Consider the following 56,849-nt stretch of genomic DNA (forward strand, 5'->3'; position numbering starts at 1 on the left):
CTCAACCAAACTTGAGGTACCACGATCATCGACATGGACATCACGAACTCCACCTCGCCCGTCACCGCGCCCAACTCTTCCGCCTCGCCGGAGGGTTCCGCCGCCGCCCCGCTGGCCCTCGCCCTGATCGTTGCCAGTGACCGCGAAGGCCGCTTCGCCCCCGTCGTCGCCGACTGGTTCCGCTCCCGGCTCGCCGAGCGCGAGGACTTCGCCGTGACGGTCGTCGACCTCGCCGAGGTCGACCTCCCCACCGCCCTCTCCCACGACCCGTCCCCGGCCGTCCGCGCCGAACTCGCCAAGGTCTCCCCGGCGCTGGCCGCCGCCGACGCCTTCGTCGTCCTCACCCCCGAGTACAACCACTCCTTCCCCGCGTCCCTCAAGAACCTCATCGACCGGCACTACACCGAGTGGCAGGCCAAGCCCGTCGGCTTCGTCTCCTACGGCGGCATCTCCGGCGGCCTGCGGGCCGTCGAGCAACTCCGCCAGGTCTTCGCCGAGATGCACGCCGTCACCGTCCGCGACACCGTCTCCTTCCACTCCGCCTGGGGCCACTTCGACGAGGAGGGGCGGCACAAGGACCCGGCCGGCGCCGAGGGCGCGGCGAAGGTGCTCCTCGACCAGCTCGCCTGGTGGGCCCTCGCCCTCAAGGAAGCCAAGTACCTCCGCCCGTACGCCGCGTGAGGACCCGTCACCATGCTGCTGCGACTCCTGGCTCCCCGCCTCAGGCCCTACCGGGCCCTCCTCGCCCTCCTCGTCCTCCTCCAGCTCGTCCAGTCCCTCGCCTCGCTCGCCCTGCCCACCCTCAACGCCGGAGTCATCGACGAGGGCGTCCTCCGCGGGGACACCGACCGTGTCCTCGGCGGGGGTGCCGCGATGCTCGGCGTCACCCTCCTCCAGGCCGCGGCGGCCGCCGCCGCCACCTACACCGGCGCCAGGATCGCCATGGGCGTCGCCCGCGACCTGCGCTCCGAGGTCTTCCGCCGCGTCCAGGACTTCTCCGCCCGGGAGCGGGGCCGCTTCGGCACCGCCTCCCTCATCACCCGTACCACCAACGACGTCCAGCAGGTCCAGACGTTCACCGTCCTCGTCCTCACGATGCTGGTCGCCGCGCCCCTGCTCTGCGTCGGCGGACTCGCCATGGCCCTGCGCCAGGACGTGCCGCTCGCCCTCGTCCTGCTCCTCTTCGTGCCCGTCATGACCGGGGCCGTCGGCACCGTCGTCCTGCGGATGCGGCCCCTCTTCCGCGGCATGCAGGAACGCGTCGACCGGGTCAACCGCGTGCTGCGCGAGCAGATCACCGGCGTCCGCGTGGTCCGGGCCTTCGTCCGGGACACCCACGAGCGGGAACGGTTCGGCGCCGCCAACGACGAACTCCTCACCGTCGGCCTCCGGGCCGGCCGGCTCCAGGCCCTCATGTTCCCGACCGTGCTCATCGTCTGGCAGCTGACGACCGTCGCCCTCGTGTACGTCGGCGCCCACCGCATCGACAGCGGCGCCCTCCAGCCCGGCGGGCTCGTCGCCTTCCTCGGCTACCTGCTCCAGACCTCCATGTCCGTGATGATGGTCCTCTTCCTCCTGATGCACATGCCGCGCGCCGAGGTCGGCGCCGAGCGCATCCGCGAGGTCCTCGACACCCCGCTCTCCGTCACCCCGCCCGCCCACCCCGTCCGGGCCCTCAAGGGCCCCGGGCACCTCGACCTCACGGGCGTCGGATTCCGCTACCCCGGCGCCGAGGAGTCCGTCCTCAAGGACGTCGACCTCGTCGCCCGCCCCGGCCGGACCACCGCGATCATCGGCGCCACCGGCAGCGGCAAGTCGACGCTCCTCGGGCTCGTGCCCCGGCTCTTCGACGCCACCGGCGGCGAGGTCCTCGTCGACGGCGTCGACGTCCGCGAGCTCGACCCCGCCCTGATGGCGCGGACGGTGGGCCTGGTCTCCCAGAAGCCCTACCTCTTCTCCGGGACGGTGGCGACGAACCTGCGGTACGGGAAGCCCGACGCGACCGACGAGGAGCTCTGGCACGCCCTGGAGACCGCCCAGGCCGCCGACTTCGTCCGGGCCCTCGACGACGGCCTCGACGCCCCGGTCGCCCAGGGCGGCGGCAACCTCTCCGGCGGCCAGCGGCAGCGGCTCGCCATCGCCCGGGTCCTCGTCGCCCGCCCCCGCCTCTACCTCTTCGACGACTCCTTCTCCGCCCTCGACGCCCGCACCGACGCCCGGCTGCGCGAAGCGCTCCGGCGGGAGACGGCCGACGCCACCGTGGTGATCGTCGCCCAGCGGGTCTCCACCATCCGGCACGCCGACCGGATCGTCGTCCTCGACCGGGGCCGGACCGTCGGCACCGGCACCCACGAGTCCCTCATGCGGGACAGCGCCACCTACCGGGAGATCGTCCTCTCCCAGCTCACCGAGGAGGAAGCCGCATGAGTACGACCACGGCGACCCGCACCGCGACCGACGCCCGTACCGCCCCCGCCCGCAGCGGCCCCCCGCCCCAACAGCGCACCCCCGGCCCCGGCCTCCCCACCCCCGCCCTCGAACGCTCCCTGGCCTTCCGCGCCTCCGGCCTCCGCCTCCTGCGCACCCTCGCCCCCGACCGGGCCTTACTCCTCGCCGTCCTCGCCGTCGGCGCCACGGCCGTCGCCCTCGGCGTCCTCAGCCCCCTCCTCCTCGGCCGCGCCACCGACCTCGTCGTCACCGGCGCCACCGGCCCGGCCGGGGTCGACTTCGCCGCCGTCGGCCGGATCCTCGCCGTCTCCGTCGCGGTCGTCGCCGGCTCGTCCCTCTTCACCTGGTTCCAGCTGCGGATCGCCACCACCGTCGTCCAGCGGGCCGGCCGGCGGCTCCGCGAGCAGGCCCAGCACAAGCTGGCGCGGCTGCCCCTCACGTCCTTCGACCGGCAGCAGCGCGGCGAGGTCCTCTCCCGCACCACGAACGACATCGACAACATCACCCAGACCCTCCAGCAGGCCTTCAGCCAGATGGTCCGCGCCCTGCTCAGCCTCGTCGGCGTCCTCGCGATGATGTTCTGGATCTCCCCGGTCCTCGCCCTCGTCGCCCTCGCCACCGTGCCCGTCTCGGTCGTCGTCGCCGCGTTCGTCGGACGGCGCGCCCAGCCGCAGTTCGTCAAGCAGTGGGCGGTCACCGGCCGCCTCGGCAGCCACGTCGAGGAGATGATCACCGGCCACACCGAGGTCGTCGCCTTCGGCCGCCGCGCCGAGGCCGTGCACCGCTTCGACGAGCTCGGCGAGGAGCTGTACCGGGCGAGCTTCCGCGCCCAGTTCGTGTCCGGCTTCATCCAGCCCGCGCTGACCTTCGTCGGCAACCTCAACTACGTCGTCCTCGCCGTCGTCGGCGGCCTGCGGGTGGCGAGCGGCACCCTGACCGTCGGCGACGTCCAGGCCTTCATCCAGTACTCGTACGACTTCAACGGCCCGATCAACCAGGTCGCCGCCATGGCCAACCTCCTCCAGTCCGGAGTGGCCTCCGCCGAGCGGGTCTTCGACCTCCTCGACGCCGAGGAGGAGGCCGGGGACCCGGCGGAGCCGCAGCGTCCCGCGCAGGTCAGGGGCCGGGTCTCCTTCGAGAAGGTCGCCTTCCGCTACGAGCCCGACAAGCCGCTCGTCGAAGACCTGTCGCTCACCGTGGAGCCCGGCCGGACGGTCGCGATCGTCGGTCCGACGGGCGCCGGCAAGACGACCCTCGTGAACCTGCTCATGCGGTTCTACGAGGTGACGGACGGCCGGATCACGCTGGACGGGACGGACATCGCGACGATGTCCCGCGAGGACCTGCGCAAGGACATCGGCATGGTCCTCCAGGACACCTGGCTCTTCGGCGGCACCATCGCCGACAACATCGCCTACGGGCTGCCCGGCGAGGTCTCCCGCGAGCGGATCGTCGAGGCCGCGCGGGCCGCGCACGCCGACCGCTTCATCCGGACCCTCCCCGACGGGTACGACACCGTCCTCGACGAGGACGGGGGAGGCCTCAGCGCCGGCGAGAAGCAGCTCGTCACCCTCGCGAGGGCGTTCCTGTCCGACCCGGTGATCCTCGTCCTCGACGAGGCCACCAGCTCCGTGGACACCCGCACCGAACTCCTCGTCCAGCAGGCCATGTCGTCCCTCCGCGCGGGCCGCACCAGCTTCGTCGTCGCCCACCGGCTCTCCACGATCCGGGACGCCGACACGATCCTGGTGATGGAGAGCGGCTCGATCGCCGAGCAGGGCACCCACGAGGAGCTCCTCGCGGCGGGCGGCGCGTACGCCCGCCTGTACGAAGCCCAGTTCGCTGCGGCGTGAAGCGTCAGTACGGTGAGGGCGTGACCACTCTCGCCCTCACCGTCCTCACGACCACCGACAGCCACGACAAGGCCGAGACGCTCGCGCGCGGCGCCGTCGAGGCCCGGCTCGCCGCCTGCGCCCAGGTCTCCGGGCCCGTCACCTCCGTCTACCACTGGCAGCGGGCGATCGAGACCGCCGAGGAGTGGCAGGTCGCCTTCAAGACCACCGAGGCCCGCTACGAGGCCCTGGAGGCCCACCTCCTCGCCGCCCACGACTACGAGACCCCGGAGATCGTCGCCACCCCCATCGTCCGGGCCTCCTCCGCCTACCTGGCCTGGATCGGCAGGGAGGTGGCGCACCCGTGACCGGGCCGTCGGTCCTCCCCTTCTTCGTCTACGGGACGCTGCGCCCCGGCGCGTACAACCACGACCGGCTCCTCCTCGGCCGGACGACCGCGGAGGACGAGGCCCGGCTCCCGGGCGCCCTCCTCCACGACGGCCCCGGCTACCCGTACGCGGTGCCGGGCGACGGCACCGTCACCGGCACGCTCGTGACGGCGGCGCCCGACGCGTACGGCGAACTGCTCGGCGCGCTCGACCGGATGGAGCGCGACGCCGGGTACGAGCGGACCGCCGTCGAGACGGTCAGGCTCCGCGACGGGGAAACGCTCCGGGCCTGGACGTACGTCGCGGCCCCGGCCACGGAGCTCGGCCCGCTCATCCCCACCGGCGACTGGTTCAGGCGTCCCGTTCCAGACGGACCGCGCACACCTTGAACTCGGGCATCCGGGAGACCGGGTCGAGCGCCGGGTTCACCAGCGTGTTCGCCCGGCCCTCGCCCGCCCAGTGGAACGGCATGAAGACGGTGTCCGGCCGGATCGCCGTCGTGATCCGCGCCGGCGCGACGGCCCGGCCGCGCCGCGAGACCACCGCGAGCCGCTCGCCCTCGGCCACCCCGAGCCGCTCGGCGAGCCGCGGGTGGAGCTCCACGAACGGCCCGGGCGCCGCCGCGTTCAGCTCCGCCACCCGCCGGGTCTGCGCCCCCGACTGGTACTGGGACACGACCCGGCCCGTGGTGAGGACGACCGGGTACTCGGCGTCCGTCTCCTCCGCCGCCGGCCGGTGCACCACCGGCACGAACCGGGCCCGCCCGTCGGGCGTCGCGAACCGGTCAAGGAAGAGCCGGGGCGTCCCCGCGTGCCCGTCGTCGGGGCAGGGCCAGAAGACGCCCTGCTCGTCCTCGATGCGGCGGTAGCTGATGCCCGCGTAGTCGGCGGGGCCGCCCGCGGAGGCGCGCCGCAGCTCGTCGAAGACCTCCTCGGGGTCGGCGGAGAAACCCTTCTCCCAGCCGAGCAGCCCGGCGAGCCCGTGCAGCACCTCCAGGTCGCTGCGGACCCCGGCGGGCGGGGTGAGGGCGCGCCGCCGCAGCAGCACCCGCCCCTCCAGGTTCGTCATCGTCCCGGTCTCCTCGGCCCACTGCGTCACGGGCAGGACGACATCGGCGAGCGCGGCGGTCTCGGAGAGCACGACATCGGCGACGGCGAGGAAGTCGAGCGAGCGCAGCCGCCCCTCGACGTGCGCGGCGCGCGGCGCGGACACCACCGGGTTGGAGCCCATGAGGAGCAGGGCCTTCACGTCGCCGCCGAGCGCGTCGAGGAGCTCGTACGCGCTCCGCCCGGGCCCCGGCAGCGCGTCCGGGTCCACGCCCCACACCCCGGCGACGTGCGCGCGGGCCGCCGGGTCGTCGAGCTTGCGGTAGCCGGGCAGCTGGTCGGCCTTCTGGCCGTGCTCGCGGCCGCCCTGGCCGTTGCCCTGGCCGGTGAGGCAGCCGTAGCCGCTCAGCGGGCGCCCCGCCTTTCCGGTGGCGAGGCAGAGGTTGATCCAGGCGCCGACTGTGTCGGTCCCCTTGGACTGCTGCTCGGGGCCGCGCGCGGTCAGCACCATGCCGCTGCCGGCGTCGCAGAACAGCGCGACCGCCTCGCGGAGCTCCGGCACGGAGACCCCGGTGATCCGCTCGACCTGCTCGGGCCAGTGGGACATGGCCCCGGCGCGGGCCGCCGCCCAGCCGTCGGTGCGCGCGGCGACGAACTCCTCGTCCACCCGGCCCTCGGCCACCACGAGATGGAGCATGCCGAGGGCGAGCGCGAGATCGGTGCCGGGGCGCGGTGCGAGATGGAGGTCGGCCTGCTCGGCGGTGCGGGTGCGGCGGGGATCGACGACGATCAGCTTGCCGCCGTTCTCCTTCAGCTCGGTGAGGTAGCGCAGGGCGGGCGGCATGGTCTCGGCGAGGTTGGAGCCGACGAGGATCACGCAGCCCGTCTTCGGGATGTCCTCCAGGGGGAAGGGGAGTCCCCGGTCGAGGCCGAAGGCCCTGCCGTGCGCGGCGGCGGCGGACGACATGCAGAAGCGTCCGTTGTAGTCGATCTGCGAGGTGCCGAGCACGAGCCGGGCGAACTTCCCCAGCGTGTACGCCTTCTCGTTGGTGAGCCCGCCGCCGCCGAAGACCCCCACGGCATCGGCACCGTGGTCGACGCGGGTCCGGCGCAGTCCGTCGGCGACGGCGGCGAGCGCCTCCTCCCAGGTCGCGGGCGTCAGATCCCCCGTGTCAGGGCATCGGACCAGGGGCTCGGTGAGCCGGACCCGGGAGGAGAGCACGGAGGGGGCGGTGCGGCCCTTGCCGCACAGGGCGCCCCGGTTGACGGGGAAATCGGTCCGGTCGACCACCTCGGCGGGCAGCTCGGGGGTGCCGGTGGGGCGGAGCGACATGCCGCACTGCAGGGCGCAGTAGGGGCAGTGGGTCGGCACGGCGGTGGCGTCGGACATGCCGCCAGCGTGGGTCAGGCGTGTTACGCGGGGCGGCGCCGCGTATTACGGGCGGGGTGCCATGGCCTCAGTGCCGTGCCCTGCGGAAGGTGAGGCGGGCGCCTTCGTGGGGGCGGGTGCCTTCTCCGGGGCGGGTGCCTTCTCCGGGGCGAGGGCCTCCGCGGGGGAGGCGAGGGCCTCCGCGACACCCGGCTCCTTCGGCCCGAGGAAGTGCGGATCGGGGCGCAGGCCCGCGTCCAGGGCGGCCTTGGCGGCCGCGAACAGCTCGCGGGTGGTGCCGTAGTACCAGGTGCGGTCGCGGGGTTCGGCGACCCCGACCCCGTACGCGTCGACGCCCGCCGCCCCGCACAGCGCGACGGCCCGCTTGATGTGGAAGTCCTGGGTGACGAGGACGGCCCGGTCGACGCCGAAGACCTTCTTGGCCCGGACGCAGGAGTCCCAGGTGTCGAAGCCCGCGTAGTCGCTGACGATCCGGCCCTCGGGGACCCCGCGCTCGGTGAGGTAGGCGCGCATGGCGCTGGGCTCGTCGTACGCGGTCCTGCTGTTGTCGCCGGTGACGAGCAGGACCCGGACCTTGCCCGCGCGGTACAGCTCGGCGGCCGTGTCGAGCCGGTGCGCGAGGTACGGGGTGGGGCGCCCGTTCCACAGCCCGGCGCCGAAGACGACGGCGACGTCCCGGGCGGGCACGTCGGCGGTGGTACGGAGCCGGGGTTCGGCGACCGTGTGCATCCAGGTCGCCGGGGCGAGCGCGAGGACCGCGCCGAGCATGACGGCCTGGACGGTGCGGCGGCGGGCCCGCGGGGTGCGGGGCCACCGGATCGGCCGTGCCGGCATGCGGGTACCTCCGTGGATCGGGGTCGTGGTGATCGCTCTGTCACCCCGTCCGACGCGCATCGGGCGCCTTCGGTTCGCCCGCCCCTCGAACTGTTCCGTACAGCACACCCGCGAGCCCGAGACCGATGACCATGCCGAGGATCTGGGCGGCGGCGTAGGACGGCACGGAGCCGGGGGCGATCCCGGTGAAGGAGTCGGAGAAGGCGCGGCCGAGGGTGGCCGCCGGATTGGCGAAGGAGCCGGAGGAGGTGAACCAGATCGCCGCGCCGATGTACCCGGCGACCGCGACCGGGGCGAGGCCGGGGCGGCCGATGCGGCGGAGCCCCTGCACGACGAGGACGAGCCCGGCGGTGGCGACGGCCTCGCCGAGGAGGAGATGGAGCGCGGAGCGGGGCTCGGTGGCCCAGCTGCCGGGCGCCCGCCCGAACATGGCCTCGGCGAGCAGGGCGCCGGTGACCGCGCCCGCGATCTGGGCGGCGATGTAGGCGAGGACCTCCCGTCCGCCGTGCTCGGGGCGCCGGGACCACCACTCCGACAGGGTCACGACGGGGTTGAAGTGGGCGCCGGAGAGCGGACCGATGAGCGCGATGAGCAGGCCGAGTCCGACGGCGGAGGCGGCGGCGTTGGCGAGCAGCCGGACGCCGATGTCCTGACTGAGGGAGTCGGCGCGGATGCCGGAGCCGACGATGACGGCGACGAGGGCGGCGGTGCCGATGAACTCGGCGGCGGTGCGGCGGCGGAGAGAGGGCGGGGACATTCTCATGGCGGAAAAGATATTCCGTGATTCGGAATCAAAATAGAGGGGCGGGGTAGATGGTCGGGCCCGTACCATCCGGGCCGTGAAGATCGAAAACGTTGACATTCGCCGTGCGGCCGATTCCGATGCCGCCGCGGTGGCCGATGTGTGGCTCCGCTCCTACACGGCGGCGCTCCCGAGCGTGCGCCGCGCGCACACCGACGACGAGGTCCGGTACTGGCTCCGGGAGATCGTCGTACCGAACCAGGAGACCTGGGTGGCGACGGTCGACGGCTCGGTCGTCGCCATGATGGTGCTGGACGACGAGGAGCTGGATCAGCTGTACATCGATACGCCGTGGCGCGGCCAGGGCATCGGCGACCGACTCGTGGAGGTGGCCAAGCGGAGCCGCCCGACCGGGCTGGCGCTGTGGACGTTCCAGGTCAACGCCCCGGCGGGCCGCTTCTACGAGCGGCACGGCTTCGTCGAGGCCGAGCGCACCGACGGCGCCCGCAACGAAGAGCGCGAGCCGGACGTCCGGTACGTGTGGAGCCCGGACCCCGCGGTCCGCCCGTGATCATCGATGCCGTCCTCGGGGACGCCGTCCGCAACAACGCCGAGTGGTGCCAGGCCATGTGCCGCGCCCACGGACACCCCGGCACCTTCGGGACCCGCGCCTGGACGAACGACCGCCGCACCCCGCTCTACTACCCGGACGCGGTCACCCTGTCCGAGGACGCGACCGCCGAGGACGTCCTGGCCGGCATCGACCGGACCACCCCCGGCGCCTCCGTCAAGGACAGCTTCGCCCGGCTCGACCTGGCCGCCGAGGGCTTCCGGCTCCTCTTCGAGGCCGGCTGGATCCACCGTCCGGCAGGCCTTCCCGTGCAGCCCGTCACCGGGGACTGGCGCCCGGTCCGCACCCCGGAGGAGCTCGCCGCCTGGGCCCTCGCCTGGAGCGGCGACGACGCCGACGACGCGGCGCTCTTCCGCCCCGAACTCCTCGCCGACCCGGCGACGACGATCGTCGCGGGATACGCCGCCGACGGCCGGATCCTCGGCGGCGCGGTCCTCAGCGCGAGCCCCGGCGTCACCGGCGTCTCCAACCTCTTCGCCACGGGGGACACCGACCCGTCCCACACCTGGGCGGGCGCCCTCGCCTCCGCCCCGGACGACCGCCCCGTCGTCGGCTACGAGTCCGGCGACGACCTGCCCCCCGCCCTCGCGGCCGGCTTCGAGGAGATCGGCCCGCTGCGGGTCTGGCTGGGCGCCTGACACCGGCCGGGCCGCCCCCGTGAGGTCGCGGCAAACAGTCGTGACCCCCGCGCAACGGGCAGGCAACCTGGCGCCCTCAGGATCGGTGCATGACGGAGCCGGACAGCACGTTCGACAGCGCCGCCGAGCTGCTCGGGAGGATCACCGAGCAGCTCGGGACCCAGCTCGGCCGCGTGCATCCGTACGGCCGTCGGCCACGGAAGTACGACGAGGAGGCACGCACACCGATGAACGCACCCACCCCCGTCGCACCCACCCCCGCCCCGCAGGCGCCCGCCGCGCCCACCCTCGTCGCCGTCGGGCACGGCAGTCGCGACCCCCGCGCCCGGGCCGCCCTGAGCCGCCTCCTCGACCGGGTCCGCGAGCTGCGCCCCGGGCTCGACGTGCGCCTCGCCCACATCGAGCTGAACGCACCCCTCCTCGACGACACCCTCGCCGGACTCGCCGCCGAGGGCCGGGACGCCGTACTCGTACCCCTCCTCTTCGCCCCCGGCCACCACGTCACCCACGACCTCCCCGCCGCCCTCGCCGCCGCACCCGGCCTCCGGGCCCGGGTCGCCGAGCCGCTCGGCGCGCACCCCCTCCTCGTCGAGGCCCTCGCCGACCGGCTCGCCGAGGCCGGCTGGAGCCCCGGGGACGGCGCCTCCCGCGCCACCGGTGTCGTCCTCGCCTCCGCCGGCTCCCGCGACCCCCGGTCCGGCGCCGAGATCCGCCGGATCGCCGCCCTCCTCGGCGAGCGCCTCGGCGGCGTGCCCGTCCTCCCCGCGTACGCCTCCGCCGCCGCGCCCACCGTCCCCGAGGCCGTCCGCGCCCTCGCCTCCCGGGGCCGCCACCGGGTCGCCGTCGCCTCCTGCTTCACCGCCCCCGGCCTCTTCGCGACCCGCGCCGCCGCCCACGCCCCCTGGATCGCCGCCGCCCCGCTCGGTGCCCACCCGGCCCTCGCCCGCCTCGTCCTCCTGCGCTACGACCACGCCCGCGCCCGCGCGGGCGTCACCACCACCCGCGCGCGGGAACTCGCCGCCTTCTGAGCTCTTCTGTCGGTCCCTCCGGTTACCTTCGGGGCATGGACGGCATCGAAGGCATGGCAGGCAACGCAGGCATCGGCGACACCACCGGCATCACCGGCACCACCGACACGCCCGGCTACGACTCCGCCGCGACCGAGCGCTGGGCCGCCGAACCCGACAAGCGCCCCGGCCGCACCGCCTTCCAGCGCGACCGCGCCCGCGTACTGCACTCCGCCGCCCTGCGCAGGCTCGCCGGCAAGACCCAGGTCGTCACCCCCGGCACCCGCAGCCACGCCTGGGACGCCAGCCCCCGCACCCGGCTCACCCACTCCCTGGAGTGCGCCCAGGTCGGCCGCGAGCTCGGCGCCGCCCTCGGCTGCGACCCCGACCTCGTCGAGGCCGCCTGCCTCTCCCACGACATGGGCCACCCGCCCTTCGGGCACAACGGCGAGCAGGCGCTCAACGACGTCGCCAAGGACTGCGGCGGCTTCGAGGGCAACGCCCAGTCGCTCCGCCTCCTCACCCGCATCGAGCCCAAGCGCTTCGTGAAGGACGGGGACGGCGAGCTCGTCAGCGTCGGGCTCAACCTCACCCGGGCCGCCCTCGACGCCGCCACCAAGTACCCCTGGCCGCGCGGCGGCCACCCCGACGACCCGGGCTCGCCCAAGTTCGGCGTGTACGAGGACGACCTCCCCGTCTTCGCCTGGATCCGCGAGGGCGCCCCCGCCCACCGCAAGTGCTTCGAGGCCCAGGTCATGGACTGGTCCGACGACGTCGCCTACTCCGTCCACGACTTCGAGGACGGCCTGCACGCCGGCCACATCGACCCCAACATGCTCCTCGCCGAACCCGAGCGCGCCGACATCTGGACCGTCGCCATCGGCCGCTACGTCCCCGAGGACACCGACCCGCAGGAGCTCGCCGACGCCCTCGACCGGCTCGTCGACCAGGAGTGGTGGCCGCACGGCTACGACGGCTCGGCCGTCGCCCAGGCCCGCCTCAAGGACGCCACCAGCCAGCTCATCGGCCGCCTCTGCCTCGCCGCCGAAGGCGCCACCCGCCAGGCATGGGGGTCCGGCCGCCTCACCCGGTACGGCGCCGAGCTCGTCGTCCCCCGCGAGGCGCGCAACGAATGCGCCGTCCTCAAGGCCGTCGCCGACCGGTACGTGATGCAGCGCGCCGAACAGGAGGTGCTCCGCGCCGACCAGCGCGTCGTCGTCGCCGAACTCGCCGAGGCCCTCGTCGTCCGCGCCCCCGACGGCCTCGAACCCCAGTTCCGGGCCGCCTTCGACGCGGCGCGCGACGACCGGGCCCGCAAGCGCGTCATCGTCGACCAGATCGCCTCCCTCACCGACGCCTCCGCCCGCGCCCTCCACACCCGCCTCCGCCCCCACCACAGCTGAGACGAGCCGGGGTCGGCCCTCTTCCGTCACCCCGCCGGTTGCGGGACGCTCGCATGCACGCCCCGAGGCGGTACGGCCCGACGAACGCCCGGGGGCGTAGGTTGGAAGCGGTCGCAACGAGGAGGAATCGACGTGGTCGACGCAGATCAGACCTTTGTCATCGTCGGCGGAGGCCTGGCAGGGGCCAAAGCGGCGGAGACACTGCGCTCCGAGGGGTTCAACGGCCGGGTGATCCTCATCGGCGACGAACGCGACCACCCCTACGAGCGCCCACCCCTCTCCAAGGGCTACCTCACCGGCGCCAAGGAGCGCGACAGCGTCTTCGTCCACGAGGCCGCCTGGTACGCGGCGAACGACGTCGAGCTCCACCTCGGCCAGTCCGTCACCGCCGTCGACCGCGAGGCCCGCACGGTCCGCCTCGGCGACGGCACCGTCATCCGCTACGACAAACTGCTCCTCGCCACCGGCGCCGAGCCGCGCCGCCTCGACGTCCCCGGCACCGAGCTCGCCGGCGTCCACCACCTGCGCCGGCTCGCCCACGCCGACCGGCTCCGCCAGGTCCTCGCGGCCCTCGGCCGGGACAACGGCCACCTGGTGATCGCCGGCGCCGGCTGGATCGGCCTGGAGGTCGCCGCCGCGGCCCGCGGCTACGGCGCCGAGGTCACCGTCGTCGAGTACGAGCCCACCCCGCTCCACCGCGTCCTCGGCCCCGAGCTCGGCCAGCTCTTCGCCGACCTCCACAGCGACCACGGCGTCCGCTTCCACTTCGGCGTGAAGCTCACCGAGATCGTCGGCCAGGACGGCATGGTCCTCGCCGTCCGCACCGACGACGGCGAGGAACACCCCGCGCACGCCGTGCTCGCCGCGATCGGCGCCGCCCCCCGTACGGCCCTCGCCGAGAACTCCGGTCTCGCCCTCGTCGACCGGGCCGACGGCGGCGGCGTCGCCGTCGACGAGTCGCTGCGCACCTCCGACCCCGACATCTACGCCGCGGGCGACGTCGCCGCCGCCCACCACCCGCTGCTCCACACCCGGCTCCGCGTCGAGCACTGGGCCAACGCCCTCAACGGCGGCCCGGCCGCCGCCCGCGCCATGCTCGGGCAGCACGTCTCCTACGACCGGGTGCCCTACTTCTTCTCCGACCAGTACGACCTGGGCATGGAGTACTCCGGCTGGGCGCCCCCGGGCACGTACGACCAGGTCGTCGTCCGCGGCGACACCGGCAAGCGCGAGTTCATCGCCTTCTGGCTGAAGGAGGGCCGGGTCCTCGCGGGCATGAACGTGAATGTGTGGGACGTCACAGACCCCATCCAGCAGCTCATCCGTTCCCGTACGGCCGTGGACCCGGAGGCCCTCGCCGACCCCTCCGTGCCGCTGGAGAGCCTGGTCTCGTAACCCGTCCGTCCCCGGCCCCGACATTTCCCCGGGGGGCGACCCCCGGACCCCCGTACACTTCATGCGTGGCAGGCAGGATTAACGATGACGACGTGAAGGCGGTCCGGGACGCGGTCCCGATCGACTCCGTCGTGTCCGAGTACCTCCAGCTGCGCAACGCGGGCGGCGGCAACCTCAAGGGCCTCTGCCCCTTCCACGACGAGAAGTCGCCCTCCTTCCAGGTCAGCCCCAGCAAGGGTCTCTTCCACTGCTTCGGCTGCCAGGAAGGCGGCGACACCCTCGCCTTCGTGATGAAGATCGACCACCTCTCCTTCTCGGAGACGGTCGAGCGCCTCGCCGCGAAGGCGGGCATCACCCTGCGGTACGAGGAAGGCGGCTACAACCCCGGCCACCAGCGCGGGGAGCGCATCCGCCTCATCGAGGCCCACAAGGTCGCCACCCAGTTCTACATCGACCAACTCGACTCGCCCGAGGCCGAGATCGGCCGGAAGTTCCTCGCCGAGCGCGGCTTCGACCAGGCCGCCGCCGCCCACTTCGGCGTCGGCTACTCCCCGGCCGGCTGGGACCACCTCACCCGCTTCCTGCGCGGCAAGGGCTTCTCCGACAAGGAACTGATCGTCTCCGGCCTCTCCCAGGACGGCCGCCGCGGCCCCATCGACCGCTTCCGCGGCCGCCTCATGTGGCCGATCAGGGACGTCGGCGGCGAGGTCGTCGGCTTCGGCGCGCGCAAGCTCCGCGACGACGACAACGGCCCCAAGTACCTCAACACGCCCGAGACGCCGATCTACAAGAAGTCCCAGGTGCTCTACGGCGTCGACCTGGCCAAGAAGGACATCGCCAAGGCCAGCCGGGCCGTCGTCGTCGAGGGCTACACCGACGTCATGGCCTGCCACCTCGCCGGCGTCACCACCGCCATCGCCACCTGCGGCACCGCCTTCGGCGGCGACCACATCAAGATCCTCCGCCGCCTCCTCATGGACAACGGCTCGGCCCGCGTCATCTTCACCTTCGACGGCGACGCCGCCGGCCAGAAGGCCGCCCTGCGCGCCTTCGAGGACGACCAGAAGTTCGCCGCCGAGACGTACATCGCCATCGCCCCCGACGGCATGGACCCCTGCGAACTGCGGCTCGCGAAGGGCGACGCGGCCGTCGCCGAACTCGTCCAGCCCCGCACCCCGCTCTTCGAGTTCGCGCTCCGCCAGATCGTGAAGCGCTACGACCTGGAGACCCCGGCCGGCCGCGCCGCCGCCCTCGACGAGGCCGCCCCCGTCGTCGCCCGCATCAAGAACATCGGGGCCCAGCACGAGGTCGCCGTCCAGCTCGCCGGCATGCTCGGCATCCTCGACACCCAGTTCGTCGTCAAGCGGGTCGCCCAGCTCGCCCGCTGGGCCCGCGACCGCGGCGGCAAGGGCCCCGCGCAGCAGCAGGCCCCGCAGCGCGGCTACGACACCCCGGCCCCGGCCGCCGCCTCCGGCCCCGCGCTCAACCTGCGCAGCCCCGCCCACCGCACCGAGCGCGAGCTCCTCAAGCTCGCCCTCCAGCGCCCCGAACTGGTCTCCCCGGCCTTCGACGCGTACGGCATCGACGAGTTCACCGCCCCGCCCTACGCGGCCGTCCGCCAGTGCGTCCAGGACGCGGGCGGCGCCACCGGCGCCCCCTCCGACTACCTCGACACCGTCCGCGAGGCCGCCCCCAACGACGGCGTCCGCGCCCTCGTCACCGAGCTCGCCGTCGAGACGATCTTCGCCAAGAACGTCGACGAGGCCTACGCCGGCGACCAGCTCGTCACCGTCCGGCTGCGCGCCGTCGACCGCCGCATCCGCGACGTCCAGGGCACCCTGGCCCGGCTCGGCGCGAACGGCGACCCGGAACAGCTCTCGGCCGTGCAGAACGAGCTGTGGGTGCTCACCCAGTACGGGCAGTCCCTGCGGAACAACGGCGCCGGAGCCCTCTGACCGCCGGCGCTCGCCCGGCGGTCGGCGTCCCTCTGGCCGTGGGCACCCTCTGACCGTCGGTGACCCGGCGGATTCAAAAAGTCACCGCACGCCCCTCGTGGCGGCGATGTGTCGTACCCCACACTGGTTGACGGTGCCGTCCCGCTGCCGTATGGCCCCTCCGAACCGGCAGCGATCACCCGCCCTGGAGGTCGCCCCCCGTGCAGACCCAGACCGAGTCCGTGTCCGTGTCCGCGTCCCAGGAACAGCCACCGCACCCCGCGGAGCCAGAACCCGCACTCGACGAGGAACCCGAGGTCCCGGTCCAGCGGCGCCGCACCGACCTCGGTGGCAACGGGCCCTCCTCCGACCTCTTCCGCCAGTACCTCCGGGAGATCGGCCGCATCCCGCTCCTCACCGCCGAGGAGGAGGTCGACCTCGCCCGGCGCGTCGAGGCCGGACTCTTCGCCGAGGAGAAACTCGCCAACACCCCCGACCTGGAAACCCGGTTGGCGGCCGACCTGGACCGGCTCGTCGTCCTCGGCCGGATCGCCAAACGCAAGCTCATCGAGGCCAACCTCCGCCTCGTCGTCTCCGTCGCCAAACGGTACGTCGGCCGCGGCCTCACCATGCTCGACCTCGTCCAGGAGGGAAACCTCGGCCTCATCAGGGCCGTCGAGAAGTTCGACTACGCGCGCGGCTACAAGTTCTCCACGTACGCGACCTGGTGGATCCGCCAGGCGATGTCCCGGGCCCTCGCCGACCAGGCCCGGACCATCCGCGTCCCCGTGCACGTCGTCGAACTCATCAACCGGGTCATCCGCGTCCAGCGCCGCATGCTCCAGGAGCGGGGCTACGAACCCACCGCCGAGGAGGTCGCTGCCCAGCTCGACCTGGCCCCCGAGCGGGTCGGCGAGGTCCTCCGCCTCGCCCAGGAACCGGTCTCCCTGCACGCCCCCGTCGGCGAGGAGGATGACGTCGCCCTCGGCGACCTCATCGAGGACGGCGACGCCGCCTCACCCGTCGAGTCCGCCGCCTTCCTGCTGCTCCGCCGCCACCTGGAGGACGTGCTCTCCACCCTCGGCGAACGCGAACGGAAGGTCGTCCAGCTCCGCTACGGCCTCGACGACGGCCGACCCCGCACCCTGGAGGAGATAGGCCGCATCTTCGGCGTGACGCGCGAACGCATCCGCCAGATCGAGTCCAAGACCCTCAACAAACTCAGGGACCACGCCTACGCGGACCAACTGCGCGGCTATCTGGACTAGTCCAGCTCCTTGACCGTGAACGTCCACGCGCCCTCGGCGCGGAGACTCAGCAGCTGCGGTCCTCGCGGGACCGGGACGGTCTGCCGGAGCGACCCGACCTCGTTGAGGAGCAGGTCCATGTCGGGCAGGCGTCCGTCGGCGCGTCCCTCGACCCCGTAACCCTGGATGCCGACATAGCCGTTGCCGTCGTTCATCCTGCCCTCGAACTCCACCCGGAGGTCCGCCCCGTTGCCGAGGTAGAGCAGCGCCTCGGGGCCGTAGCCGCTCAGCGTTCCCTCCAGGCGGCGGGCGGCCGCGAGGGGCTTCACCCGCAGGATCCAGCGGTTCTCGGCGGAGAGCCGCATGCGCAGCGGCCGGCCCTTGGGGACCGTGGCGACCGCGCTGCCCCGGAAGCCGGGCAGGAGGTCGTTGAAGAGGTAGCCGTCGTCCTTGTTGCGCCGGTCGAGCGGGAAGAGGCCCACGTACCCGTAGTCCTCGTGCGCGAGCTCGACGAGGACGGGGCCGGTCCCGACCCGGTCGTCGAGGGCGATCACGTCGTTGCCGTACCCCTCGGCGACGAAGGGTTCGAAGAGGGGGCCGAACTTCCAGCCCTCGGCCAGTTCGTACGGCCGGTCGGCCGGAGGGAACGGCCCGGTGGGGGCCGGTGCGGGCGTCGGTGCCGGCCCGTCCAGGAGGCCGCCGTCGGCGGGCCGGGCCTGCCCCGGCCTCTTCGCCACGCCGGTCAGCGGGACCGGACCGGACGCGACCGGCTCCTCCTCCGCCACCTCGATCCCGTACTCCGTGACGAGGCCCGCGAGCCCGGAGGCGTACCCCGTCCCCAGCGGGCCGAACTTCCAGCCACCCGACTCCCGGAAGAACTCCGCGAAGGTGACGGCGGTGACGTCCGGCGTGCCCGGCACGGTGTACGCGGCGACGGCCGTCCCGTCCGGGGCGACCGCCGTCAGGGCGCCGCCGCCCGCCGGACCGCCGATCACGATCCGCTCGACGCCCGCCTCCACATCGCCCAACGCGAGGACCAGCGCCGCCGATTCGTGCCGGACCGACCCGGACGGATGGACCGGCTGCCCGTCGAAGACCATGTCCGCGTCCCCGCGGACCCGGCCGTCCGCGCCGAGCAGCAGCGCCGCCAACTCCACGCCCTCGACGCTCACTCGCAGCGGAACCGACGGCACCCAGGAACTCTTGGTGATGTGACCCATGCCGCACATCATGCGGCATGGGTCACATGCCGGGTCAGTCGACCTCGGCGACCGCCTGCGCGAACTGCGCGGCGTACAAGCGGGAGTAGGCCCCGCCGGACGCCAACAGCTCCTCGTGCGTGCCCTGTTCGACGATCGAGCCGCTCTCCATCACCAGGATCACGTCCGCGTCCCGGATCGTGGAGAGCCGGTGCGCGATGACGAACGACGTACGCCCGTGGGCCAGTCGGGCCATCGCCTTCTGGATCAGCACCTCGGTGCGGGTGTCGACCGAGCTGGTGGCCTCGTCGAGGACGAGGATCACCGGGTCGGACAGGAACGCCCGGGCGATGGTGATCAGCTGCTTCTCGCCCGCGCTCACCCCCGCGCCGTCGTCGTCGATGACCGTGTCGTACCCGTCGGGGAGGGTACGGACGAAACGGTCGGCGTGCGCCGCCCGCGCCGCCTCCTCGATCTCCGCCCGGGTCACCTCGCGCGTCGCGCCGTACGCGATGTTGTCGGCGATGGTGCCGCCGAAGAGCCAGGTGTCCTGGAGGACCATGCCGATGTCCTTGCGCAGGTCCTCGCGGGACATCGTCGCGATGTCCGTCCCGTCCAGCGTGATCCGGCCGTCCGTCACCTCGTAGAACCGCATGAGCAGGTTCACGAGAGTCGTCTTGCCGGCGCCCGTCGGACCGACGATCGCGACCGTCTGACCGGGCTCCACGGTGAGCGACAGGTCCTCGATGAGGGGCTTGTCCGCCTCGTAACGGAAGGACACCCCCTCCAGGGCGACCTTGCCCTTGAAGTCCGCCGGCGCCAGGTCGTTCGAGCGCTCGCTCGCCGGGGCGTCCGGCTCCTGCTCCTCGGCGTCGAGGAGCTCGAAGACCCGCTCCGCCGAGGCCACGCCCGACTGCACCAGGTTCGCCATCGACGCGACCTGCGTCAGCGGCATCGAGAACTGGCGCGAGTACTGGATGAAGGCCTGCACGTCACCGATGGAGAGCGTGCCGCTCGCCACCCGCAGACCGCCGACGACGGCCACCAGGACGTAGTTGATGTTCGAGACGAAGAACATCACCGGCTGCATCACACCGCTGTTGAACTGCGCCTTGAACCCGGCCTCGTACAGCGCCTCGTTCTGCTCGCGGAAGTCCCGCGCGGACTCCTCCTGCCGGCCGAAGACCTTCACCAGGTTGTGCCCGGTGTACATCTCCTCGACGTGCGCGTTGAGCGTGCCCGTGGACTTCCACTGCTGCACGAAGTGCGGCTGCGAGCGCTTGCCGATCTTCGCCGCGACGAAGACCGAGACCGGCACCGTCACGATGGCCACCAGGGCGAGCAGCGGCGAGATCCAGAACATCATCGCCAGCACGCCGACGATCGTGAGCAACGAGTTGATCAGCTGACCCATCGACTGCTGGAGCGTCTGCGAGATGTTGTCGATGTCGTTGGTCGCCCGGGACAGCACCTCGCCGCGCTTCGCCTTGTCGAAGTACGACAGCGGCAGCCGCGCCAGCTTCGTCTGGACGTCCTCGCGCATGCGGAAGACCGTCCGGTTGATCACCTTGATCGACAGGCGGGTGGAGACCAGCATGAGCAGGCCCGCCGCCACGTAGACCGCGAGGACCCAGAGCAGGACCTCGCCGACCGCGGTGAAGTCGATGCCCTGCCCGGGGGTGAAGTCGACCCCGGACAGCATGTCCGCCATGCCGGAGTCGCCCGAGGCGCGGAGCCCCGCGATCGCGTCCGCCTTCGAGGGGGCGTCGGCCGTCTGCCGCCCGACCACGCCCGCGAAGACGAGGTCGGTCGCCTTGCCGAGGATCTTCGGCCCGACCACGGAGGCCGCCACCGACAGCACACCCGCGAGCAGCATCACCCAGAGCGTGGCGCGCTCGGGCGCCAGCTGCTTGAGGAGGCGCTTGCTCGACCCCTTGAAATCCATCGACCGCTGGTCGGGGCCGCCACCGGCCATCATGCGTCCGCCAGGACCGGCCATCAGGCTGCCTCCGCCTCGGTCAGCTGGGAGAGCACGATCTCCCGGTACGTCTCGTTCTCCGACATCAGCTCCTGGTGCCGGCCGGTGCCGACGACCCGGCCCTCGTCGAGGACGACGATCCGGTCGGCGTCCCGGATGGTCGACACCCGCTGGGCGACGATCACCACCGTCGAGTCCGCCGTCTCCTGCCGGAGCGCCTCGCGCAGCAGGGCGTCGGTCTCGTAGTCCAGGGCGGAGAAGGAGTCGTCGAAGAGGTAGATCTCCGGCTTCTGCACCAGCGTCCGCGCGATCGCGAGCCGCTGCCGCTGACCGCCGGAGACGTTCGTGCCGCCCTGCGCGATCGGGGCGTTCAGCCCGTTCTCGAGCTTGCGGACGAAGTCGGCCGCCTGGGCGACCTCCAGGGCGTGCCAGAGCTCCTCGTCGGTCGCGTCGGGCTTCCCGTACCGCAGGTTCGTCGCCACCGTCCCGGAGAACAGGTACGGCTTCTGCGGCACCAGGCTCACGGTCCGCGCCATCAGCGCCGCGTCGAGCTTCCGCACGTCGACACCGTCGACGAGGACCTCGCCGCCGGTGGCGTCGAAGAGCCGCGGGACGAGCCCGAGGAGCGTCGACTTGCCGCTGCCCGTGGACCCGATGATCGCGGTCGTCTCGCCGGGCCGGGCGACGAGCCCGACGTCCTTGAGGACCGACTCCTCGGCGCCCGGATAGCGGAAGTCCGCGCTCCTGACCTCCAGATGCCCGCGCCGGTCGAGGGTCGTCACCGGCTCGGCCGGCGGCACGACGCTGGACTCGGTCGCGAGGACCTCCTCGATGCGCTCGGCGCACACCTCGGCACGCGGCACCATCATGAACATGAAGGTGGCCATCATCACGGACATCACGATCTGCATCAGATAGGCGAGGAAGGCGGTCAGCGCGCCGATCTCCATCCCGCCGCTGTCGATGCGGTGGGCGCCGAACCAGACGACGGCCACGCTGGAGACGTTCACGACGGTCATCACGACCGGGAACATCAGCGCCATCAGCCGGCCGGTCGCCATCGACACGTCGGTCAGATCGGCGTTGGCCCGGCGGAACCGCTCCTCCTCGTACCCGTCCTTCACGAAGGCCCGGATGACGCGGTTGCCGGTGATCTGCTCGCGCAGCACCCGGTTCACGGTGTCGAGGCGCTCCTGCATGGTCCGGAAGAGCGGCCGCATCCGCCGGACGATGAGGGTGACGGAGATGCCGAGGACCGGCACCACCGCGAGCAGCACGGCCGACAGCGGCACGTCCTGGCCGAGCGCCATCACGATGCCGCCGACGCACATGATCGGCGCGGAGACCATCAGGGTGAACGCCATCAGGACCAGCATCTGGACCTGCTGCACGTCATTGGTCGTACGGGTGATCAGCGAGGGCGCGCCGAAGTGCCCGAGCTCCCGGGCGGAGAAGGACTGCACCCGGTCGAAGATCGCACCGCGCACGTCCCGGCCGAGTGCGGAGGCCGTCCGGGCGCCGTAGTAGACCGCCCCGATGTTGCAGACGACCTGCACGACGGAGACGGCGACCATCAGCGCGCCGAAACGCAGGATGTAGCCGGTGTCCCCGTTGACGACACCGTTGTCGATGATGTCGGCGTTCAGGGTCGGCAGGTAGAGGCTCGCGCAGGTCTGCAGGAACTGCAGGAGGACGAGCAGCGCGATGGGTTTTCGATAGGGCTGGAGGTGGGTTCGGAGAAGTCTTATGAGCACGGGACCTACTATCGCCCGCGCTCCTGTGGGAGACGACTCGGTTTTCGGGGCGCGGGCGAGCCCTGGCAAAGACTTTACGAACCGGAGGTTTGGCCCCGGCTCTCCCGACCGTCTACTGACCGAACGCACCCGGGTGGATCTGCTCCCGGGTCGCCACGTACTGCTGCCGCACGGCCTGCCCGGCCGCCAGCTCCTCGCCGGGCTCCAGGATCTGGGCGGCGGCCCCCTGCCAGGCCGGGGGAGCGGAGGGCGACAGGGTGCCCCGCGCGACCCCGAGGGCCCAGGCGGCCTGCCGGGCCGCGCCGAGCGCCGCGTAATCGGCCGGCTGGGGGACGACGACCTGCGCGCCGAAGAGCGCCGGCGCCAGGGCCTGTACGGCCGGGAGGCCGGCCGCGGCGCCGAGCAGGAAGATCCGCCGCACCTCGACCCCGCGGCCGCGCAGCACGTCCATGGCGTCGGCGAGCGCGCAGAGCATGCCCTCGAACGCGGCCCGCGCCAGGTGCTCGGGCTTCATCGACTCGCGCCGCAGCCCGCTGAGCGTGCCCGCGGCGTGCGGCAGGTTCGGGGTGCGCTCGCCCTCCAGGTAGGGCAGCAGGACGAGCCCGGAGGACCCGGGCGTCGACTTCAGGGCGAGCGCGGAAAGCTCCTCGAGCGATTCCGCTCCCAGCATCTCGGCGGTGCCGCGCAGCGCCCGCACCGCGTTGGAGGTGGGGACGACGGGCAGGTGCATGCCGGTGGCGTCGGCGAAGGAGGTGATCATGCCGCCCGGGTCGGCGAGGGCCTCGTGGTGGACGGCCATCACGGAGCCGGAGGCGCCGAGCGAGACCACCGCGTCGCCGGGACCGAGCCCGAGCCCGAGGGCGGCGGCCATCGTCTCGCCGGTGCCGGCGGAGATGAGGAGCCCCTCGGGGGTGGTGCCGGCGGCCTCGGCCGGGCCGAGGACCTCGGGCAGCACGGCCTGGTGCCCGAGCGCCAGTTCCACGAGATCGGGGCGGTACGCGCCGGTGCGGGGCGACCAGTAGCCGGTGCCGGAGGCGGCGCCGCGGTCGGTGGTGCGCCGCGCGGGCCTGCCGAGGAGCTGCCAGACCAGCCAGTCGTGCGGCTGGAGGACCGCGGCGGTCCGCTGCGCGTTCTCGGGTTCCGTACGGGCCAGCCAGCGCAGCTTGGCGACCGGCTGCCCGGAGCCCGGCACGCAGCCGACGGCCTCGGCCCACGCCTGGCGCCCGCCCAGCGACTCGACGAGGTCGGCGGCGGCGACCTGCGCCCGCTTGTCGTTGCCGACGAGCGCGGGCCGCACGAGACCGCCCTGCGCGTCGAGCGGCACGAGCCCGTGCTGCTGGGCGGAGACGCCGATGGCCTGCACGCCCTCAAGGAGCCCGCCGGTGGCGGCCTCCCCGAGCGAGAGCAGCCAGGTCTGCGGATCGACCTCGGCCGCCTTCGGTTCGCCCTGGTGAGGGGCGTATCCCTGGCGCAGTACGGCACCCGTGTCCGCGTCACAGACGACGATGCGGGTGAATCCTGCAGAGCTGTCGAGTCCGGCGACTATCCCCATGACATGTGATTCTGCCGCACGCGGGGCCCGGACGGGGATCAGGTGTTGGTGGTGCCCCAGTCGTCGTCCTCGACACGCCCGTTCCCCCGGCTGCGCTCGCGCAGCGCGTGGACCCGGTCGGTCAGCGAGGAGGGCAGCTTGTCGCCCACCGTGTCGCTCACGGCGTGCATCGCCTTGCCCGCGACCTGGCGGCCGGTCTGGGCCGCCGACTCGGCGGCGTTGCGCACGGCCGGGTTCTGCGTGAAGTCCCTGGCGGACTTCTTCATCTGCTCGTAGCGCTCGCGTCCTGCCCGCGTGCCGACCACGTAACCGAGGGCGAGACCCACGACGAACGTCAGCTTGTACCGCACGGCTGCGATCCTTCCCTGGAGGCCCTGGGGATACCGATTGGCGGAGCACCCCCCTGCTTGCGCTAATGTATGTCTCGCAGCGAGCGAGCGCCCTCCCGGTACGGCCGGACTGGGTACGTTCGGTGCAACGCAGCAATCCCCTGTAGCTCAATTGGCAGAGCAGCCGACTGTTAATCGGCAGGTTACTGGTTCGAGTCCAGTCGGGGGAGCGCGATCCCCTGTAGCTCAATTGGCAGAGCATTCGGCTGTTAACCGGAGGGTTGCTGGTTCGAGTCCAGCCGGGGGAGCGGAACGAAAGAGGACCCTTCGGGGTCCTTTTTCGCGTCCCGGGGAACCATGCGCGGCGGCCCGCGGTCTTCATGGTCAGCAGAGCCTGATCTTCCGGAGCAGGAGATCGTATGAGCGGCTATGCTGCGGCAGACGGCGCGCACACATGTACGCGCCTCACCGTTCGGGGCGGTAGCTCAGCCGGTTAGAGCAGCGGACTCATAATCCGTCGGCCGTGGGTTCGAGTCCCACCCGCCCCACCGAAGAAAAACGTTCTGACCTGCGAGAACACCCCTGAAGGGGCGCTTTCGCGTGCGGCGAACGCCTCCCATCGGTGCGGCGAAACGCGCGCCCCTGGCCTGCCTCACCGGGCCCTGACCTTCTTGACCTGGGGTTCTGGGCGGAATGTGGGTGTGAGGTCATGACGATGATCCCACGGCGATCCCACGGCCCCTGCGTGTGACACGCCGCACACTCCCGAATCTTCTGCGCCTCTGCGATGGTCGGATTCGGGAAGAGCGGATGCCAAATCGCTGGTCTCCGGTTGCCGGCGACGATCTGAGGCCACAGGGGCAGCCGGGGACGTGCCCGGTGCGTCCGTTCCCGGCCGCCGATGACGTGGGAGACGCCGAGAGCGTCGGCCGGTCATCGGCACCGACCACGTTGTCGGCGTCGCCGGTCACACGGTCGCGGGCATCGTCTTCGTCGAGGTGAAGCTGTGCGCGAGGTGCGCGGTCGACGTGGCGACGTCGACCGTGTACGCGTCGAACCCGACCGTGGTCGCCGACACCTTCATGATCATGAAGCCGCGCTGGGAGAAGTTCTGCCACCGCGCCGGGTGACTGCCGTGCTGCTGCCCGTCGCCCGCCTTGCCCGCCGCGCCGCAGACGATCTGGCGCGTGCCCCGGCTGCGGGTGTTCGGCTCCAGGATCTGCTGCGTGTGGTCGTGCCCGGAGAGGATCAGGTCGGCGCGGCCGCAGACGACCTCCTCGTACAGCTCCTTGAGGTGGATTCCGCTGGTGTAGTCGCCGGTGGTGAAGCCGTCGAACGATCCCGCGCTGCCGTGGTGACCGTTGTTGATGTACGGATGGTGACCGAGGGCGATCTTCCACGTCGCGCGCGAGGTGGTCAGCCCTTTCTCCAGCCAGGCGCGCTGCTCCCGCATGTACTGGCCGTTCCACCAGTAGTACGGGGCGACCTGGGCCGTCATCGAGGCGACCGGGTTGGTGTCCATCGCGAAGAACTCCACCAGCGGCACGGTCGGGTCCGCCCCGGACGGCAACGTGGCACCGTAATAGCGCCAGGGCATGTACCAGCGGGGCGAGGTGGCGGCGTACGCGACCTCGAAGTCCCCGCGCTCCGGCATTCCGCCGGAGCCGAGGATCAGGCCCGAGCAGTCGTGGTTGCCCAGGACCATCAGCCAGGGCACGTCGATCCCGGCGTTCGGGGTCTCGAACTTGGTCGCGAACTCCGAATCGTCGCTGCTCTCGGGGCCGTTCTCGTAGAGGTTGTCGCCGAGGCCCACGGCCAGACCTACACCCTCCGCGGCGCAGATCTTGCGGGCCGCCGCGGCCACCGCGTACTGCTCCGCGGCGCCGGTGCCGGCGTCCCCGGTGATCAGTACGCGGTACTCGCTGGCGCTGTTCGGCCCGGAGGGGAAGGGGAACTTGGCGGCTCCGGCGGTCGTCGCCCGCTCGGCGGCCTGCGCGCGGCCCGCGGCGGGCGGAAGTACGGCGAGCGCCGCCCCGGCCGCCGCGACACCCAGTACGGCGCGTCGGCTGAATCCGGCGGTGGCTGCGGGGAGTTCGGTCGGCAGCGCGGCGGCACGCGTGACGGACGGATCCAGTTTCGTCCACTGGTCGTCGGTCAGGTCGGGGCGAGGGGGAATGAGGTCCTGATCGCACATGCCGTGATTTCTAAGGGAGTTGAGCCACATGGCGGTGACGGGGCGGTGAATCACGCATGCACATGACACGTGTAACCGATCGCTTCGGAATGAGGCTCGCAGGCGGCGGAGGCATACGAGGTCGTGGCCCCCTCGATGCGCAGCAGGTCGCAGTCCCCGATCGCCCGACGCGGCCGTGCCCGGTCCTGCCGCGCTGCGGATTTCGCGGCACCCGTTCGGCTCCGGGCGAGACCCCCGGCACTCCCGCCCGACCGGCAGGGGGCACGGCTGCGCGGGGCGGCGGCGCCACGTCGCCCGCGTGCGGAGCCGTGCCGTGCCGGGCGGAACCGGATATGCGGAATCTATTCTCCGCTTCTGTTAGCCTCAGATGCGGAACTTAATCTCCGCTTACGTTGCTTTCCGCTGGAGCCCGCACCCATGCCCCGAACAAGCCCCCGCCCCCACTACAACCGGACCTTCGCCGTGCTGCTGCTCGGCGTCGGCGCGTTCTCGCTGCTGCAATCGCTGGTGGTCCCGGTCCTGCCGACCCTCACGGAGCACCTGCACACCACCCAGGACACCGCGACCTGGCTGATGACCGGCTACCTGCTGTCCGCGTCCGTGGCCACCCCGATCCTGGGCCGGATCGGGGACAAGGCAGGCAAGAAGCGGATGCTGATCGTCACGCTCGTCGCCCTCGCCGCCGGATCCGCACTGGCCGGCTTCTCCGACTCCATCGGACCGATGATCGTCGCGCGGGTCATCCAGGGCATGGGCGGCGCCGTGGTGCCGCTGGCCTTCGGCATCATCCGTGACGAGTTCCCCGCCGCGAAGGTCCGCAGCGCCGTCGGCGTCACCGCGGCCCTGACCGCGGTCGGCGCCGGGCTCGGGCTGATCCTGGCCGGGCCGATCGTGGACCACCTGGACTACCACTGGCTGTTCTGGGCCCCGATGATCCTCATCTGTGCCGCCGCCATCGCGACCTACCTGTTCGTCCCCGAGTCGCCCGTGCGCACCCCGGGACCGATCAACTGGGGTGCCGCGCTGCTGCTCTCCATCTGGCTGGTGGCCCTCCTGCTGGGCGTCAGCAAGGGGTCGACCTGGGGCTGGGGCTCGCTGCGGACCGCGGGTCTGTTCGCGACCGCCCTGTTCTTCTTCGGCTACTGGTTCCTGGTCGAGGCGCGCTCGAAGGCTCCGCTGATCGACATGGCCATGATGCGCATCCCGGCCGTGTGGACCGCCAACCTGGTCGCGCTGCTCCTCGGCATCGGGATGTACACCTCGATGACCTTCCTGCCGCAGCTGGTCCAGACGCCCGAGCGCCTAGCCGGCTACGGCTTCAGCGCGAGCGTGACCCAGTCCGGTATCTACATGCTGCCGATGACGGCCGGCATGTTCGTCCTCGGCGTGCTGGCAGGCCCTCTGGCCGCCCGCTTCGGCTCCAAGCGCGTACTGATCACCGGCAGCCTGATCACCATCGCCCCGTTCGCGATGCTGGTCGCCGGCCACGACCAGGCCTGGCAGATCTACACCGCTTCCGCCCTGATCGGCCTCGGCCTCGGCCTCGCCTTCTCCGCCATGTCCGCCATCGTCGTCGAGGCCGTCCCCCCGGCCCAGACCGGGGCCGCCAGCGGCATGAACGCCAACATCCGCACCATCGGCGGCGCCATCGGCAGCGCGATGGCGGCCAGTATCCTGTCCTCCGGGGTCACGGCCGCCCACCCGTTCCCCCAGGACTCCGGTTACACCAACACTTTCTGGTTCCTGACCGGCAGCGCCGTGCTCGCCGCCGCCGCGGCCTTCGCCATCCCGGCGGTCAAGCGCGGCCGGAGCGACCAGAGCGTGGGATCGCCCCGGCACGCCATGGCCAGCCGGTGACCGAGCGCAAGGACCCGACCCTCGCATGACCACACCCCACCGGCCCGCACCGAACCAGCCCAGGACCATGCGCCGCGACGCGGCACAGAACCGGGAGCGGCTGCTGCGGGCCGCGTGGGAGGTCTTCGCCGAACTCGGCCCCGACGCGGGCGTCGAGGTGATCGCTGCCCGCGCCGGCGTCGGCATGGGAACCCTCTACCGCCGCTTCCCCACCAAGGAAGACCTGCTCGCCGCACTCAGCGACGAGATCCTCGACTCGATCCTCGCCGCGGTCCGCCGCGCCGCCGCAGAGCCGCCCGTCGCCCGCGGCCTGGAACGGGCCCTGTGGGACACCGGCACGGTGCTGGCCGCCCACCACGGCTGGCTCACCCGCCTGTGGGCGGCCATCCCGCCCGAGGCCGACGAACGCCGCGCCGAACTCCTCTCCCTCCTCGACGGACTCCTCATCCGCGCCCAGGACGCCGGCGAGGTCCGCGAAGAGATCACCCTCAGCGACGTGTACGCCAGCCTTCTCGCGCTGCGCGTCCTGATCGACGACACCGAAGGCCGCACCCCCGACGTCTGGCGCCGCCATCTCGCCATCGTCCTCGCCGGCTTCCGCCCGGCCACCGAACCCCTGGCCCACCCCGCGACCGACGACACCCTGATCCGCGCCAACACGCCCAAGCCCCTCGCGGAGTGATGCGGCACCACACCAGGTGATCTCGACGCGTCGCGAAGGTGAAGCCCCCCACCCGACCAGCATGCGCCGCTGGCGCTGGTCGGGTGGGGGGAGTGGAGGTTTCTGTCAGCCGATGCGCGGGATCTGCTGGGTGACGCAGTGCAGTTGGCCGCCGTTCCAGGCGAGGGTGCGGGCCGATACGCCCACCACCTCGCGGTCGGGGTACAGGCTGCCGATGAGGCTCAGGGCCGTGTTGTCCTCGGGCACTCCGGCGAGCGGGACGATCACTCCTCCGTTGACGGGGTAGTGGTTGGTGTAGCTGAAGATGACGACGTTCCGGCCTGATTCGAACCATCGGGGTTGGTCGTGGATCTCGGTGAGTTCGAATCTGCGGCCGCGGGCGTCCGTGCTTGCCTGGAGCACCGCCTTGTTGGCCGCCATGCGTCGCTCGTTCGGGCTGCCGGTGCCGGGCTGGGTGAGGATCAGCAGTTTGGCCGGTCCGATGTACGAGGCGCACAGGTCGACGTGTCCGTCGGTGTCGTAGTCCCCGTCGAGGCCGTAGGGGAGCCAGATCACCTTCTGTGCTCCGTACGTGTCGAGCAGGACGTTCTCGATCTGGGCCTTGCTCATGGTGGGGTTGCGGTTGGGGTTGAGCAGGCATTCCTCGGTGACGATGAGGGTGCCTTGCCCGTCCTGGATGACCGAGCCGCCTTCCAGCACCATGTCGATCGGCTTGCGGGGGACGCCGAGGTAGTCGCAGGCACCGGTGGGCAGGTTGTCGTCGTTGCCGTAGGCGTACTTGTTGCCCCACCCGTTGAAGACGAAGTCGAGCCCGATCATCGCGGTGCGTGAGGTGTTGACGGTGAAGACCGGGCCGTTGTCCCGGGTCCAGCAGTCCCAGACGTCGTACTCGGTGACCTCAACGGTCGGCCCGCACTGTGCTCGGGCGTCGTCGGCCGTGCCGGGGTGGGCGACCATGATGACGCGTTCGAACCTGGCGATTGCCCTGGCGAGTCCGGCGATCTCGGCCTGGGCCTCGAGCATGTGCCCGCTCCAGCCGGCGCCGCCGGTCTCGTGCGGCCAGGCCATGAGGGTGCCGGCGTGCGGTTCGAACTCGCCGGGTACCGCGTAGCGTTGCGCGGCGGGCGCCGTGTCGGTCGCGGCGGCCGCGCGGCCGCCGAGCGCGACGGCCGATGCGGCCATCAGGGCGGCGGCGCCGAAGCCGCGCCTGGACATCGATGGTGTGGGCATCTGATCGATCCTCTTCCGAAGTGTGGACATGACGCGACGCGTGCTCCGTGGCCCTTACAAGTCGGCTCGCGCGGCGGCGAGTTGGGTCGCGTACAGCCGCTTGAACAACACCGCGTACAGACCCGCGCCGATGACGGGACCGACGAGTGCGGACAGGTCCGCTCCCCCGAGTGCGACGGCGAGGGGTCCCTGGAAGTCCGTGGAGTTGATGAACAGCAGCGCGGTGGTGGTGCCGAGGATCTGCGCGGTGATGCCGGCCATGTTGACGCCCCCGTGGTACCAGTAGGCACTGGTGGGGGTCTCGTTGTGCAGTCCGGGGCCGCTGTAGCGGTTGCGGCGCAGGATGAGGTCCGTGACGCTGATGGCCAGGCCGGGGCCGAGGATGGCGACGGTGATCTCGAGGATCTGGCCGAGGGCGTCGATGAAGTCGGTGACGAACAGGGCGTACGCGGCGATGGCGACGCTGGCGACGCCGTCGAGCAGGACGGCGGCCCACTGCTTGATCGGCAGGCCGACGGCCTGCAGGGCCAGGCCGGAGCTGTACATGGTGAGGATGTTGCCGGCGATCGAGCCGATGACGATGGCCGTCAGGAAGAGCGGGTAGAACCAGCCCGGCACGATCTCGCTCAGGGAGACCTGGGGGTCGGTCATGTCGACGGCGGTGCCGGCGAGGACGCCGACCGCGCCGAGCAGGACCGAGGGGATGAAGCCGCCGAGTGCGGTCCATCCGGCCACCGCGCGAGGTGAGGAGTCGGCGGGCAGGTAGCGGGAGTAGTCGGATCCGGTGCCCCAGGACAGCGGGTTGGAGGCGATGATGGTGAAGCCGAGCAGCGCCATCGCGAGCAGGTCGTCGCCCTGCGGGGCATCGACGGGCTGCTTTCCGGGCTCGGCGTCGGCGACGACGAATCCGGCGAGCACGGTCAGGGTGATGGTCAGCATCCAGGTGAATGCCGGGCTCAGGCGCAGGATGAGGGCGTGACCGAAGACGCTGACGACGATGGTGAGGATCGCCAGGACCAGGACGACGGCCCAGCGGGTCGCGGTGGTGACGGGGACGCCTAGCTGGTTGAGGAGGGCGAAGCTGGCGAGTGCGCCCATGGCGAGGTTGATGGCCCCGTACGCCACGCACACTGACCAGTTCGTGAGCACCGTCGATACGCGGTTTCCGCGGATGCCGAAGATGGCGCGGGTCTGAACGCTGGAGGGGGTGCCGGCGACCGGGCCGCTGACGGCGAGGATGCCGTTGAACACCCAGAACAGGTTGCCCAGGACGACGACGAGCAGTGCTTGCCAGGTGTTGAGCCCGAGGAGGACCAGGGTGCCGCCCAGGACGACGGACAGGTAGTTCACGTTGGCTGCGGCCCAGACGAAGAGCAGGTCGCGGGGGCGGCCGTGGCGCTCGTCGTCGGGGATGTGGTCGATGCCGCGGGTCTCGATGTGCACCGCGTCGGGAGAGGCGGGGGGCAGCGCCTGGTCGGTCGCGGTTCTGGTGGGTTCAGCGGGGGTCACGGGGTTCTCCGGTTCATACGGGTCGAACGGGCCGAGAAGCGTCGCGGTCCAGGTGGGCATTGCGGTGCTGGTGGTGCGGTCGGGCCGCACCCCGGGGGCCGGCGTGGATGTGGATGCGGGAGCTGGAGGGCGGTCGCTGCCGCGGTGTGACGTCCGTCGCCGCCGCGACGGCGCGAGGCCATGCCGGACAGGACTGCGAGGGTGAAGCGGCCGCCCAGGAAGCGGTGTGGTCGCCGCGCGGCGTGATCGGGACCGCGCAGGACGCCGCGATCGTCGCGACGGGTCTTCGATCGTCTCGACATCGCCCGCGGACATCTCGACGTCACCCGTGTCCCGTGCACGCCGCCGGGCTGAGCGTCACGCCATGGTGATTCATGAGTGTTGCCCTCCCGGCGTTCCCTGATGTTAAAGTCAGTGACAGGTGGCTGACTTTAAGGTCAGCTAGAGACCGAGGACAAGACCTGTGACAGGATCGATGCCGTGACCGAGCAGGAAACCAGGACCGACGACGTGGCACCGGACTCCGTCGGCGGCGCGCGGGAGGGCATCCTGCAGGCCGCCGTCGAGCTGATCGCCCGGGACGGCTTCGACGGCGTCCGCATCGCCGACATCGCCGCCCGCGCCGGTGTTTCCAGCGCGCTGGTGCATTACCACTTCACCGGCCGCGACCGGCTGCTGACCGGCGCGCTCGCGCACTCCCTCACCCGAGCCGAAGCCCGCCTCCCGGGCCGCACCCGACACGCCGACCGTGACACCCCGCCGCAGCGGCTGGCCGACCTCATCGACTTCGGACTCCCGCTCACCCATGACGACGTCCTCGAATGCCGTCTGTGGGCCGAGCTGGAGATCCGCTCCTCCGGATCACCCGAACTCGCGGCCACACTCACGGAGTTCCGCGCACGCATGCTGCGCCCGCTCGCCGCGGTGGTCGAAGACGGGCTGCGCTCGGGAGACTTCCGCGACTGCGACCCCACCGACGTGGCCACCGTCGCCCTCGCACTGCTCGACGGCCTCACCACCCGGCTGATCACCGAGACGGCCACATCCACGCTCGGCCTGGCCGACGCCCGCCGCCTCGCCGCCGGCCAGATCACCCTCGCCGTCCACTACGACGAGGACCTGCCCTTCCTTCCCCTGCCCGACCCTGGCACCCCATCCGTCGACCTGACGCCTCAACGCGCCACCCCCCGCCGCCGCCGCGCCCCACGCGCCCCGGCCCGCCCCTGAACGACGCCGGACACCCGGCGTTCGCCCCGCTCCTGAACGACGCCGGACCCGGCGCCCGCCCCGTCCCGAGCGCCGACGACATCGGTTCGATCCGCGAAGAGACCGGCCGCACCGGGGCGGCCGGCAGGCGTACCCTGCCGAACCCGCCCTCGGCCGCGTAGCCGACGAGGCATGCGCCGGAGTCCATCCGGCGCCCTGTGATCGCCGGCAGCCTCGACCGCGGTGACGTGCCGGAACGCGCGATGTCGCGCCGGGAAGACCCGACCCCACGAACACGCGGCGTACTTCCTTCTACCCCAACGGTGTTGACGTTTCTTCGGAACGCCGTTCGCTCTTGCCTTGACCGGCGCACCAATCGGAGGTTCCATGCGACTCACCCCGACGGAGCGCGACCGGCTGCTGATCTTCACGGCGGCCGAGCTCGCGCGTGCCCGCCGCGCCCGCGGCCTGCGGCTCAACGTCCCCGAAGCCCACGCGCTGATCGCCGACACCGTCTGCGAGGCGGCCCGCGACGGCAAGCGCCTCGTCGAGGCCATCGACCTCGCACGCAGCGTGCTCGGCCCCGACGACGTGCTGCCCGGGGTCGTCGACATCGTCGGCGACATCCAGGTCGAGGCGGTCTTCGACGACGCCACCCGGCTCGCCGTCGTCACCGACCCGTTCCGGTCCGCCGAAGAAGCGGGTGCGCCGCCCGCCCCGACCGACCGCGCCTGCCACACCGGCGGTTCGCGTACCGGCGGCTACGCCGCACCACAGCCCGACGAGGCCGGACCCGGCTCACTGGGTGACGAGGCGCCCGGTGCGGTGCTGATCGGGGACGCCCCGAACGATCCGTTCGCCGACGCCGACGTGGTGACCGTCGACGTGCGCAACACCGCCGAGGTGCCGGTCAGCGTCACCTCGCACTTCCACTTCTTCGAAGCCAACCCCCGGCTGCTGTTCGACCGTTCGGCCGCCTACGGGCGTCGCGCCGCGATCCCGGCCGGCGCCACGGTGCGCTTCGACGCGGGCGCGACGGTCTCGGTCGGCCTGGTCCCGATCGGCGGGACGCGCATCGCGATCGGCTTCGCCGGACTGGTCGACGGGCCGTTGGACGCGCCCGGCACGAAGAGCGAGGCACTGCGCCGCGCGCACGCCTGCGGCTACCTCGACACCGGCACCGACGTGCCGGCAGAGCCCCGGATCTACAAGGAAGGTGCGGTCTGATGACTGCCGCGACCGGGGGATTCCTCGATCCCCGCGACTACGCCTCGACGTACGGCCCGCGCGCCGGCGACCGCATCCGGCTCGGCGACTCCGGGCTGATCATCGAGATCGAGTCGGACGCGCAACAGCACGGCGAGGAGTTCCTGGCCGGGTTCGGCAAGACCGCACGCGACGGGCTGCACTTGAAGGCGGAGACCGTCCGCGAGACGTGCGACGTCGTGATCAGCAACGTCGTCGTCATCGACGCCGTGCAGGGCATCCGCAAAATATCCATCGGCATCCGCGAAGGCCGCATCGCCTCGATCGGCCGGGCCGGAAACCCCGACACGCTCGACGGCGTGGACGTGGTGGTCGGCACCGGCACGACGATCGTCTCCGGCGAGGGCCTGATCGCCACCGCGGGCGCCATCGACACGCATGTCCACCTGATGAGCCCGCGGATCATGGAGGCGTCGCTCGCCGCGGGCGTGACGACGATCGTCGGGCAGGAGTTCGGGCCCGTGTGGGGCGTCGGCGTCAACTCGCCATGGGCGCTGCGGCACGCCTTCTCCGCGTTCGACGCGTGGCCGGTCAACATCGCCTTCCTGGCCCGCGGTTCATCCTCCGACCGCGGCCCGCTCGACGAGGCGCTCATCGAGGGCGGCGCATCCGGCTTCAAGGTCCACGAGGACATGGGCGCACACGCGAGGGCACTGGACACCGCGCTCCGCGTCGCCGAGGACCACGACGTGCAAGTGGCCCTGCACACCGACGGGTTGAACGAATGCCTGTCGGTAGAGGACACCCTCGCGGTGCTCGAAGGCCGCACCATCCACGCGTACCACATCGAGGGCTGCGGTGGCGGGCACGTACCCAACGTCATGCGCATGGCCGGGGTCGCGAACGTCATCGGCTCGTCGACGAACCCGACGCTGCCGTTCGGACGCGACGCGCTCGCCGAGCACTTCGGCATGATCGTGTCCGCGCACGACCTCAAGCCGGACCTGCCCGGCGACGCCGCGATGGCGCGTGACCGCATCCGGGCCGGGACGATGGGCGCCGAGGATGTACTGCACGACCTCGGCGTCATCCCCATCACGTCGTCCGACGCCCAGGGCATGGGCCGCGCGGGCGAGACCGTCCGCCGTACATTCGCCATGGCAGGCAAGATGAAGGCCGAACTCGGGCCCCTGGCAGGCGACCCCGCCGACGGACGGCACGACAACGCCCGAGTACTGCGCTACATCGCCAAGCTCACCATCAACCCGGCGATCGCGCACGGACTCTCGCACGAGGTCGGGTCGATCGAGCCCGGCAAGATGGCCGACCTCGTGCTGTGGCGGCCGGACCACTTCGGAGCCAAGCCGGAGCTCGTCCTCAAGGCCGGGTTCCCCGCGTACGGCGTCGTCGGCGACCCCAACGCCTCCACCGACACATGTGAACCACTGGTACTCGGACCGCAGTTCGGCGCACACGGCGGAGCCCCGGCGGAACTGTCGGTCGCGTTCACCAGCCAGGCAGCCGCCGAGACCGGCGGCGACCTGATGCCCACCAAGCGGCGCCGCGTCGGAGTGCGCGGCACGCGCGGGATCGGGCCCGCGGCGATGCACTTCAACAACCGCACCGCCGAGGTCCGGGTCGCCGCCGACACCGGGATGGTCACCCTCGACGGCGACCCGGTCATGTCGGAGCCGGCCGACTCGGTCTCCCTCAACCGCCTGTACTTCCTCTGACCCACCACCCCCACCCTCCCCGAGCACCGGACAAGGAACTCCCGACATGACGAACACCCCGGCCGCAGAAGGCTTCTCGATGCCCGCCGAGTGGGTCGAGCACGAACGGACCTGGATGGCGTGGCCCACGTCCAACGCGACATTCGACGGCCCTGACCACGACCTGCACCACGCCCGCGTCGCCTGGGGCAAGGTCGCCGAGACCATAGCCCGCTACGAACCGGTCACCATGATCGCCAACGTCGGCGAGGCCGACAGCATCGCGCCGTACGTCGACAGGCCGCTCACCGTCGTCGAACGCCCGCTCGACGACGCCTGGATCCGCGACAGCGGCCCGACCTTCCTCACCGACGGCGCGGGCAACCTGGCCGCCGCGGACTGGATCTTCAACGGCTGGGGCGCCCAGGACTGGGCCACGTGGGAACGCGACCAGCACACCGCCGAGCAGGTCATCGACCTGTCCGGCGCCAAGCGCTACGCGTCGCGCATGGTCAACGAGGGTGGCGGCATCCACGTCGACGGTGAGGGCACCGTCATGATCACCGAGACCGTGCAGCTCGACAAGGGGCGCAACCCCGGCTGGACCAAGGACGAGGTGGAGGCCGAACTGCGCGCGTACCTCGGCATCGAGAAGGTCATCTGGCTGCCGCGTGGCCTCACCCGCGACTACGACGTCAACGGGACCCGCGGACACGTCGACATCATCGCCTCCTTCGCCCGCCCCGGTGTGGTCCTGTGCCACACCCAGCCCGACCCGGCTCACCCGGACCACGAGGTCGGCAAGGAGAACCTCAAGCTGCTGCGCGCCGCCACCGACGCGCGGGGGCGCGCCCTCGAGGTCGTCGAGATCCCCGCGCCGACCGTACTGGAGGACGACGGCCACGGCTGGGTCGACTACAGCTACATCAACCACTACGTCGCCAACGGCGCGGTCGTGCTGTGCGGCTTCGACGACCCGCGCGACGAGGAGAACGCCGCGACCTTCGCGAAGCTCTTCCCCGGCCGCAAGATCGAACTCGTCGACGCCCGCGAGATCTTCGCGAACGGCGGCGGCATCCACTGCATCACGCAGCAGCAGCCGCGCGTCTGACGGCACGCGCGCGAGTGTCGAACTTCCCCCCATCTCCCGCGGGAGCTTCCACTCGTGCGAAGCGTGATCGCGGGGAGCACCCGCGATCCACTGCTCGGCAAAGCAGCGTTCGCGGTGTGCTCGGCCTGCCCATCACACCGCGAGCGCGGCCCCCGCTCCGGGGCTGGCCGGCGAGGGCGATTCGATGTCGGCGGCCGCCCGCAGGACCGGCCCGCCTGTCCGACCGGACAGCGGAGGTCTTCATGCCGCCCACCCGCCGGCCGGGAGCCGCAGCCCCGTACGGGCCTGAGGCGGGGGCTGTGACTGTACGGCCTCCGGCCCGGTCGCGCCGCAGCCGGCGGCGGGTATGAGGACGTCCTCACCATCGACGTGTTGGACGCCCGAGCCCACAGACTCGGCACTACGCGCCGTAACTGCACGCAGGGTGTGAACGTAGGCCAGGGCGTGGGGAGCCCATGGCAACCTGCGCAGTGATGAGGGGATGCTGATGGGTAGAGGTTTCCCCAAGCTTCTCGGGTGCGACAGGGCGCCGGGACGCAGAGGAAGCGGTGCAGCGAACGCTGCACGGTCCCTCGATCGAGCAGGATCGAGGGGGATGCAGCCGGATGGAAACGGATAGATATGTCCGGCTCTTTTGCATCGTCGCAGGTGAGACGCGTCACTGAAATGGGTTCGAGTCCCACCCGCCCCACCATCGCTTGGTGCAGAAGAATCGATCTGACCAGGCACTTTCCCTGGTCGGACGAGTCCGGCCGCGCTTGTGCGGGGCCTTCGCCCTCGCGTCCCCCATTGTTCGGACAGCGCGCGTGGACGCGAGCGGTCCGACACGCCCAAGTCACCCGGATGCCGCGAGGCCGCCCCCGACCGGCCCCTCTGTGAGCCACCCCACACCATCCGGCGCCGGGGCCTTACTTCTCCGGTGGGTGTGAGCGGCCGAGTCTGCGGCGGACGGGGGTTGCGGTGACGGGGGTGCCTTCGCGCAGGTCGGGAGTGGTGGCCGCGGCCTTCTCGTGCCAGCGGCCGTACCGCTCGGCGAGCGAGACCGCCGAGACGCCGTGCAGGAGGACGCTGAGGCCGACGGTGATCGCGACCACGTTCCCCAGCAGCTCCACCCCCGGGACGTGTTCCTCCACCACGAGCAGCGCCAGGACCACGGAGGCCAGACCGCGTGGCCCGAACCAGGCGATGTACGCCACGGTGGGCAGCCGCAGACCGCTCCCGGCGAGCGAGAGAGCCACGGGCAGCATCCTGATCACGGTGAGGCTGAGGACGGCGTACACGACGATCCGCCAGCTCAGGTGCTCCAGCGCGGGGCCGAGCAGGACCGCCCCGAAGACGAGGAGGCTGATCGAGGCCAGCAGCTCGCCGAGGTTCTCGGTGAACTCGGCCGTATGGTCGGGGCGCTCCTCGTCGCCGCCGGCCGGGTGCCTGCGCAGGGCGAACCCGCAGGCGAAGCCGGCGACCCACGCGGCGATGAAGCCGCTGCCCTCCGTCACCACGGCGAGTTCGTACGCCCCGGCCGCGACGGCCGGCAGATAGACGTGCCGCCACTCCCGCGTGACCCATCCCCTGGCCCGGGACCACTGCAGCAGCCGGCCACCGGCCCACCCGACCAGCAGACCCAGGACGGTGCTCAGCACCAGGGCCCGCCAGAAGACGCCGGCCACGCCCTCCGACGCGTAGTGCGTGCCCGGGATGGCCGCCAGGAACAGGAGGAAGAAGGGCAGCACCATGCCGTCGTTCAGGCCGCTCTCGACATTCAGTCCGTGACGGACGAGCGCCGGAACCCGGGGGTGGGTGATGGCGGTCTTCCCGAGGGCGGCGTCGGTCGGGGCGAGGACGGCGCCGACGAGCGCGAGCTCCCACAGGGTGAGCCCCGGCAGCAGAGGCCAGGCGAGCAGCCAGCCGGCCCCGATGGTCAGCGGAAGCCCGATGCCGAGCAGCCGCCCGGGGAGGAAGCCACCGGTCCGGAGGTCCCGTCTGCGGATCGTCATGGCATCGGTGAAGAGCAGCAGCGCCAGGGTGACTTCGAGGAGCGCGATGATCGGCGCGGCGTCGTGCGTCAGGTCGACGATGTCCAGCACCGCCGGCCCGATAAGGACGCCCGCACCGACGAACACCATCGCCGACGAGACCGGCGTCGTGGAAAGCCGCCGCGAACCCAGCGCGTACGCGGCTGTGACAGCGGCCACCGCCGCACCGGTCCAAGCACCACTGCTCATGTGCTCCTTCTACAGCTCGGTGAACCGCTGCCTGCCGACCTCGCCGGGGGACACGCCGGACGGCGTCCTGGGCCCTCGTTCGTTAGGCTTGCGGGCAGGCGTTCTCTCCGTTCTCTCCGTCGGAAGTAGGCCACCGCCGGGGCGCCGAGAAGTTTCGGTCACCCCGGGACTGGAGCGGCGTATGCCCTTTCGTCCAGCGCCCGGTCTGACGCGTGCGGGTCTCGCGGCCGTGTTCGTGGTGGCGTTGGCCGCCGCTCCCGGCCCTCCCGCGCAGGCGTTCACCGGGGGCAACCACGAGAGCATCACGCGGGCGGCCCTGCCCTGGGAGCCGGTCACGCTCTCCGCGATGGCGGATGCCCGCGACGGGGCTGTCAACGCCAATGACCATGGTGGGTACTTCCTCGTCGGGCCCCTGCACTGCGACAACGCCGACTACCTCGCCCCCCGCTACGCCCGGGACTACCCCCGCAGCCGGGACGAGGCCACCACCGAGCTCCTCGCCTGTGTCCGTACCTCCGTCGTTCGTTTCCGGAACGCGGTCCGGGCCGCCGACGGGCTCGTCGATGCCCGCGGTGCTGTCCGGGCGGAGCAGAGTGATCTTTCCTCGGCCTGTGTGTGGGACGAGACCCCCGACCGCGCCAAGTGCGACGTGCTCGAACAGCTCGGCCGCGGCTGGCACCAGCTCCAGGACTTCTACGCGCACTCGAACTGGTCCGACCGGGCCGCCCCAGGTCCCGTCGGCCCGGACAACCCGCCCGGACTGGCCCGTGACGGTGTCGCCCCCTTCCTCGACATTCGGCGCTACAGCACCATGGAGGATGCCGACTGGACCCGGGAGGCGCGGGCCCTCGTCCCCGCCGACCTCGCCACCGGCTGCTACTCCGACATCGACTCCACCGGCGTCAAGGACGGCGACTGCGCCGGCCGTGTCACGCACAACCGCGACCTGAACAAGGACACCGCCGCATCCCGCCGCTCCAAGACCGGCGACAACTTCGACCGCGCCGTTTCCGGGGCCACCGCAGAGACCACCCGCCAGTGGAACGACTTCACCGCCGCACTGCGCACGACCTATCCGGACGACCGGCGCGGCGAACAGATGATCTGCGCACTCGTCCACGACGAGCCGGCTTCGAGCTGTCCTTGAGTCCGAGTCATCCGGTCAGCTGGTACAGGCTCCTGCCGACCAGCCACAGTCCGAGCACCAGGCAGATCAGGACGATCGCCGGGTCCTTGTGGCGTTCCAGCCACCCCCGGAGCCTCACCAGGCTGAGGTGGGCCTTCTCGGGCGCGAACACCATGTACAGCTCCATGGCCAGCAGTCCGGCCGTGGACAGGACGCAGAAGCCGAGGAGCGCCACGAAGGACTGGACGTGGGAGAGGTCGGCCTTCACGACGGTGGCGGCCGCGGCGCTGACCATGCCCCAGGGCTGGAGGAGGACGGCGAGTCCGGCCGCGGACCATCCGGTGGCCTGGTCCATCCGGGACGTCAGCGACCGGCCCGATCCTTTGGGCCTCCCTTTGTCGGGGACCCCCTCGTCCGAAGCCGCCGCGGCGGGGCGGCGGCTTTTACGGCGCCTGTGCTCGCTGTAGACGATCAGGCCCACACCGATCACCAGCGTCGCCGCGAGCGCCGCGATCGAGGGCGGAGAGCGGGGTGCCGGCGGTTGCCCGCCGGTGAAGAGCAGCACCATGGCGATCACGGCCACGAGGCAGGCGAGCCAGGCGAGGATGAAGGCCAGGCCCTTGTAGACCCCGCGGGGCGCCGACACGACCAGGACGAAGGCCATCACCGGCAGCGGGTAGAGCGCGATGGCCAGGCCGATGAGGAACAGGTCGAGGATCACGGGCACGCACCCCGGACTCGGTCAGGTCGCGAGGATTCCGGTCGCGCGGAGTCGGGTCGCGCGGAGTCGGGTCGCGCGGAGTCGGCTCGCGAGGGGGCGCATGGCGTCAGCTCGCGAGGCGTCAGGTCGCGCGGAGTCGGCTCGCGAGGCGTCAGCTCGCGAGGACCTTCGCCTTGGCCTGTGCGAACTCGGCTTCCGTGATCGCGCCGCGGTCCTTGAGCTCCGCGAGCCTCGCCAGTTCCTCCGCGTGGCCGCCGCCGGTTCCGCCGGTTCCGCCGGTCCCGGCGGTCTCGCGTACGTACGAGGCGAACTGCTCCTCGTTCTGGCGGACCCGCTTCAACTCGCGTTCGCCCATGCCCCGCCCGCGGGCGATGAGGTAGATGAACACGCCCAGGAAGGGCAGCAGGATCACGAGGACGGTCCATCCCGCCTTGCCCCAGCCGCCCAGGTCGTCGTCGCGGAAGATGTCGCCGATGATGCGGAACAGCAGCATGAACCAGAGGACCCAGAGGAAGATCATCAGCATGGTCCAGAACATGTTCAGCAGCGGGTAGTCCACTGCCAGGGTCACCATCGAGTCCTTCATGGTCGAGCTCCTGCCCAGTCGTGACGGCCGCGGCTGCCCTTTCGGAAGCCGCGATCCGGCGTGACGATCTGCTTCCAGAGTGCGCCGAGGCCGAGTTCGCCGCACCCGGACGGGACCCGGCCGAGGCCGGGTCACCCGCTTGGCGGAGCACCGGCTCCGCCGGCCCGGTGACCTCCTGGTGCGCCTGCCGCCCGCCGCGGGGATCGCCTGGGACAGTGACCGCCCTCGGGCAGGGGAGCGGCACGGTCAGGGCGTTCCGTGCGAACGATGAGGGAAACGGGGAAACGTGGACGGGAATCCGACGATCCGCCGGTCGGCCGTACTCACCGCGGTGCGTGCGCTTCTGACGGTGGCGGCCGTTCTGGCCGCCTACTACCTGTTGCCGCTGGATTCGGCCTTCACCGCGGGCACCGTGGTGGTGCTCGTCGTCGGCGTCTTGCTGGTGGGGGTGCTCCTGGCCTGGCAGGTGCACACGATCCTGCGTTCCGCGCGCCCGGGGCTCCGGGCCGTCGCGGCGGTGGCGGCGGCGCTGCCCTTCTTCGTCGTGCTGTTCGCCGCCACCTACTTCCTGCTGGAGCGCAGCACACCCGAGAGCTTCAGCGAAGCGATGTCCCGGACCGACGCCCTCTACTTCACGATGACCGTGTTCAGCACGGTCGGGTTCGGCGACATCACGCCGCGCACCGAACTCGCCCGGCTGCTGACCACGGGACAGATGACGGCCAATTTCCTGCTGATCGGCGTGGCGGCCCGCTTCCTGCTGCGGGCGGTCGAGGAGGGCCGGCGCCTGCGGGGCCTCGGGGGGACGGGCGGCGAGCACGGCGGGCCGCCCACCGCGCCGTGACCCCGTCCGCCCCTCCGGTTCAGGACTCGGGCAGCTCCTCCGCGGGCAGCCGGCCCGCGTGTACGGCGTCGACCAGGGCCTGGTGGTCGCGCTCGTTCTGGTCGGCGTAGGACTCCGCGAACGTGGCGATGGCCCGGTCGAACGAGGTGCCGCTGCCCAGGTACGAGGCGATCGCGATCCGGTCGCCGGACCGCGCGTGCGCACGCGCCAGCGTGACCCCGCACACGTCGCCGAACGCCTCCATGCCCCGGGGGACCATCTGCTCCGGCACCGCGATGCCCTTCCAGTCGCGCAACTGGCGGATGTAGAAGTCGCGCCGCTTGCCGTCGATCCCGTCGACGCGCTCCCAGCCGAGGAAGATGTCGCTGGTGGCCTGCATCAAGCGCTGGCCGGAGACGACGCGCTCGCCCTGGTTGCGGTACGCGCTCGCGCCGACGTGCGCGGCCAGCACGGAGTCGTCCGCCTCCTTGGCCTGGAGGAAGAGCGGGTCCTGGTCGTCCCGGCCGAGGAGCAGGAAGATCCAGCAGCGGGTGCCGACGCTGCCGACGCCGACCACCTTGCGGGCGACGTCCGCCAGCCGGTAGTCCGCCAGGAGGGTGCGCCGATCGGACTGGAGGGTGCCGGCGTACCGGTCGATCAGGCTGCGGAACTGGCGTTCGAGGGCCGTGCGTTCGACGTCGGGCAGCAGGTCGCCGACCGGAACGAGCAGCGGGGGATCCGCCGCGATCACGGGCCGGCCGTCGACCGTCTCGGTGAGCTTGTCGAAGGCCTGGAGGCTGTCGCGGGTGCGGGCCTTCGCCATGGCGCGGGCCAGTTGCTTCTGTCCCCGCTTGTGCAGCCGGTCCGTGGCCAGGGCCTCCAGGCGGTCCGCGTCGATCTTCGCGTACCAGACGTCGATGTCGCGCATGTCCGCGAGGCGGATCATCGCCTCGCGGTAGGAACGGACCGTGCGCCGGACGATGCGTTCGCGCTCGGCCTCGTCGAAGCCGTTGGCCCGGGCGGCGATCACGAAGCTCGCCGACAGCCGTTTGACGTCCCACTCCCAGGGGCCCGGAAGCGTCTCGTCGAAGTCGTTGATGTCGAACATCAACTGCCGCTCCGGTGAGGCGAGGAGGCGGAAGTTCAGCATGTGCGCGTCCCCGCACAGCTGGGCGTGGAGCCCGGAGCGGGGGGTGTCGGCCAGGTCGGAGGCCATGATCGCGGCGGCGCCGCGGTAGAAGCGGAACGGGGACTCCGTCATCCGGGCGTACCGGATCGGGACGAGCTCCTGGACCCGTGTCGCCGACTGTCCCTCCAGGATCGTCAGCGGGTCGGTCCTGTCGGCGGCCGGCCGGTACTCGGCGTGGCTCGACCGCGGCGCGCGGCGTCGGGCTTCCTTGCCGAGCGCCGCACGCTCCTCCGGCGTGGCGTGGCGAGCCGCGCGCATTGCCGCCGTGGTCGTGTTCCGGGGCATGGAGCCCTCCTGCCCGGCCCTTTACAGGCCGTTGGAATGCCCGGCACGGGGGTCAAAGGCGACCGGAGGTGGCTTTCTGGCCTTCCCTGGCCTTCCCTGGCCTTCTCCGGTGTGGGCCGCGCCGGGCATCGATGTCGGGTGGGGGGGTGGGGGAGTGAGGGGTTGGGGGGAGGAGTTGGGTTGGGAGGGGAGGGGGGCTTCTCAGCCCTCGGCCTCGATCTCGGCGTCCGCGACGGCGATGGCGATGCCGAGTGCCGCGGAGATGTTGCCGGCTGCCGTCATGACGCGAGCGGTGCCCACGATCGGTGCGATGGCGACCAGGACGTCCTGCAGCTGCTCGGCGGTCATGCCGGTCTCGATGGCGAGTTCGATGTGGGCCGCGTAGGAGATCGGTGGGGCGTCCGAGGCGGCGAGAGCCGCGATCCGCGCGATCATGAGCATGTCCGGAGCCAGGCCGCACCGCTCGATCGAGTCGACCGTCATGGCGGCGAGCGTGTCCAGGACTGGGGTTTCCGATGCGGTGGACATCTCGTAGGTCCTTCTGTGGGTGGGGTCGGGACCGTCATTCGGTGCTGTGCGTCCAGCTGGTGCACAGTGCCCAGATGACGAACACGTCGATCGCCAGGATGGTGAGCGCCCACCACGGCTGGTACGGCAGCCAGAGGAAGTTGGCGATCGCGCTGAGGCTGGCCAGGACGATGCCCGTCGCCCTCGCCCAGTTCGCGCCCATGAAGAGGCCTACCGCGGTCAGGACGACGATGATCCCGAGTACGAGGTGGATCCATCCCCAGGCCGTCAGGTCGAACTCGAAGACGTAGTTCCCGACGCGGGCGTACACGTCGTCCTTGGCGATGGCCGTGATGCCCTGGAGGATGCCCAGGACGCCCGACAGGGACAGCAGTACCGCGGCGAACACGGTGCCCCCGCCGGCGACGCCGCCGCCGTCCCCGGACCGGTGCGCGTTCCCTGGCGCGGCGCCGGTGTTCTTCCACTGGCCTCCGGCCGGTGTTTGCTGGCTCATAGAAGTCACCTCGCAGCTTGCGGTGCGTTGCGGGGCATCCCTTCGGCCTTGATCTGCTGGTGCCTCCCCGGGATGTCGGGCCAAGGTGCCTCCCTTCGAGTATCACGGTCGCCGGGTCGGCGTGCTCGACGGCGGCGTGACCGCCCCTGCCCGAGGCGGGCGGGCGACGCGGTGGAGTAACCCGGAGTGCGGGTCTCGCTACGACGAGTACCTAATGGGGGGCAGGTGTTTTCTCCCCAGCCGCCACGGGAGTGTCATGAGTACGCCGCCCGAGCCGCCCCAACCGCCCGAGCCGCCCGAGCAGCCACGGCCGCCCCAGCCTCCGCCGCCGCCCGAGCCTCCGCCGCCGTCCCAGCCGCCACCGCCGCCAGGGCCGCCCGACTCCGCTCCTCCCGCTCCGCCACCGCCACCGGGCCGGAAGGGCTCGCTCGCCGGACGGATCGCGATGAGCACCGTCTCGGCCGTACTGATCACGCTCACCTGCATCCTCGTTCCGGTGTCCCTGATCACCGTCTGGGTGCACGACATCGTGCTCGACAACGGCCGGTACGTGTCGACGGTCGCCCCGCTCGCGTCGGATCCGGCGATCGAGGCGGCGGCCGTCAAGCGGATCGCCGAGGCCGCCGACGCCAAGGTCGACGGCGCGCAGGTCACGTCCGACATCGCGGCCTGGCTGGAGTCCCAGGGGCTGCCGCCCCGGGTCGGCGACGCGATCAAGTCGCTGGGCCCGCAGCTGGATTCGGCGGTCGACCAGGCCGTCACCAAGCTGGCGACCCGCTTCGTCGAGAGCGACCGGTTCGAGACCGTCTGGACCGAGGCCAACCGCGTCGCCCACACGGCCGTGGTGCACGCGCTGACCGGCGAGGGCCGCGGCTCCGTGGAGGTCAGCGGCGGCACGGTCACCCTCGACGTGGGAGCCGCCGTCGAGCAGGTCAAGAAGGACCTCGTGGACGCCGGGCTCTCCCCGGCGGCGAAGATCCCCGAGGTCAACAAGCAGATGGTGCTCTTCCAGTCCGACAAGCTGGAGAAGATCAGGGACGGGGTCCATCTGCTCGACGTCGTCGGCAACTGGCTGCCCATTCTCACGGTGGTGCTCGGCGCGATCGGGGTGGTGCTCGCCCGGCGCCGTCGCCGCGCCCTGGTGACCACGACCCTCGGCGCCGCCGCGGCCTGTCTGGTGCTCGCCATCGGCCTGGTGATCGCCCGCCGCTACTACCTCGACCATCTGCCCGAGCAGGTGCAGTCACCGGCCGCGGCCGCGGCGATCTTCGACACGCTGGTGCGCTTCCTGCGGGTCAGCATCCGCACCGCGCTCGTCCTCGGGGTCCTGGTGGCGCTCGGCGCCTACCTGTCCGGTACGGGCCGCCTGCCGCGCGCCGTGCGCGGCTTCGCCGACCGCACGGCCGACTCCGCCGCGCGCTGGGGTGCGGCCCACGGCGTGCACACCGGGAAGGTGGGCACCTGGGTGGACACCTACCGCCGGTGGCTCACCATCGGGGTGCTGCTCGTCCTGGCGCTGATCTTCGCCTTCTGGAACCACCCGACGGTGCTCACCGTGCTGTTGATGGTGCTCATCCTGCTCGTCGTCCTCGCCGTGCTGGCGCTGCTCGCCGCGACTGGACGCGAGCGTCGCGACGAGGCGGTCCCCAAGGGGTGAGCCGGCTCCGGCCGGGACGACCGCCGCACCGCCACCCCGCCCGTTCGTCGTGCGGGGTGGCGAGCGCGTCAGCGCCTCAGCGCGTCAGTACGTCATGCGTCGTCGGTGCGTCGGCGCGTCGTCAGTACGTGAGGATGCCCGGGTCCGTGGAGCTCGGGGCGCCCGTCTCCACGTGGCCCGCGAGGCGGCGGAGGTAGTCCGCGTTCGACGGGGTCGTGACGGTCACGTCGTACCAGCGGGCCGAGGCCGTCAGGTCCAGGGAGCGGGTGACCGTCGTGCCCTTCGGGACCGGGACCGTCAGCGGGGGGCCCGCGTAGGCGTTGGTCACGGTCAGCTGGGCGTCGGAGGCCGTCGCGTTGGTGAACGTGAGGTCCAGCTTGCCCGTGGTGGCGTTGTGGCGGGCGGTGACCTCGGTGACCGCGGTCTTGCCGGGGGAGCGGAACTGGCGCACGAAGCCGTTGGGGCCGTGGACCGTGAGGTCGGTGAGGGTCTTGGAGTACTTGGTGTTCCAGGTGTCCGAGAGGGACTTGTTCGCCTCGGTCGTGTACGTCCAGGGGGCGTCCGTGCGGTTCGCCGAGGTCACGTAGAACTGGGCGCCCGCCGAGGGCCCGCCGCTGAAGGTCAGGCGGTAGGTGCCGGCGGCGGTGTCGGCGGCGCCGTCCACGTACGGCGCGTACCGCAGCGGGCGGGTGGGTTTGGTGCCCGGCTCCTGGCGGGGCATCGTGCCGACGGCCGGGGCGGTGGCCGGGAAGTCGGGGTGGCGGTCCTTGTCCGGCGGGTAGTAGCCGGCCGTCGGCGGGAGCGGGGCCGGCTGCGTGTCCGTGCGCGTGAAGTCGAACGCCGAGGTCAGGTCGCCGCAGATGGCCCGCCGCCAGGGCGAGATGTTGGGCTCGCGCACCCCGAAGCGGCTCTCCATGAAGCGGATCACCGAGGTGTGGTCGAAGGTCTCCGAGCAGGTGTAACCACCCTTCGACCAGGGGGAGACCACGATCATCGGGACGCGGGGGCCGAGGCCGTACGGGCCGGCCGCGTAGCCGACCTTGCCGGGGAACCAGTCCTGGGCGGTGGGGGCCGTGGACTTGCCCCAGGAGGCGTCGGCGGGGACGTACGGCGGGACCACGTGGTCGAAGAAGCCGTCGTTCTCGTCGTACGTGATGAAGAGCGCCGTACGGGCCCACACGTCCGGGTTCGAGGTCAGCGCGTCCAGGACCTGCGCGATGTACCAGGCGCCGTAGTTCGCGGGCCAGTTGGCGTGCTCCGAGAAGGCCTCGGGCGCGGCGATCCAGGAGATCTGGGGGAGATCGCCTGCCTGTACGTCGGCGCGGAGCTTGTCGAAGTAGCCTTCGCCGGCCTTGGCGTTCGTGCCCGTGCGGGCCTTGTCGTGCAGCGGGTTGCCCGGCTGCGCGTTCCGGTAGTTGTTGAAGTAGAGCAGCGAGTTGTCGCCGTAGTTGCCGCGGAAGGCGTCGCCGATCCAACCCCAGGAGCCGGCGGCGTTCAGGCCGTCGCCGATGTCCTGGTAGATCTTCCAGGAGACGCCCGCCGTCTCCAGGCGCTCGGGGTAGGTGGTCCAGCCGTAGCCCGCCTCGGCGTTGTTCAGGACGGGCCCGCCGCCGGTGCCGTCGTTGCCGACGTAACCGGTCCACATGTAGTAGCGGTTGGGGTCGGTCGCGCCGATGAACGAACAGTGGTACGCGTCGCAGATGGTGAAGGCGTCGGCGAGCGCGTAGTGGAACGGGATGTCCTCACGGGTGAGGTGCGCCATCGTGGCCTTGGTCTTGGCCGGGATCCAGTTGTTGTACTTGCCCTTGTTCCACGCGCTCTGGCCGCCCTGCCAGTCGTGGTTCAGGCCCTGGAGGTACTCCATGCCCAGCTTGTCGCTGGTCGGCCGGAAGGGCAGCGTGGCCTTCCCGGAGTTGTCCTCCTGATTCCAGACCGACTTCCCGCTGGGCAGCGTCACGGGGCGCGGGTCGCCGAAGCCCCGTACGCCCTTCATCGCGCCGAAATAGTGGTCGAAGGAACGGTTCTCCTGCATCAGGACGACGATGTGCTCGATGTCCTGGATCGTGCCGGTGGAGCCCTGCGCCGGTATCGAGGCGGCGCGGGCGATGCTGTCCGAGAGCATCGTGAGCGCGGCGGCGCCGCCGGTCAGCTGAAGGAACCGGCGGCGGTTGAGGTCGGCCATGGGGGAGTTGCCCTCCGGGAGTGCGTACGGACAGTGGGGGTGCGGGTGCGTGACCGGCGGGCCGGCCCGCGGGCGCCCCAAGGAGAGCGCCCGCGGGCCACCGCCCGGCGGCCGTCCCATGACTGCCCGTCGTACGGCAGACGAATCCCCCGTGCCCGAACGTGAAAACTCACAAGTGAACGCCCCCGGTGGGTCGATGACCTCCGGGGGCGCGCGGAAAGCAACAGAAAGCTACTCGACGACCAGCTCGACCTGGATGTTGCCGCGGGTGGCCTTCGAGTACGGGCAGAAGGCGTGGGTCTTCTCCAGGAGGGTCAGGCCGGCCTCGCCCTGGAGGTGGTCCGGGAACTCGGCGCGCATGATCACCGCGAGGCCGAAGCCGCCGTCCGCCGGGTCCTTGCCGATGGAGACCTCGGCCGTGATCGAGGCGTCCGCGATGTCGATCTTCTCCTGGCGGGCGACCACGCCCATCGCGCTGGCGAAGCAGGCCGCGTACCCGGCGGCGAAGAGCTGCTCGGGGTTGGTGCCCAGGCCGTTGCCGCCCAGGGCCTGGGGGTGGGCGAGGGGGAGGTCGATGTGGCCGTCGGAGCTGACGGCGCGGCCCTCGCGGCCGTTGGCGGTGGCGACGGCGGTGTAGATCGCGTCCATGGTTCTTCCGTTCCTGTCCTCGGGGGCGGTGTCCCTCTGCGGTGTCTCTATTAGTAGCGCACGATTCAGTTGTGCACAACTGAATGGCGTGTGAGGTGTCCTCGCGTATCCTGGAGCCATGGAGACGCTCGACACGGTCCCGGACGAGGAGTTCCTCCGGCTCGACCACCAGATCTGCTTCTCGCTGCACGCGGCGACCCGCGCCTTCAACGGCGTCTACCGCGAGGCGCTCAAGGAGCTCGGGCTCACCTATCCCCAGTACCTCGTCATGCTCGTGCTCTGGGAGCACGGCGAGCTGCCCGTGAAGGGGATCGGCGAGCGGCTGCGGCTCGACTCCGGGACCCTGTCGCCGCTGCTCAAGCGGCTCGAAGCGGCCGGATACGTCGAGCGGCGGCGCAGCCCCGAGGACGAGCGGTCCGTCACCGTACGGCCGACCGGCGACGGGACCGCGCTCAAGGCGAAGGCGCTCGGCGTCCCGCGCCGCATCGCCGCCGCCACCGGGCTGCCGCTGGAGGACATCCGCGACCTGCGGGAACGGCTCGACGCCCTGGCCGTCCGGCTCGACGCCGTCGACCCGGACGCCCTCTCCTCCTGCACCTAGGGGGTGTCTTGCCGATCAGGGCCGGACAGGCCCTGGGCGGCCTCAGGGTGCGGTGATCACCAGGGCCGCGTTGTGCCCGCCGAAGCCCACCGACGTGGAGACGGCGAGCCGGATCCGGGACGCCCGGGCGGTGGTCGGCACGTCCAGGTCGATGCCCTCGCCCGGCTCGGTGAAGTTCGCGGTCGGCGGCACCGTGCTCTCCGCGACCGACAGCACCGTGAGCGCCGCCTCCACCGCGCCCGCCGCACCCAGCAGGTGCCCGGTCACCCCCTTCGTCGAGGTCACCGGCGGCCCGTGCGGCAGCAGGCGCGCGAGGACCGCCGCCTCCACGGCGTCACCGCGCGGCGTACCGGTCCCGTGCGCGTTCACCAGGTCGACGTCGCCCGCCGCCGCGCCCGCCTCCGCGAGCGCCGCGCGGACCGCCCCGGCGAGGCCGGAGCCGTCGGGCCGCGGCGCCACCACGTGATGCGCGTCCGAGGTCGCCCCGTACCCCCCGATCAGCGCCCGCGTACGGGCCCCCCGCGCCGCCGCGTCGGCCGGCCGTTCCAGGACCAGGAACCCCGCCCCCTCCGCCATCACGAACCCGTCCCGGTCCACGTCGAACGGCCGCAGCCCGCCCGACGGGTCGTGGAAGCGGTGGGAGAGCGCCCGGAGCCGGTCGAAACCGGCGACGTAGAAGGAGCTCAGCGAGGCGTCGGAGCCGCCCGCGAGGACGATGTCGCAGCGGCCGAGGGCCAGCAGGTCGAGCGCGACGCCGATCGCCGTGGCGCCCGAGGCGCACGCCGTGGTCACCGCCATCGACGGACCCCGGACGCCGAACTCCACCGCCAGCTGCGCCGCGACCGCGTTCGGCAGGGCGCCGGGAACGGCGAACGGGGACATGTCCCCGGGCCCGTCCTCTCGGACCACCGCGAGCTGCCGCTCGTACGTGAGGGTGCCGCCCGCCCCCGTCCCGGCGACCACGCCGACCCGCGCCCCGTCCCAGCCACCGGCGTCCAGACCGGCGTCCGCGAGCGCCTCCCGCGCCGCGACCAGCGCGAGGACCGCGCTCCGGTCCGGCCGCCGCGCCACCGCTGCCCTGCCGATCCCGCCGGGCGGCTCGGGAGCCCGGCACGCCAGGAAGCGCAGTCCGTCCAGCTCCTCCAGGCCTGCGGTGGGCTTCCCCACGCGCACCGTCTCCCAGGTCGCCGCCCGGTCCGCGCCCGCCGGGGTGAGGAGACCCACCCCGGTGACGGCCGCGCCCGGGACGGCCCGCCGGACCCCGGGCATCAGGCCACCGCCGCGTACCGCGCGACCAGGCCCTCGACGGCGGCGACGGTCGGCGCCGCGTACAGCTCCTCCTCCGGCACCGGGATGCCCAGCTCCTTGCGCAGGACGAGCGCGAGCTCGGTGAGCAGGAGCGAGTCGAGACCGGCCTCCTCGCGGGTCGACTCCGGAGTGATCTCCGCCGGGTCGAGGCCGAGCGAGACCAGCAGGTTCTTCAGTTCGTCGAAGGTCATGGCGTTCCTCAGGAGAGTCGGGATCAGAGGGAGTGCGGGGTGGTGGCGCGCGCGTGGTTGAGGCCGAGCAGGACGCAGACGTCCGTCAGGAGCGGCACGTGGTACGCGAGGGGCCGCGGGCCCGCCTGGTCGGGGCGGGAGACGAAACCGCCGTCCGGCCGCTGCCGCTCCAGGAGATGGCGCACCGCGCGGTCCGTCGCCCCCCGGGCGGTCGGCGCGCACGGCGCGGCCGGCCCGTCCCGCCCCCGGGAGACGGCGATCAGCGCGTACGCGGTGCTGATCGGATCGCTCGGCTCGGCCGGTACGTGCCCCCAGCCGCCGTCGGCGTTCTGGGTCGCGACCAGCCGGTCCACGGCCCGCGCCCGCGCCCGCGCGACCCCGGCCTCCAGGGCGTGCCCGGGCGGGGCGACGGCGCGGAAGGAGTCGTAGGCGAGGACGGAACGGAACAGGGCGTTGCTCTCGTTCAGGCTCCAGCTCCGCTCGAACGCCCCGGCTCCCTCCTGCCGCGCCACGACGAACCGGACCGCGGCCTCCACCGCCGGCCGGTGCCCGGGCTCCGGGGCCAGCGCGTTCACGGCGGCCGCCGTTATCGCCACTTCGGAGGCGGTGCCGTGTTCGAAGGTCGGGAAGCCGCCGTCCCCGCCCTGCCGGTCGAGGAGGTACCGCTCGCCGGCCGCCACCGCGAGGCCGTTCCGCTCCGGGGCCGTGGCCCGCAGGAACTCCACGCAGTACGCGGTGTCGTCGACGTCGCTCTGCCCCACGCCCCGGTCGAACCCCCAGCCCCCGTCCGGGTTCTGCCGCTCGGTCAGGGCGGCGGCCAGGGCCCGCAGCGTGTGCGCGGGAGCGCCCGCCCCGGCGAGCGCGAGACCGCCGGTCGCCGTCGCGAAGACGTCCATGCCCGTGATGAAGGGCAGCCCGCCGTCCCCGCGCAGCCAGGTCCGCAGCTCCTGAGCCCGCGCACGGACGGCCGCCGCGTGTCCGGGCCGGTGCCGGAGCGCCAACAGGGCGAGGATCCGGGCGAGATGGTTGCCGTACGGGGGCGGGCCGGGGAGCGAGCAGGGCGCGAGCGTCCGCCAGTCGTCGTCGGTGACGAGGTGCGGGACGCCGGTGCCGAAGGCGTACAGGACCTTCAGCGCGGCCATCTCCGTGACCAGCCACCGCTGTTGGCCGCGCGCCTCGAAGACCGGCTCGCCCGAGGAGAGTTCGGGGAACGGATGGGCGCCGAGCTCCGCCAGGACCGTCCGGAACATCAGCCGCTTGCGCCCGGCGGTGAAGTGGTCGAAGCCGCCGAGCAGGCGGTTCAGCGCGGCCCGCCCGTCCACGTACTCGCCGAGCGCCGCACGTGCCGCGGCCTCCTGTACGGGGTCGGGGGCGCCCTCGTCGACCGCGACCTTCAGGAAGCGGGTCAGCTGCTCCTGGGCGTCCGGGTCGACGTTCGTCACCGTGAGCAGCCGCAGGGCCAGGGCGGATTCCAGGATCCGGCCGTCGCACGGGGCGCGGAGCAGCCCGTCCGGCCCGGCCGCCGCCACCAGCCGGGTCGCCAGCCGGGCCCGGGCCCGGTCGAGGCCGGCCCGGTCGAGGCCGGGGCGGCCGGGGCGCACGGGGTCCGGGGGCGGCGCCGAACCGGGCAGCGCGCCCGGGACGGCGAGGGAGGCGCCGCGTAAGGGCAGCGCGCAGGACGTCGACATGGTGGGGTCCTTCGTCGGGATCGTACGAGAGAGGTACTGGTCAGAGGGGGAACAGGCGGCGGACGGCCTCGGCGCCGGCCGGGACCAGCGGGGTGTACCCGCCGGTGAGGATCGACAGCGGCGCGACGAAGCCGCACCAGGCGATCTCGGCCGGGTCGGGCCGGGGCGCGCGGTTCACGGTCCAGCGGTGGACCGTCAGGAAGCAGGCGCCGTGCGGATCGTCGACGCGGATCCGGTACGCCTCGGCGAGACCGGGCGCGGACACCCAGCCCAACTCCTCCCGGAGTTCCCGCAGCGCCGCCGCGAGGTACGCCTCGCCCGCCCGCACCGCCCCGCCGACCAGCACGTCGTAGTGGTCCGGGTAGGCGGGCGCCGAGGTGGTCCGCCGGTACAGCAGGACGCGGCCGGCGTGGTCGGTGCAGACGGTCGCCGCGTACCGGCGCAGCAGGCCGGACGGGGTCCCGGTCGCCCGCCGGCCCTGGGCGACCACCCGGTCCCCGGGATCGACGTAGTCGACCCGCTCGTGGGGCCGCGCGGTCATGTCCGCTCGCGGACGCGCGCGTACAACGGGCCGGCCGGGCGCAGGTTGATGCCGAACACCGGCTCGCCCGCCGGTTCGGTCGTCTCGACGGTGAACCGGGAGAGGAGCGCGCCCAGGAGCGTCTCCATCTCGCGCATCGCGAAGCGGGTGCCGAGACAGGCGCGCGGGCCGATGCCGAAGGGAAGGTACGCGCCCGGCCGCAGCGGCGTCCGGACGGGGAAGCGCTCCGGCACGAAGGCCTCGGGATCGGGCCACACCTCCGGGTCGCGGTGGGTGAGGTAGGGGCAGACGAGGAGGTCCGTACCGGCGGGGATCCGCCGGCCGTCGAGCATCTCGTCGGCCGCGGCGTGGCGCGGGAGCAGCCAGCCCGTGGGGTAGAGCCGCAGCGTCTCGGAGAGCACCGCCTCGACGGCCCGCGCGTCGCCCGCGGCCCGCTCCATGACCTCGGGGTGCCGGTCGAGCAGGACGAAGGCCCAGGTCAGGGTGCGGGCGCTGCTCTCGTACCCGGCGACGAGCAGCGTGACGAGCTCGTCGCGGATCAGCCGGTCCGTGTACGCAGGGTCGGTCTCGGCCGCGCGGAGGAGCCGGTCGAGGACGCTCGGTCCGTCGCCGTCGCCGTTGTCGTCGCCGTTGTCGTCGCCGTCGCCGTCGCCGTCGCTGTTGCCGTCGGCACTGGCACCGGCACCTGCACCGGCACCGGCGGCCGTGCGCCGGCTCCGGGCCTCCGCGATGGCCCGGTGCATCCGCTCGTCCAGGGCCGCGAGCGCGGTCTCCATCTCGGGCGGGAGCGCGGCGGCGCCGCCCACGTCGGCGGGGAGCGCCGCGACGATGTCCTGCACGGCCGCCAGGTCGACGTACGTCTCCTGGTCCAGGGGACGGTCGGTCAGCGAGCGCCAGATCGTGTCGACGGTGAAGAACTGCGTGTCCTCGGCGATGTCCGTCGGCTCGCCCCGGCGGGCCCGCTCCGCCCAGCGGTCGACGACCCGGTCGGCCGCCGCGGCGATGTGGTGCTCCCAGCGCCGGATGCCGCGACCGGTGAACATCGCCTGGAGGAGCCGGCGTTGGGACCGCCAGGCCTCGCCCGTGGCGGTCAGCATCCCGTCGCCGATGAGGGGTCTCGCCCGGTGCGACCGCTTCACGTACCGGTCGCCGCCCACGCCGAGGACCTGGTGCACATGCCGGGGCTCCGTGATCAGGACCGCCGCCCGGCCGCCACGGCGGAAGCCGGTGAGGCGGCCGGGCGTACGGGCCTGGCGCAGGAGGTCGACGAGCGGGGCGCCGGAGGCGGACCAGGCCGCCACGACGGAGTCGTCGAGGAAATCCGGCAATGAGGGCACGGCGGGGTCGTCGGGGAGCATGCCGTCCGTCACGCATTGCGATTGCATGATGACGTATCGTAGCGGTCCGTGCGATCTTCAGATCCTGTGCGATCTTCCGTCCGGCCGTCCGTCGGATCATCCCTCCGGCCCTCAGGGGCCGTTCCGCTCTCGGTGCTCGACCGGCTCTCCCTGGACGTGGCGGCGCTCCATGCCACGGACTCCGCGCTCCACCTCGGCGCGCTCATCACCCTGGAGGGTGAACCACCCTCCAGGGATGAGGTGGTGGAGCACCTGAAGGGCCGGCTCGCCCGACTCCCCGAGCTCGCCCACCGGTTGGCCGGGCGCCCCGGGCGCCCGCACTGGGAGCCCGACCCCCGCTTCGACCCCGACCGTCACCTGTACGAGCTACCCGGCTCCACCGACCGCGCGACGGTCCTCGCCGAGCTCCTGCGGCAACCCCTCCCGCGCGACCGGCCGTTGTGGGGGATCTGGCTCGTCCGCCGGGTCGGCGGCGGATACGGGCTCTGCTACCGCGCCCACCATGCCTTCCAGGACGGCGCCGCCGCCGTCGCGACCCTGGAACGGCTCCTCGGCCCCGAGGAGGCGCCGCGCCCCCGCGCCCCCTCCTTCCGGCCGCCCCGGCCCGTCCCCTGGGCCGCCGTCCTCCCCGAACTCCGGCCCCCGCGCCGCGTCACCTGGTGGCCGGCCCTCGACACCCCGCCCTCCCAGGCCTACGCCACGACCCTCACCGACGTCGACACGGCCCGGCTCCACGCGCTCGGGCGCCTCACCGGGGCCACCGTCCCGCAGCTCTGTCTGACCCTCGCCACCGAGGCCCTGCGCGCCTGGCACCCGCACGACTGGGAACCCGGCGGCCCCGGCCACGGCCTCGGGCTCCGCACCAACCTCGCGATCAGCGTCCGGGACCCCGACGACCCGCTGCCCCTGCTCGGCAACCGCGTCGCCGTCGCCGGCGTCGACCTGCCCTGCGGCGACCCCGACCCCCGCCGGCGCCTCGACCGCGTCGGCCGGGCGCTCGACTACGCACGGCTCGCCCGGCTGACCGACGCCCACCGCGTGATCCTGCGCCGACTCCCGTACCGCGTGGGCCGGTTGGCGCTCACCCGCAGCATCGACGCCCGGTACACGCCGCTCGGCGTCGCCGACCTGCGGGTCCGGCGGCCCCTCGGCTTCGCCGGGGTCCCCGCCTCCGGGGTGTACGCCCTGCCCGTCATGGTCCCGGGGCAGCCGCTCTTCGTCGCCTGGGTCACGCACCGCCGCCGCCTCCACGTCACGTTCACGACCGACACCGCCCTCGCCGGAACCGACCGGCTGCCCGGGGCCTGGCACGCGGCCCTCACGGAGCTCGAACGACGGGCGGCGGACGGCGAGTTCGCACGGAATCCGGCCGTGGCGGGGGCGCGGTGAACGCGGGCGGCCGGGCGGCTGATGCCGCCCGGCCGGGACCGTCGTGTGCTGCGGGGACTCACGTGCGGGGGACGCCCCGCAGGAGGGCGAGGACCACGACCGCCGTCACCAGGGCGAAGGCCGCGCTGAGCGCCGAGGCCGTGTGCAGGGCCGTGGTGAACGCCTCCCGGGCCTGGGCGATCAGGCCCGGGTCGGTCAGGGTGAGCGCCGCGCCCAGGCTCTCGTGGGCCGCAGCCGGGGCGTCCGCCGGGATGCCCGTACGGTAGACGGCCACGGCCACGCTGCCGGTCACCGCGATCCCCAGGGCCAGGCCCAGGTCGTACGCCGTCTGCCCGGTGGCGGCCGCCGCGCCCGCCTTCTCCGGCGGGGCGGCGCCCACCGCGAGCGCCGTCCCGAGGACGCTGATCGGCGCCGCGCCGAACATGATCACGGCGAGGCCCAGGGCCGCCACCACCACCCCGGAGGCCAGGGCGATCACCGCGTACCCGACGAGCGAGACGAGGAGCCCGCCGGCCAGGACGTACGCCGGGCGGACGCGGGCGGCCACGAACGGCGTCAGCTGCGAACCGGCGATCAGGGCGGCCGCCCCCGGCAGCAGCCACAGCCCCGCGTCGAGCGGGGAGAGCCCCGCGACCGACTGGAGGTACTGCGGGATCAGGTACTCGACGCCGTTGAGCGCGGTCATCCCCAGGAGCAGCGTGAGCAGCGCCCCCGTGAAGGCCCGGTTCCGGAAGAGCCTGAGGTCGAGGAGCGGAGTCGCGAGCCGGTTCTGCCGGCGGACGAAGAGGACGGTGAAGGCGCCGCCGAGAGCGAAGGCGACCGCCGCCTCCGCCGTCGGGCCGTGCGCCGCCAGCGACT

At 72.4% G+C, this 56,849-nt stretch carries 48 protein-coding genes and 3 tRNA genes (1 of these 51 cut by a window edge); 26 read left to right on the plus strand and 25 right to left on the minus strand.

Going from position 1 to position 56,849, the window contains the following annotated elements; all coding sequences use genetic code 11:
- Positions 1-33 precede the first annotated feature (33 nt).
- Genes ACFC0G_RS23120 through ACFC0G_RS23140 form a run of 5 tightly spaced genes read left to right on the plus strand, consistent with a single transcriptional unit; the run spans position 34 to position 5,058 of the window.
- Positions 34-681: an NADPH-dependent FMN reductase gene (locus ACFC0G_RS23120; RefSeq protein ID WP_376406141.1), complete on the plus strand. Its 648-nt coding sequence runs from the start codon at positions 34-36 to the stop codon at positions 679-681.
- A 12-nt stretch (positions 682-693) separates the two neighbouring features.
- Positions 694-2,427 (plus strand): ABC transporter ATP-binding protein, encoded by a 1,734-nt coding sequence (locus ACFC0G_RS23125; protein WP_376406143.1) that lies wholly within the window; start codon positions 694-696, stop codon positions 2,425-2,427.
- A complete protein-coding gene (locus tag ACFC0G_RS23130; protein WP_376406145.1) occupies positions 2,424-4,301 on the plus strand; it encodes an ABC transporter ATP-binding protein in 1,878 nt (625 codons plus the stop codon). Before ACFC0G_RS23125 ends, ACFC0G_RS23130 begins: the two co-directional genes overlap by 4 nt.
- Positions 4,302-4,321: 20 nt before the next feature.
- Entirely contained in the window at positions 4,322-4,648 is a 327-nt protein-coding gene (cutA, locus tag ACFC0G_RS23135) for a divalent-cation tolerance protein CutA (protein ID WP_376406147.1), read from the plus strand.
- Entirely contained in the window at positions 4,645-5,058 is a 414-nt protein-coding gene (locus ACFC0G_RS23140; protein WP_376406149.1) for a gamma-glutamylcyclotransferase family protein, read from the plus strand. The genes cutA and ACFC0G_RS23140 overlap by 4 nt, the downstream gene beginning before the upstream one ends.
- Here the strand turns inward: ACFC0G_RS23140 and ACFC0G_RS23145 are convergent.
- The 3 genes from ACFC0G_RS23145 to ACFC0G_RS23155 are packed head-to-tail and all read right to left on the minus strand — an operon-like array spanning position 5,021 to position 8,702.
- Complete coding sequence (locus ACFC0G_RS23145) at positions 5,021-7,105, minus strand: molybdopterin oxidoreductase family protein (protein ID WP_376406151.1); 2,085 nt, start codon at positions 7,103-7,105, stop codon at positions 5,021-5,023. The two genes, ACFC0G_RS23140 and ACFC0G_RS23145, sit on opposite strands and share 38 nt — an antisense overlap.
- Positions 7,106-7,150: 45 nt before the next feature.
- On the minus strand, positions 7,151-7,939 hold the full coding sequence (locus ACFC0G_RS23150) for a vancomycin high temperature exclusion protein (protein ID WP_376406153.1): 789 nt from the start codon (positions 7,937-7,939) through the stop codon (positions 7,151-7,153).
- Positions 7,940-7,979: 40 nt separating this feature from the next.
- Positions 7,980-8,702, minus strand: coding sequence for an MIP/aquaporin family protein (locus ACFC0G_RS23155; protein WP_376406155.1), 723 nt, complete (start codon positions 8,700-8,702; stop codon positions 7,980-7,982).
- 76 nt (positions 8,703-8,778) lie between these two features.
- Between ACFC0G_RS23155 and ACFC0G_RS23160 the strand changes: the two genes are divergently transcribed.
- From ACFC0G_RS23160 to ACFC0G_RS23190, 7 genes are all read left to right on the plus strand, one after another.
- The gene (locus tag ACFC0G_RS23160; protein ID WP_376406158.1) at positions 8,779-9,252 is read left to right on the plus strand and encodes a GNAT family N-acetyltransferase; all 474 of its coding nucleotides are present in this window, start codon (positions 8,779-8,781) and stop codon (positions 9,250-9,252) included.
- Entirely contained in the window at positions 9,249-9,950 is a 702-nt protein-coding gene (locus ACFC0G_RS23165) for a hypothetical protein (RefSeq protein WP_376406160.1), read from the plus strand. Before ACFC0G_RS23160 ends, ACFC0G_RS23165 begins: the two co-directional genes overlap by 4 nt.
- Before the next feature lie 89 nt (positions 9,951-10,039).
- Positions 10,040-10,978, plus strand: a complete 939-nt coding sequence (locus ACFC0G_RS23170) for a sirohydrochlorin chelatase (protein WP_376406162.1) — start codon at positions 10,040-10,042, stop codon at positions 10,976-10,978.
- 53 nt (positions 10,979-11,031) lie between these two features.
- Complete coding sequence (locus ACFC0G_RS23175) at positions 11,032-12,360, plus strand: deoxyguanosinetriphosphate triphosphohydrolase (RefSeq protein WP_376406256.1); 1,329 nt, start codon at positions 11,032-11,034, stop codon at positions 12,358-12,360.
- 132 nt (positions 12,361-12,492) lie between these two features.
- Entirely contained in the window at positions 12,493-13,755 is a 1,263-nt protein-coding gene (locus ACFC0G_RS23180; RefSeq protein ID WP_376406164.1) for an NAD(P)/FAD-dependent oxidoreductase, read from the plus strand.
- Between the two features lie 65 nt (positions 13,756-13,820).
- The gene (gene dnaG / locus ACFC0G_RS23185) at positions 13,821-15,710 is read left to right on the plus strand and encodes a DNA primase (RefSeq protein WP_376406166.1); all 1,890 of its coding nucleotides are present in this window, start codon (positions 13,821-13,823) and stop codon (positions 15,708-15,710) included.
- A gap of 200 nt (positions 15,711-15,910) precedes the next feature.
- Complete coding sequence (locus ACFC0G_RS23190; RefSeq protein WP_376406168.1) at positions 15,911-16,957, plus strand: RNA polymerase sigma factor; 1,047 nt, start codon at positions 15,911-15,913, stop codon at positions 16,955-16,957.
- Here ACFC0G_RS23190 and ACFC0G_RS23195 read toward each other — a convergent pair.
- From ACFC0G_RS23195 to ACFC0G_RS23215, 5 genes are all read right to left on the minus strand, one after another.
- Positions 16,954-18,156 (minus strand): TerD family protein, encoded by a 1,203-nt coding sequence (locus tag ACFC0G_RS23195; protein WP_376406170.1) that lies wholly within the window; start codon positions 18,154-18,156, stop codon positions 16,954-16,956. The two genes, ACFC0G_RS23190 and ACFC0G_RS23195, sit on opposite strands and share 4 nt — an antisense overlap.
- Positions 18,157-18,190: 34 nt before the next feature.
- Positions 18,191-20,134 (minus strand): ABC transporter ATP-binding protein, encoded by a 1,944-nt coding sequence (locus ACFC0G_RS23200; protein WP_376406172.1) that lies wholly within the window; start codon positions 20,132-20,134, stop codon positions 18,191-18,193.
- The gene (locus ACFC0G_RS23205; RefSeq protein ID WP_376406174.1) at positions 20,134-21,867 is read right to left on the minus strand and encodes an ABC transporter ATP-binding protein; all 1,734 of its coding nucleotides are present in this window, start codon (positions 21,865-21,867) and stop codon (positions 20,134-20,136) included. Before ACFC0G_RS23205 ends, ACFC0G_RS23200 begins: the two co-directional genes overlap by 1 nt.
- A 112-nt stretch (positions 21,868-21,979) precedes the next feature.
- The gene (locus ACFC0G_RS23210; RefSeq protein ID WP_376406176.1) at positions 21,980-23,419 is read right to left on the minus strand and encodes an FGGY family carbohydrate kinase; all 1,440 of its coding nucleotides are present in this window, start codon (positions 23,417-23,419) and stop codon (positions 21,980-21,982) included.
- Between the two features lie 38 nt (positions 23,420-23,457).
- Positions 23,458-23,769 (minus strand): YtxH domain-containing protein, encoded by a 312-nt coding sequence (locus tag ACFC0G_RS23215; protein ID WP_376406178.1) that lies wholly within the window; start codon positions 23,767-23,769, stop codon positions 23,458-23,460.
- A 136-nt stretch (positions 23,770-23,905) separates the two neighbouring features.
- Here ACFC0G_RS23215 and ACFC0G_RS23220 point away from each other — a divergent pair.
- The 3 genes from ACFC0G_RS23220 to ACFC0G_RS23230 all read left to right on the plus strand — a co-directional run bounded on the left by ACFC0G_RS23220 (position 23,906) and on the right by ACFC0G_RS23230 (position 24,296).
- A tRNA-Asn gene (locus ACFC0G_RS23220) sits at positions 23,906-23,978 on the plus strand.
- Between the two features lie 5 nt (positions 23,979-23,983).
- Positions 23,984-24,056: transfer RNA gene (locus ACFC0G_RS23225), tRNA-Asn, on the plus strand.
- A 166-nt stretch (positions 24,057-24,222) separates the two neighbouring features.
- Positions 24,223-24,296, plus strand: a tRNA-Ile gene (locus ACFC0G_RS23230).
- Between the two features lie 419 nt (positions 24,297-24,715).
- Here ACFC0G_RS23230 and ACFC0G_RS23235 read toward each other — a convergent pair.
- A complete protein-coding gene (locus tag ACFC0G_RS23235) occupies positions 24,716-25,942 on the minus strand; it encodes a metallophosphoesterase (protein ID WP_056559274.1) in 1,227 nt (408 codons plus the stop codon).
- A gap of 417 nt (positions 25,943-26,359) precedes the next feature.
- Here ACFC0G_RS23235 and ACFC0G_RS23240 point away from each other — a divergent pair, with 417 nt between their 5' ends.
- Both ACFC0G_RS23240 and ACFC0G_RS23245 read left to right on the plus strand, forming a co-directional pair.
- Positions 26,360-27,799 (plus strand): MFS transporter, encoded by a 1,440-nt coding sequence (locus tag ACFC0G_RS23240; protein ID WP_056559277.1) that lies wholly within the window; start codon positions 26,360-26,362, stop codon positions 27,797-27,799.
- 25 nt (positions 27,800-27,824) lie between these two features.
- A complete protein-coding gene (locus ACFC0G_RS23245; RefSeq protein ID WP_056559280.1) occupies positions 27,825-28,481 on the plus strand; it encodes a TetR/AcrR family transcriptional regulator in 657 nt (218 codons plus the stop codon).
- A gap of 105 nt (positions 28,482-28,586) precedes the next feature.
- On the opposite strand, the gene ACFC0G_RS23250 is transcribed toward ACFC0G_RS23245, so the two are convergent.
- The gene (locus tag ACFC0G_RS23250; protein ID WP_376406181.1) at positions 28,587-29,711 is read right to left on the minus strand and encodes an agmatine deiminase family protein; all 1,125 of its coding nucleotides are present in this window, start codon (positions 29,709-29,711) and stop codon (positions 28,587-28,589) included.
- Positions 29,712-29,765: 54 nt separating this feature from the next.
- On the minus strand, positions 29,766-31,220 hold the full coding sequence (locus ACFC0G_RS23255; RefSeq protein ID WP_376406183.1) for a purine-cytosine permease family protein: 1,455 nt from the start codon (positions 31,218-31,220) through the stop codon (positions 29,766-29,768).
- A 480-nt stretch (positions 31,221-31,700) separates the two neighbouring features.
- Between ACFC0G_RS23255 and ACFC0G_RS23260 the strand changes: the two genes are divergently transcribed.
- From ACFC0G_RS23260 to ACFC0G_RS23275, 4 genes are all read left to right on the plus strand, one after another.
- Positions 31,701-32,447 (plus strand): TetR/AcrR family transcriptional regulator, encoded by a 747-nt coding sequence (locus ACFC0G_RS23260; RefSeq protein WP_376406185.1) that lies wholly within the window; start codon positions 31,701-31,703, stop codon positions 32,445-32,447.
- A gap of 366 nt (positions 32,448-32,813) precedes the next feature.
- A complete protein-coding gene (gene ureA, locus ACFC0G_RS23265) occupies positions 32,814-33,653 on the plus strand; it encodes an urease subunit gamma (RefSeq protein WP_376406187.1) in 840 nt (279 codons plus the stop codon).
- Complete coding sequence (locus ACFC0G_RS23270) at positions 33,653-35,365, plus strand: urease subunit alpha (RefSeq protein ID WP_376406188.1); 1,713 nt, start codon at positions 33,653-33,655, stop codon at positions 35,363-35,365. The genes ureA and ACFC0G_RS23270 overlap by 1 nt, the downstream gene beginning before the upstream one ends.
- A gap of 46 nt (positions 35,366-35,411) precedes the next feature.
- Positions 35,412-36,455, plus strand: coding sequence for an agmatine/peptidylarginine deiminase (locus tag ACFC0G_RS23275; protein WP_376406190.1), 1,044 nt, complete (start codon positions 35,412-35,414; stop codon positions 36,453-36,455).
- A gap of 908 nt (positions 36,456-37,363) precedes the next feature.
- On the opposite strand, the gene ACFC0G_RS23280 is transcribed toward ACFC0G_RS23275, so the two are convergent.
- Positions 37,364-38,677, minus strand: coding sequence for a cation:proton antiporter (locus tag ACFC0G_RS23280; RefSeq protein ID WP_376406192.1), 1,314 nt, complete (start codon positions 38,675-38,677; stop codon positions 37,364-37,366).
- 181 nt (positions 38,678-38,858) lie between these two features.
- Between ACFC0G_RS23280 and ACFC0G_RS23285 the strand changes: the two genes are divergently transcribed.
- Entirely contained in the window at positions 38,859-39,824 is a 966-nt protein-coding gene (locus tag ACFC0G_RS23285; RefSeq protein ID WP_376406194.1) for a hypothetical protein, read from the plus strand.
- Between the two features lie 7 nt (positions 39,825-39,831).
- Here the strand turns inward: ACFC0G_RS23285 and ACFC0G_RS23290 are convergent, their stop codons facing one another.
- Complete coding sequence (locus ACFC0G_RS23290) at positions 39,832-40,524, minus strand: GAP family protein (RefSeq protein ID WP_376406196.1); 693 nt, start codon at positions 40,522-40,524, stop codon at positions 39,832-39,834.
- A gap of 151 nt (positions 40,525-40,675) precedes the next feature.
- The gene (locus ACFC0G_RS23295; RefSeq protein WP_376406198.1) at positions 40,676-41,110 is read right to left on the minus strand and encodes an SHOCT domain-containing protein; all 435 of its coding nucleotides are present in this window, start codon (positions 41,108-41,110) and stop codon (positions 40,676-40,678) included.
- 286 nt (positions 41,111-41,396) lie between these two features.
- Between ACFC0G_RS23295 and ACFC0G_RS23300 the strand changes: the two genes are divergently transcribed.
- On the plus strand, positions 41,397-41,954 hold the full coding sequence (locus tag ACFC0G_RS23300; protein WP_376406200.1) for a potassium channel family protein: 558 nt from the start codon (positions 41,397-41,399) through the stop codon (positions 41,952-41,954).
- 19 nt (positions 41,955-41,973) lie between these two features.
- Here ACFC0G_RS23300 and ACFC0G_RS23305 read toward each other — a convergent pair whose 3' ends face one another.
- The 3 genes from ACFC0G_RS23305 to ACFC0G_RS23315 form a co-directional block, all read right to left on the minus strand.
- Positions 41,974-43,407, minus strand: coding sequence for a DUF2252 domain-containing protein (locus tag ACFC0G_RS23305; protein ID WP_376406202.1), 1,434 nt, complete (start codon positions 43,405-43,407; stop codon positions 41,974-41,976).
- 201 nt (positions 43,408-43,608) lie between these two features.
- A complete protein-coding gene (locus tag ACFC0G_RS23310) occupies positions 43,609-43,935 on the minus strand; it encodes a carboxymuconolactone decarboxylase family protein (protein WP_376406204.1) in 327 nt (108 codons plus the stop codon).
- Between the two features lie 34 nt (positions 43,936-43,969).
- Positions 43,970-44,428: a hypothetical protein gene (locus ACFC0G_RS23315; protein WP_376406206.1), complete on the minus strand. Its 459-nt coding sequence runs from the start codon at positions 44,426-44,428 to the stop codon at positions 43,970-43,972.
- A 445-nt stretch (positions 44,429-44,873) separates the two neighbouring features.
- Here ACFC0G_RS23315 and ACFC0G_RS23320 point away from each other — a divergent pair, with 445 nt between their 5' ends.
- Complete coding sequence (locus ACFC0G_RS23320; protein WP_376406208.1) at positions 44,874-46,085, plus strand: hypothetical protein; 1,212 nt, start codon at positions 44,874-44,876, stop codon at positions 46,083-46,085.
- 121 nt (positions 46,086-46,206) lie between these two features.
- Here ACFC0G_RS23320 and ACFC0G_RS23325 read toward each other — a convergent pair whose 3' ends face one another.
- Together ACFC0G_RS23325 and ACFC0G_RS23330 are read right to left on the minus strand one after the other, a co-directional pair.
- A complete protein-coding gene (locus ACFC0G_RS23325) occupies positions 46,207-48,267 on the minus strand; it encodes a phosphocholine-specific phospholipase C (protein ID WP_376406210.1) in 2,061 nt (686 codons plus the stop codon).
- Positions 48,268-48,498: 231 nt separating this feature from the next.
- Positions 48,499-48,915 (minus strand): organic hydroperoxide resistance protein, encoded by a 417-nt coding sequence (locus ACFC0G_RS23330; RefSeq protein ID WP_125748294.1) that lies wholly within the window; start codon positions 48,913-48,915, stop codon positions 48,499-48,501.
- 118 nt (positions 48,916-49,033) lie between these two features.
- On the opposite strand from ACFC0G_RS23330, the gene ACFC0G_RS23335 reads away from it, so the two are divergent.
- The gene (locus ACFC0G_RS23335; RefSeq protein WP_376406212.1) at positions 49,034-49,516 is read left to right on the plus strand and encodes a MarR family winged helix-turn-helix transcriptional regulator; all 483 of its coding nucleotides are present in this window, start codon (positions 49,034-49,036) and stop codon (positions 49,514-49,516) included.
- Positions 49,517-49,558: 42 nt separating this feature from the next.
- On the opposite strand, the gene ACFC0G_RS23340 is transcribed toward ACFC0G_RS23335, so the two are convergent.
- Genes ACFC0G_RS23340 through ACFC0G_RS23360 form a run of 5 tightly spaced genes read right to left on the minus strand, consistent with a single transcriptional unit; the run spans position 49,559 to position 54,629 of the window.
- Positions 49,559-50,785 carry a beta-ketoacyl-[acyl-carrier-protein] synthase family protein gene (locus ACFC0G_RS23340; protein ID WP_376406214.1) on the minus strand — a complete coding sequence of 409 codons (1,227 nt, stop codon included), beginning with the start codon at positions 50,783-50,785 and terminating at the stop codon, positions 49,559-49,561.
- Entirely contained in the window at positions 50,785-51,015 is a 231-nt protein-coding gene (locus ACFC0G_RS23345; protein WP_376406217.1) for an acyl carrier protein, read from the minus strand. The genes ACFC0G_RS23340 and ACFC0G_RS23345 overlap by 1 nt, the downstream gene beginning before the upstream one ends.
- 23 nt (positions 51,016-51,038) lie before the next feature.
- Complete coding sequence (locus tag ACFC0G_RS23350) at positions 51,039-52,703, minus strand: prenyltransferase/squalene oxidase repeat-containing protein (protein WP_376406218.1); 1,665 nt, start codon at positions 52,701-52,703, stop codon at positions 51,039-51,041.
- Between the two features lie 40 nt (positions 52,704-52,743).
- Positions 52,744-53,244, minus strand: coding sequence for an NUDIX domain-containing protein (locus ACFC0G_RS23355; protein ID WP_376406221.1), 501 nt, complete (start codon positions 53,242-53,244; stop codon positions 52,744-52,746).
- Positions 53,241-54,629 (minus strand): cytochrome P450, encoded by a 1,389-nt coding sequence (locus tag ACFC0G_RS23360; protein WP_376406223.1) that lies wholly within the window; start codon positions 54,627-54,629, stop codon positions 53,241-53,243. Before ACFC0G_RS23360 ends, ACFC0G_RS23355 begins: the two co-directional genes overlap by 4 nt.
- Before the next feature lie 39 nt (positions 54,630-54,668).
- Between ACFC0G_RS23360 and ACFC0G_RS23365 the strand changes: the two genes are divergently transcribed.
- A complete protein-coding gene (locus ACFC0G_RS23365; protein ID WP_376406225.1) occupies positions 54,669-55,991 on the plus strand; it encodes a wax ester/triacylglycerol synthase domain-containing protein in 1,323 nt (440 codons plus the stop codon).
- Positions 55,992-56,049: 58 nt separating this feature from the next.
- On the opposite strand, the gene ACFC0G_RS23370 is transcribed toward ACFC0G_RS23365, so the two are convergent.
- Positions 56,050-56,849, minus strand: the 3' portion of a protein-coding gene (locus ACFC0G_RS23370; RefSeq protein ID WP_376406227.1) for an MFS transporter. 685 nt of this gene lie beyond the right edge of the window; only the last 800 of its 1,485 coding nucleotides appear in the window; its start codon lies beyond the right edge, outside the window — the gene reads right to left on this strand; the stop codon is at positions 56,050-56,052.

This window comes from Streptomyces sp. NPDC056169 (genome assembly GCF_042268445.1).
Classification (GTDB): Bacteria; Actinomycetota; Actinomycetes; order Streptomycetales; family Streptomycetaceae; genus Streptomyces.

Excerpts from the sequence above, each read along its gene's own strand:
- ACFC0G_RS23120 (WP_376406141.1), top strand. The coding sequence starts at position 34 with ATGGACATCACGAACTCCACCTCGCCCGTCACCGCGCCCAACTCTTCC.
- ACFC0G_RS23125 (WP_376406143.1), top strand. The coding sequence starts at position 694 with ATGCTGCTGCGACTCCTGGCTCCCCGCCTCAGGCCCTACCGGGCCCTC.
- ACFC0G_RS23130 (WP_376406145.1), top strand. The coding sequence starts at position 2,424 with ATGAGTACGACCACGGCGACCCGCACCGCGACCGACGCCCGTACCGCC.
- ACFC0G_RS23145 (WP_376406151.1), bottom strand. The coding sequence starts at position 7,105 with ATGTCCGACGCCACCGCCGTGCCGACCCACTGCCCCTACTGCGCCCTG.
- ACFC0G_RS23150 (WP_376406153.1), bottom strand. The coding sequence starts at position 7,939 with ATGCCGGCACGGCCGATCCGGTGGCCCCGCACCCCGCGGGCCCGCCGC.
- ACFC0G_RS23155 (WP_376406155.1), bottom strand. The coding sequence starts at position 8,702 with ATGAGAATGTCCCCGCCCTCTCTCCGCCGCCGCACCGCCGCCGAGTTC.
- ACFC0G_RS23170 (WP_376406162.1), top strand. The coding sequence starts at position 10,040 with ATGACGGAGCCGGACAGCACGTTCGACAGCGCCGCCGAGCTGCTCGGG.
- ACFC0G_RS23175 (WP_376406256.1), top strand. The coding sequence starts at position 11,032 with ATGGCAGGCAACGCAGGCATCGGCGACACCACCGGCATCACCGGCACC.
- ACFC0G_RS23195 (WP_376406170.1), bottom strand. The coding sequence starts at position 18,156 with ATGGGTCACATCACCAAGAGTTCCTGGGTGCCGTCGGTTCCGCTGCGA.
- ACFC0G_RS23200 (WP_376406172.1), bottom strand. The coding sequence starts at position 20,134 with ATGGCCGGTCCTGGCGGACGCATGATGGCCGGTGGCGGCCCCGACCAG.
- ACFC0G_RS23210 (WP_376406176.1), bottom strand. The coding sequence starts at position 23,419 with ATGGGGATAGTCGCCGGACTCGACAGCTCTGCAGGATTCACCCGCATC.
- ACFC0G_RS23235 (WP_056559274.1), bottom strand. The coding sequence starts at position 25,942 with ATGTGCGATCAGGACCTCATTCCCCCTCGCCCCGACCTGACCGACGAC.
- ACFC0G_RS23240 (WP_056559277.1), top strand. The coding sequence starts at position 26,360 with ATGCCCCGAACAAGCCCCCGCCCCCACTACAACCGGACCTTCGCCGTG.
- ACFC0G_RS23245 (WP_056559280.1), top strand. The coding sequence starts at position 27,825 with ATGACCACACCCCACCGGCCCGCACCGAACCAGCCCAGGACCATGCGC.
- ACFC0G_RS23250 (WP_376406181.1), bottom strand. The coding sequence starts at position 29,711 with ATGCCCACACCATCGATGTCCAGGCGCGGCTTCGGCGCCGCCGCCCTG.
- ureA (WP_376406187.1), top strand. The coding sequence starts at position 32,814 with ATGCGACTCACCCCGACGGAGCGCGACCGGCTGCTGATCTTCACGGCG.
- ACFC0G_RS23270 (WP_376406188.1), top strand. The coding sequence starts at position 33,653 with ATGACTGCCGCGACCGGGGGATTCCTCGATCCCCGCGACTACGCCTCG.
- ACFC0G_RS23275 (WP_376406190.1), top strand. The coding sequence starts at position 35,412 with ATGACGAACACCCCGGCCGCAGAAGGCTTCTCGATGCCCGCCGAGTGG.
- ACFC0G_RS23280 (WP_376406192.1), bottom strand. The coding sequence starts at position 38,677 with ATGAGCAGTGGTGCTTGGACCGGTGCGGCGGTGGCCGCTGTCACAGCC.
- ACFC0G_RS23285 (WP_376406194.1), top strand. The coding sequence starts at position 38,859 with ATGCCCTTTCGTCCAGCGCCCGGTCTGACGCGTGCGGGTCTCGCGGCC.
- ACFC0G_RS23295 (WP_376406198.1), bottom strand. The coding sequence starts at position 41,110 with ATGAAGGACTCGATGGTGACCCTGGCAGTGGACTACCCGCTGCTGAAC.
- ACFC0G_RS23305 (WP_376406202.1), bottom strand. The coding sequence starts at position 43,407 with ATGCCCCGGAACACGACCACGGCGGCAATGCGCGCGGCTCGCCACGCC.
- ACFC0G_RS23310 (WP_376406204.1), bottom strand. The coding sequence starts at position 43,935 with ATGTCCACCGCATCGGAAACCCCAGTCCTGGACACGCTCGCCGCCATG.
- ACFC0G_RS23315 (WP_376406206.1), bottom strand. The coding sequence starts at position 44,428 with ATGAGCCAGCAAACACCGGCCGGAGGCCAGTGGAAGAACACCGGCGCC.
- ACFC0G_RS23320 (WP_376406208.1), top strand. The coding sequence starts at position 44,874 with ATGAGCACCGTCTCGGCCGTACTGATCACGCTCACCTGCATCCTCGTT.
- ACFC0G_RS23325 (WP_376406210.1), bottom strand. The coding sequence starts at position 48,267 with ATGGCCGACCTCAACCGCCGCCGGTTCCTTCAGCTGACCGGCGGCGCC.
- ACFC0G_RS23330 (WP_125748294.1), bottom strand. The coding sequence starts at position 48,915 with ATGGACGCGATCTACACCGCCGTCGCCACCGCCAACGGCCGCGAGGGC.
- ACFC0G_RS23335 (WP_376406212.1), top strand. The coding sequence starts at position 49,034 with ATGGAGACGCTCGACACGGTCCCGGACGAGGAGTTCCTCCGGCTCGAC.
- ACFC0G_RS23340 (WP_376406214.1), bottom strand. The coding sequence starts at position 50,785 with ATGCCCGGGGTCCGGCGGGCCGTCCCGGGCGCGGCCGTCACCGGGGTG.
- ACFC0G_RS23345 (WP_376406217.1), bottom strand. The coding sequence starts at position 51,015 with ATGACCTTCGACGAACTGAAGAACCTGCTGGTCTCGCTCGGCCTCGAC.
- ACFC0G_RS23350 (WP_376406218.1), bottom strand. The coding sequence starts at position 52,703 with ATGTCGACGTCCTGCGCGCTGCCCTTACGCGGCGCCTCCCTCGCCGTC.
- ACFC0G_RS23355 (WP_376406221.1), bottom strand. The coding sequence starts at position 53,244 with ATGACCGCGCGGCCCCACGAGCGGGTCGACTACGTCGATCCCGGGGAC.
- ACFC0G_RS23360 (WP_376406223.1), bottom strand. The coding sequence starts at position 54,629 with ATGCAATCGCAATGCGTGACGGACGGCATGCTCCCCGACGACCCCGCC.